The organism is Streptomyces sp. NPDC043680 (genome assembly GCF_056436685.1).
This window is the reverse complement of sequence record NZ_JBWKCE010000002.1, coordinates 1-57,411: the sequence shown is the minus strand read 5'-3', so window position 1 is coordinate 57,411 and position 57,411 is coordinate 1. Positions and strand designations below refer to the sequence as shown.

General features: G+C 72.7%; 46 protein-coding genes, 1 rRNA gene and 1 other RNA gene (1 of these 48 only partly in view). 21 read left to right on the top strand and 27 right to left on the bottom strand.

Translation table 11 applies throughout. The features are described from left to right. The 5 genes from AC0666_RS03640 to AC0666_RS03620 all read right to left on the bottom strand — a co-directional run. Positions 1 to 95 carry the beginning of a CGNR zinc finger domain-containing protein gene (locus AC0666_RS03640; protein WP_468582731.1) on the bottom strand. The gene continues 475 nt to the left of window position 1, outside the view, so only the first 95 of its 570 coding nucleotides appear in the window; it begins with the start codon at positions 93 to 95; its stop codon lies beyond the left edge, outside the window. 100 nt (positions 96 to 195) lie between these two features. After that, positions 196 to 744 (bottom strand): GNAT family N-acetyltransferase, encoded by a 549-nt coding sequence (locus AC0666_RS03635; protein ID WP_478707014.1) that lies wholly within the window; start codon positions 742 to 744, stop codon positions 196 to 198. 256 nt (positions 745 to 1,000) lie between these two features. Beyond that, positions 1,001 to 2,152 carry a uroporphyrinogen-III synthase gene (locus tag AC0666_RS03630; protein WP_478707013.1) on the bottom strand — a complete coding sequence of 384 codons (1,152 nt, stop codon included), beginning with the start codon at positions 2,150 to 2,152 and terminating at the stop codon, positions 1,001 to 1,003. 126 nt (positions 2,153 to 2,278) lie between these two features. Then, on the bottom strand, positions 2,279 to 3,649 hold the full coding sequence (locus AC0666_RS03625) for a nitrate/nitrite transporter (protein WP_468968420.1): 1,371 nt from the start codon (positions 3,647 to 3,649) through the stop codon (positions 2,279 to 2,281). Positions 3,650 to 3,755: 106 nt separating this feature from the next. Then, positions 3,756 to 4,727, bottom strand: coding sequence for a LysR family transcriptional regulator (locus AC0666_RS03620; RefSeq protein WP_468582725.1), 972 nt, complete (start codon positions 4,725 to 4,727; stop codon positions 3,756 to 3,758). Positions 4,728 to 4,811: 84 nt separating this feature from the next. Between AC0666_RS03620 and AC0666_RS03615 the strand changes: the two genes are divergently transcribed. Genes AC0666_RS03615 through AC0666_RS03605 form a run of 3 tightly spaced genes read left to right on the top strand, consistent with a single transcriptional unit; the run spans position 4,812 to position 6,787 of the window. Next, the gene (locus tag AC0666_RS03615) at positions 4,812 to 6,089 is read left to right on the top strand and encodes an MFS transporter (protein WP_468968423.1); all 1,278 of its coding nucleotides are present in this window, start codon (positions 4,812 to 4,814) and stop codon (positions 6,087 to 6,089) included. Between the two features lie 24 nt (positions 6,090 to 6,113). Beyond that, positions 6,114 to 6,395: a hypothetical protein gene (locus AC0666_RS03610; RefSeq protein ID WP_468582722.1), complete on the top strand. Its 282-nt coding sequence runs from the start codon at positions 6,114 to 6,116 to the stop codon at positions 6,393 to 6,395. Then, positions 6,392 to 6,787, top strand: a complete 396-nt coding sequence (locus AC0666_RS03605; protein ID WP_478707012.1) for a type II toxin-antitoxin system VapC family toxin — start codon at positions 6,392 to 6,394, stop codon at positions 6,785 to 6,787. Before AC0666_RS03610 ends, AC0666_RS03605 begins: the two co-directional genes overlap by 4 nt. A 69-nt stretch (positions 6,788 to 6,856) precedes the next feature. Here AC0666_RS03605 and ssrA read toward each other — a convergent pair. From ssrA to ftsE, 5 genes are all read right to left on the bottom strand, one after another. Next, positions 6,857 to 7,245, bottom strand: a transfer-messenger RNA (tmRNA) gene (gene ssrA, locus AC0666_RS03600). Between the two features lie 82 nt (positions 7,246 to 7,327). Continuing rightward, positions 7,328 to 7,813: an SsrA-binding protein SmpB gene (gene smpB, locus AC0666_RS03595; RefSeq protein ID WP_468968429.1), complete on the bottom strand. Its 486-nt coding sequence runs from the start codon at positions 7,811 to 7,813 to the stop codon at positions 7,328 to 7,330. Between the two features lie 18 nt (positions 7,814 to 7,831). Further along, a complete protein-coding gene (locus AC0666_RS03590; protein ID WP_478707011.1) occupies positions 7,832 to 9,034 on the bottom strand; it encodes a S41 family peptidase in 1,203 nt (400 codons plus the stop codon). A 67-nt stretch (positions 9,035 to 9,101) separates the two neighbouring features. Beyond that, positions 9,102 to 10,034 carry a permease-like cell division protein FtsX gene (gene ftsX / locus AC0666_RS03585; RefSeq protein WP_361725676.1) on the bottom strand — a complete coding sequence of 311 codons (933 nt, stop codon included), beginning with the start codon at positions 10,032 to 10,034 and terminating at the stop codon, positions 9,102 to 9,104. Positions 10,035 to 10,051: 17 nt separating this feature from the next. Beyond that, on the bottom strand, positions 10,052 to 10,741 hold the full coding sequence (ftsE, locus tag AC0666_RS03580; protein WP_356846912.1) for a cell division ATP-binding protein FtsE: 690 nt from the start codon (positions 10,739 to 10,741) through the stop codon (positions 10,052 to 10,054). A 225-nt stretch (positions 10,742 to 10,966) separates the two neighbouring features. Between ftsE and AC0666_RS03575 the strand changes: the two genes are divergently transcribed. Next, entirely contained in the window at positions 10,967 to 11,158 is a 192-nt protein-coding gene (locus AC0666_RS03575) for a hypothetical protein (RefSeq protein ID WP_114057747.1), read from the top strand. 98 nt (positions 11,159 to 11,256) lie between these two features. On the opposite strand, the gene prfB is transcribed toward AC0666_RS03575, so the two are convergent. Continuing rightward, on the bottom strand, positions 11,257 to 12,366 hold the full coding sequence (prfB, locus tag AC0666_RS03570; protein ID WP_468582714.1) for a peptide chain release factor 2: 1,110 nt from the start codon (positions 12,364 to 12,366) through the stop codon (positions 11,257 to 11,259). Between the two features lie 314 nt (positions 12,367 to 12,680). Between prfB and AC0666_RS03565 the strand changes: the two genes are divergently transcribed. Next, entirely contained in the window at positions 12,681 to 13,724 is a 1,044-nt protein-coding gene (locus tag AC0666_RS03565; protein ID WP_468968437.1) for an isopenicillin N synthase family dioxygenase, read from the top strand. Positions 13,725 to 13,793: 69 nt separating this feature from the next. On the opposite strand, the gene AC0666_RS03560 is transcribed toward AC0666_RS03565, so the two are convergent. Both AC0666_RS03560 and AC0666_RS03555 read right to left on the bottom strand, forming a co-directional pair. Continuing rightward, positions 13,794 to 15,044, bottom strand: coding sequence for a serine/threonine-protein kinase (locus AC0666_RS03560; RefSeq protein ID WP_468968440.1), 1,251 nt, complete (start codon positions 15,042 to 15,044; stop codon positions 13,794 to 13,796). A gap of 195 nt (positions 15,045 to 15,239) precedes the next feature. After that, a complete protein-coding gene (locus AC0666_RS03555) occupies positions 15,240 to 16,952 on the bottom strand; it encodes a serine/threonine-protein kinase (protein WP_468968443.1) in 1,713 nt (570 codons plus the stop codon). A gap of 418 nt (positions 16,953 to 17,370) precedes the next feature. Here AC0666_RS03555 and AC0666_RS03550 point away from each other — a divergent pair, with 418 nt between their 5' ends. From AC0666_RS03550 to AC0666_RS03530, 5 genes are all read left to right on the top strand, one after another. After that, positions 17,371 to 20,469, top strand: coding sequence for an FHA domain-containing protein (locus tag AC0666_RS03550; protein WP_478707010.1), 3,099 nt, complete (start codon positions 17,371 to 17,373; stop codon positions 20,467 to 20,469). A 132-nt stretch (positions 20,470 to 20,601) separates the two neighbouring features. Then, positions 20,602 to 21,993, top strand: coding sequence for an ABC transporter substrate-binding protein (locus tag AC0666_RS03545; protein WP_478707009.1), 1,392 nt, complete (start codon positions 20,602 to 20,604; stop codon positions 21,991 to 21,993). 4 nt (positions 21,994 to 21,997) lie between these two features. Then, positions 21,998 to 23,359 (top strand): carbohydrate ABC transporter permease, encoded by a 1,362-nt coding sequence (locus tag AC0666_RS03540; RefSeq protein ID WP_468968451.1) that lies wholly within the window; start codon positions 21,998 to 22,000, stop codon positions 23,357 to 23,359. Further along, positions 23,356 to 24,231, top strand: coding sequence for a carbohydrate ABC transporter permease (locus AC0666_RS03535; RefSeq protein WP_468968454.1), 876 nt, complete (start codon positions 23,356 to 23,358; stop codon positions 24,229 to 24,231). The genes AC0666_RS03540 and AC0666_RS03535 overlap by 4 nt, the downstream gene beginning before the upstream one ends. A 492-nt stretch (positions 24,232 to 24,723) precedes the next feature. Next, on the top strand, positions 24,724 to 27,000 hold the full coding sequence (locus tag AC0666_RS03530; protein ID WP_478707008.1) for a bifunctional glycosyltransferase/CDP-glycerol:glycerophosphate glycerophosphotransferase: 2,277 nt from the start codon (positions 24,724 to 24,726) through the stop codon (positions 26,998 to 27,000). A gap of 67 nt (positions 27,001 to 27,067) precedes the next feature. Here the strand turns inward: AC0666_RS03530 and AC0666_RS03525 are convergent, their stop codons facing one another. Next, complete coding sequence (locus tag AC0666_RS03525) at positions 27,068 to 27,715, bottom strand: TetR/AcrR family transcriptional regulator (protein ID WP_478707007.1); 648 nt, start codon at positions 27,713 to 27,715, stop codon at positions 27,068 to 27,070. Positions 27,716 to 27,873: 158 nt separating this feature from the next. Here AC0666_RS03525 and AC0666_RS03520 point away from each other — a divergent pair, with 158 nt between their 5' ends. The 3 genes from AC0666_RS03520 (at position 27,874) to AC0666_RS03510 (ending at position 30,468) form a co-directional block, all read left to right on the top strand. Further along, entirely contained in the window at positions 27,874 to 28,746 is an 873-nt protein-coding gene (locus AC0666_RS03520) for an ABC transporter permease (RefSeq protein WP_468968461.1), read from the top strand. Between the two features lie 88 nt (positions 28,747 to 28,834). After that, entirely contained in the window at positions 28,835 to 29,590 is a 756-nt protein-coding gene (locus AC0666_RS03515; RefSeq protein WP_469156514.1) for an ABC transporter ATP-binding protein, read from the top strand. Between the two features lie 251 nt (positions 29,591 to 29,841). Next, positions 29,842 to 30,468 carry a septum formation family protein gene (locus AC0666_RS03510; protein WP_478707006.1) on the top strand — a complete coding sequence of 209 codons (627 nt, stop codon included), beginning with the start codon at positions 29,842 to 29,844 and terminating at the stop codon, positions 30,466 to 30,468. A 122-nt stretch (positions 30,469 to 30,590) separates the two neighbouring features. Here AC0666_RS03510 and AC0666_RS03505 read toward each other — a convergent pair whose 3' ends face one another. The 3 genes from AC0666_RS03505 to AC0666_RS03495 all read right to left on the bottom strand — a co-directional run bounded on the left by AC0666_RS03505 (position 30,591) and on the right by AC0666_RS03495 (position 37,105). Further along, on the bottom strand, positions 30,591 to 35,552 hold the full coding sequence (locus AC0666_RS03505) for an NAD-glutamate dehydrogenase (RefSeq protein WP_468968466.1): 4,962 nt from the start codon (positions 35,550 to 35,552) through the stop codon (positions 30,591 to 30,593). Positions 35,553 to 35,906: 354 nt separating this feature from the next. Next, positions 35,907 to 36,608, bottom strand: coding sequence for an HAD family hydrolase (locus AC0666_RS03500; RefSeq protein ID WP_468582686.1), 702 nt, complete (start codon positions 36,606 to 36,608; stop codon positions 35,907 to 35,909). Continuing rightward, the gene (locus tag AC0666_RS03495; RefSeq protein WP_361724751.1) at positions 36,605 to 37,105 is read right to left on the bottom strand and encodes a DUF6912 family protein; all 501 of its coding nucleotides are present in this window, start codon (positions 37,103 to 37,105) and stop codon (positions 36,605 to 36,607) included. The genes AC0666_RS03500 and AC0666_RS03495 overlap by 4 nt, the downstream gene beginning before the upstream one ends. 298 nt (positions 37,106 to 37,403) lie before the next feature. On the opposite strand from AC0666_RS03495, the gene AC0666_RS03490 reads away from it, so the two are divergent. Next, entirely contained in the window at positions 37,404 to 37,817 is a 414-nt protein-coding gene (locus AC0666_RS03490; RefSeq protein WP_468968469.1) for an Rv3235 family protein, read from the top strand. Between the two features lie 13 nt (positions 37,818 to 37,830). On the opposite strand, the gene AC0666_RS03485 is transcribed toward AC0666_RS03490, so the two are convergent. After that, positions 37,831 to 37,983 (bottom strand): hypothetical protein, encoded by a 153-nt coding sequence (locus AC0666_RS03485; RefSeq protein ID WP_468968471.1) that lies wholly within the window; start codon positions 37,981 to 37,983, stop codon positions 37,831 to 37,833. Positions 37,984 to 38,149: 166 nt separating this feature from the next. Continuing rightward, positions 38,150 to 40,930 carry a preprotein translocase subunit SecA gene (gene secA / locus AC0666_RS03480; RefSeq protein ID WP_478707005.1) on the bottom strand — a complete coding sequence of 927 codons (2,781 nt, stop codon included), beginning with the start codon at positions 40,928 to 40,930 and terminating at the stop codon, positions 38,150 to 38,152. A 228-nt stretch (positions 40,931 to 41,158) separates the two neighbouring features. On the opposite strand from secA, the gene AC0666_RS03475 reads away from it, so the two are divergent. Both AC0666_RS03475 and AC0666_RS03470 read left to right on the top strand, forming a co-directional pair. Continuing rightward, a complete protein-coding gene (locus AC0666_RS03475) occupies positions 41,159 to 41,740 on the top strand; it encodes a GNAT family N-acetyltransferase (protein WP_468968476.1) in 582 nt (193 codons plus the stop codon). A 9-nt stretch (positions 41,741 to 41,749) separates the two neighbouring features. Beyond that, positions 41,750 to 42,952, top strand: coding sequence for a winged helix-turn-helix domain-containing protein (locus AC0666_RS03470; RefSeq protein WP_478707004.1), 1,203 nt, complete (start codon positions 41,750 to 41,752; stop codon positions 42,950 to 42,952). Positions 42,953 to 43,058: 106 nt separating this feature from the next. Here AC0666_RS03470 and AC0666_RS03465 read toward each other — a convergent pair whose 3' ends face one another. The 6 genes from AC0666_RS03465 to mtrA form a co-directional block, all read right to left on the bottom strand. Continuing rightward, the gene (locus tag AC0666_RS03465; protein WP_030300047.1) at positions 43,059 to 43,760 is read right to left on the bottom strand and encodes a response regulator; all 702 of its coding nucleotides are present in this window, start codon (positions 43,758 to 43,760) and stop codon (positions 43,059 to 43,061) included. Positions 43,761 to 43,970: 210 nt separating this feature from the next. After that, a complete protein-coding gene (gene hpf, locus AC0666_RS03460) occupies positions 43,971 to 44,666 on the bottom strand; it encodes a ribosome hibernation-promoting factor, HPF/YfiA family (RefSeq protein WP_361724769.1) in 696 nt (231 codons plus the stop codon). 350 nt (positions 44,667 to 45,016) lie between these two features. After that, positions 45,017 to 45,763: a ComF family protein gene (locus AC0666_RS03455; RefSeq protein ID WP_478707003.1), complete on the bottom strand. Its 747-nt coding sequence runs from the start codon at positions 45,761 to 45,763 to the stop codon at positions 45,017 to 45,019. Positions 45,764 to 45,839: 76 nt separating this feature from the next. Continuing rightward, positions 45,840 to 47,699: an LpqB family beta-propeller domain-containing protein gene (locus AC0666_RS03450; RefSeq protein ID WP_468968484.1), complete on the bottom strand. Its 1,860-nt coding sequence runs from the start codon at positions 47,697 to 47,699 to the stop codon at positions 45,840 to 45,842. Next, positions 47,680 to 49,815, bottom strand: a complete 2,136-nt coding sequence (gene mtrB / locus AC0666_RS03445; RefSeq protein ID WP_478707002.1) for an MtrAB system histidine kinase MtrB — start codon at positions 49,813 to 49,815, stop codon at positions 47,680 to 47,682. Before mtrB ends, AC0666_RS03450 begins: the two co-directional genes overlap by 20 nt. Before the next feature lies 1 nt (position 49,816). Next, positions 49,817 to 50,506, bottom strand: coding sequence for a two-component system response regulator MtrA (mtrA, locus tag AC0666_RS03440; RefSeq protein WP_189747360.1), 690 nt, complete (start codon positions 50,504 to 50,506; stop codon positions 49,817 to 49,819). 234 nt (positions 50,507 to 50,740) lie between these two features. On the opposite strand from mtrA, the gene AC0666_RS03435 reads away from it, so the two are divergent. From AC0666_RS03435 to AC0666_RS03415, 5 genes are all read left to right on the top strand, one after another. Then, positions 50,741 to 52,006, top strand: a complete 1,266-nt coding sequence (locus AC0666_RS03435) for a DUF7544 domain-containing protein (protein ID WP_468968490.1) — start codon at positions 50,741 to 50,743, stop codon at positions 52,004 to 52,006. Positions 52,007 to 52,013: 7 nt separating this feature from the next. Next, complete coding sequence (locus AC0666_RS03430; protein ID WP_468968491.1) at positions 52,014 to 52,688, top strand: DUF4129 domain-containing protein; 675 nt, start codon at positions 52,014 to 52,016, stop codon at positions 52,686 to 52,688. 446 nt (positions 52,689 to 53,134) lie between these two features. Then, positions 53,135 to 54,316, top strand: coding sequence for a DUF4350 domain-containing protein (locus tag AC0666_RS03425; RefSeq protein ID WP_478707189.1), 1,182 nt, complete (start codon positions 53,135 to 53,137; stop codon positions 54,314 to 54,316). Continuing rightward, positions 54,313 to 55,275, top strand: coding sequence for an AAA family ATPase (locus AC0666_RS03420; RefSeq protein WP_478707001.1), 963 nt, complete (start codon positions 54,313 to 54,315; stop codon positions 55,273 to 55,275). The genes AC0666_RS03425 and AC0666_RS03420 overlap by 4 nt, the downstream gene beginning before the upstream one ends. Then, the gene (locus AC0666_RS03415; RefSeq protein ID WP_468968496.1) at positions 55,275 to 56,585 is read left to right on the top strand and encodes a DUF58 domain-containing protein; all 1,311 of its coding nucleotides are present in this window, start codon (positions 55,275 to 55,277) and stop codon (positions 56,583 to 56,585) included. Before AC0666_RS03420 ends, AC0666_RS03415 begins: the two co-directional genes overlap by 1 nt. 98 nt (positions 56,586 to 56,683) lie before the next feature. Here AC0666_RS03415 and AC0666_RS03410 read toward each other — a convergent pair whose 3' ends face one another. Both AC0666_RS03410 and rrf read right to left on the bottom strand, forming a co-directional pair. Continuing rightward, positions 56,684 to 56,971 (bottom strand): hypothetical protein, encoded by a 288-nt coding sequence (locus AC0666_RS03410; RefSeq protein WP_478707000.1) that lies wholly within the window; start codon positions 56,969 to 56,971, stop codon positions 56,684 to 56,686. Between the two features lie 182 nt (positions 56,972 to 57,153). Continuing rightward, positions 57,154 to 57,270 (bottom strand): 5S ribosomal RNA (gene rrf / locus AC0666_RS03405). Between the last annotated feature and the right edge of the window lie 141 nt (positions 57,271 to 57,411).

Genomic DNA, 57,411 nt, shown 5'->3' with positions numbered 1-57,411 from the left:
CGCAGCTCGTCACCGTCCCGGATCTGCTCGGCGCCCGCGTGGGCGGCGAAGGTGGCCACCAGGTCCAGGCAGACCCGCCCGGAGTCGAACCACATGCCCGTCACCGCCTCTTCGCCGGGGGTGTGGCTCTCAGAGTGCCCCCGGACGACGCGATGCGGAACCCCCCGTACAGGGGCGGGGCGGGGCCCCTTGCGGCTACAGCGGCGCCTCGTCGTGCAGCAGGCGCTGGAAGAGGTGGTGGTCGCGCCAGGCGCCGTTGATGTGGAGGTACTTCGGCGCGAGCCCGATCTGCTCGAAGCCGGCCTTGGCCAGGACCCGCTGGGAGGCCAGGTTGTCCACCAGCGTGCCGGCCTCCACCCGGTGCAGGCCGAGCTCGTCGCGGGCGATCCGGCAGACCTCCTCCAGGGCGGCGGTGGCCAGCCCCTTGCCGGTCCACGCCTGGTCGACCCAGTAGCCGACGCCGCCGCTGCGGAAGGGGCCGAGGGAGATGCTGCCGAGGTTGATCGCCCCGACGGCGGCGCCCGTCTTCGCCTCGACGAGCACGTAGGGCGCCAGCCGCCCGGCGTCCCGCTCGGCGAGGAGCCCCTCGATGCGGGCCCGCTGGCCGACCTCGGTGTAGAACACCTCGGACCGCCAGGGTTCGAAGGGCGCCATGTACGCGCGGTTGCGCGTCAGGGTGTCGGCCAGGGCGGCGGCGTCGCCGATGCCGACACCACGCATCTCGACTCCGTCAACGATGATCATCCGCGTACGCTAGCGGACCCGGCGGGCCCCCACCAGAGCCGTCGGCCCCGGACGGCCGGCGGCGACAGCGGCCGACCCCGGTCGGCGGCCGGCCGTCGGCGGTCGCGGCGGAGGCGGTCGCCGCGGCGGTGACCACGGGGACCGTGCCGCGCGGCCGCGCATGCCCCCGGGCCCCCGGGTCCGGCGCCGCGCCTGCCCCCCTGCCGCGCACGACCGCGTCCGGCGCCGTCCCGGGCGCGTCCCGGCCCGGGCCGGTTCAGCCGGCGGAGTCGGGGGCGCACTCCCCCGCGTCCAGCGCCAGCCGGTACCCCCGCTTCACCACCGTCTGCACCAGGTTCGGCACGCCCAGCGCCCCCCGCAGCCGGGCCATCGCGGTCTCCACGGCGTGCTCGTCCCGCCCCGCCCCCGGCAGGGCCCGGAGCAGTTCGGCCCTGGCCACCACCCAGCCCGGCCGCCGGGCCAGCGCCCGCAGCAGCGCCATCCCCGCGGGCGGTACCGGCCGCAGCTCCTCGTCCACCAGCACCGCCTGCCCGCGGATCTCCAGCCGGCGCCCCGCCACCGGCAACACCTTGGCCCGGCCGGGCAGTTCCCGGCACAGCAGCTGCACCAGCGGCCCCAGCCGGAACCGCTCCGGCTGTACGGTCTCCACCCCCTGGGCCTGCAGCGGCAGCGCGGTCACCGGCCCGACGCAGGCCGAGAGGACCTCGCCCCGCAACCGGGCCAGCACCGCGTCCCCCATCCCGCGCTGCTCCGCGCGGGACAGCAGCGAGGCCGCCGCCGGGGCGGAGGTGAAGCTCACCGCGTCGACCCCGCCGCCGACCACCGCGTCCAGCAGCCGGTCGAGCGGGCCGAGGTCCTGCGGGGGCATCCACCGGTACACCGGGACCACGACCACCTCGGCCCCGCCGGCCCGCAGCGCCTCGACGAACCCGGGCAGCGGCTCCCCGTGCAGCTGGAGGGCGATCCGCCGCCCCGCCACGCCGGCACCCAGCATCCGGTCCAGCACCTCGGCGAGGGATTCCGACTGCGGGGACCAGGTCTCCACCAGCCCGGCGGCCCTGATGGCGCCCTTGACCTTCGGTCCGCGCGCCAGCAGTTCACCGGCTCGCAGCCGCGCCAGCAGCTCCTCGCCGATCCCCCATCCGTCGGCGGCCTCGATCCACCCCCGGAAGCCGATGGCGGTGGTGGCGACCACCGTGTCCGGCGGACAGTCGATGAGCTGCTTCGTGGCGGTCATCAACTCGCTGTCGTCGGCCAGCGGCACGATCCGCAGGGCCGGTGCGTGCAGGACGGTGGCGCCGCGGCGGCGCAGCAGGGCGATCAGCTCGTCCGCCCGCCGGGCCGCGGTGACCCCGACGGTGAACCCCGCCAGCGGAGACGGTGCGGTGGCGGTGTGGGTGTCGTCCATGGTGACCTGCCTTGCCCAGTGGGTCGTTCTCACAACGCGCGATCACGTGTCACGCGACGGGAACCGAGCCTGTCAAGTTGCCGTGTCAGGCTCGGTTCCGCTGTATTTCGTGGCCGTAAACCGCCGTTACACCGACGTGAGCTGCGCGGCGGGCTCGGCCCCGGCCGCCGGAAGGGGCGCGCCGACCGGTCGGCGAAGGTATACCGCCCAGGTCACGGTGCAGCAGGCGGCGTAGAAACCGAGGAAGGTCACGAAGGCGGCCGTTCCGGATCCGGAGCTCAGGAACGCCTCGCGGAAGACCAGGTTGATGCCGAGCCCGCCGAGTGCGCCCACCGCGCCGATCAGCCCCATGGAGGCCCCGGACAGCCGGCGCCCGTACGCCGCCGCGTCCTCCCCGGCCAAGCCCCGGGCGAGCGCCCTGGCGTGGAAGATCCCGGGGATCATCTTGTAGGTGGAGCCGTTCCCGACGCCGCTCAGCGCGAACAGGGCCACGAACCCGACGAGGAAGACGGGCAGCGAGTGCCGCACCGAGGCGAAGACGACCACCCCGGTCGCGGCGGCCATCGCCACGAAGGTCCCGAGCGTGATGCGGGCTCCGCCGAACCGGTCCGCGAGAGCACCGCCCACGGGCCGGATCAGTGATCCGAGCAACGGCCCGATGAAGGTGAGCGAGGCGGCCTGCAGCGGGGTCCGGCCGAACTGCGTCTGCAGGACGAGCCCGAAGGCGAAGCTGTAGCCGATGAAGGACCCGAAGGTGCCGACGTAGAGGAACGCCATGATCCAGGTGTGGCCTTCGCGCACCGCCTCGCGGACGGCGCCCGTGTCGGCCCGTACGGGCGCCAGGTTGTCCATCCGCAGCAGGGCCAGGGCGGCCGCGACCACGATCAGCGGCAGGTAGATCCCCAGCAGCAGCCTCGGCCGGCCCGCCCCGGCGGTGCCGATGACCAGCAGGGCGACCAGCTGCACCACCGGGACCCCGATGTTGCCGCCGCCCGCGTTCAGGCCGAGCGCCCAGCCCTTCTTGCGCAGCGGGAAGAAGGCGTTGATGTTGGTCATGGAGGAGGCGAAGTTCCCGCCGCCCACGCCCGTCAGGGCCGCCACGGCCAGGAAGGTCCCGTACGAGGTTCCCGGCTCCATCACCACGAGCGCGGCCACGGTGGGCGCGAGCAGCAACAGGGCGCTGACGACGGTCCAGTTCCGGCCGCCGAAGCGGGCGACGGCGAAGGTGTACGGCACCCGGACGAGGGCGCCCACGCAGGTCGCCGTCGCGATCAGGAAGAACTTCCCGGCGGGGTCGATGCCGTAGCCGGGCCCCATGAAGAGCACCATCACCGACCACATCGACCAGATCGAGAACCCGATGTGCTCGGAGAGCACCGAATAGAGCAGGTTGCGCCGGGCGATCCGCTCCCCGGTCTGCTGCCAGAACGTCTCGTCCTCCGGGTCCCACCGCTCGATCCAGCGGCCTCCCCTGCGCGGTGCGGTCGTACCGGTCATCTCAGGCCTCCACAGCTGCTGCGCTCGTCGCATCCGTGGTCGCCACCGTAGGAACGGCGCGTTTCGGCCCCGGTCCCCGCCGGATGACCGGCGGGAAACCTTGCACTCACCCGCCGCCGGTGCCGCCTGTGAGCGCGGCCGGGCGCCAGCTCCCCCCGGGCACGGCCAGCCACCCGTGTCGGCCCGAGAGCGCGGCGGCGGCCCGGTGCAGGGCGTCCAGTCCGGGGTGGGCGAGACCCTTGCGCCACACCATCGACAGCGGGGACAGCGGCACCGGGTCGACGAGCGGCCGCTTGACGCACCCCGGCATGTCGAGGAAGTCCACGGTCGCCAGCACCGGATTCCGGGTCTTGGCCATCACCCGGCGGAACTCCTCCTTGCCCACGGCCACCGGGGCGGGCGGCGCCACCGCGATCCCCCGTCCGGCGAACAGCTCGCGTGCCAGCCCGGTCCACTCCAGGGTCCGCGGGTTGCCGGCCCCGGCGTAGACGATCTCCCCGGCCAGGTCGGCCAGCGCCATGGGCTCACCCGGCGCCCCCGCGTGCGGATGCCCGTCGGGCAGCAGCACGGCGAGCGGCTCGTACCGTACGGGACGGTGGTCGAGGCGGGCCCGCAGCGCCGGGTCAAGGCCGTCCGCGTAGCCGAAGGACACGTCGAGGCGGCCGGCGGCGATCTCGGCGGCGGCATGCGTCAGTCCGCTCTCGAAGCGGGCCATCAGCTCGCAGTCAGGCGCCAGCTCGCGGGCGCACTCCAGCACCGTCCGGGCGGTGCTCGGCCCGTCGGTGTTCAGGTCGACGAGCAGCGCCCGCGGGCCGGCGAAGGCGGCGGCCAGTTCCTCCTGCGCGGACAGCGCCCGCCGGGCCAGTGGCAGCAGCCGCTCGCCGTCGGGGCTCAGTTCGACCGCTCGGGTCGTGCGGACGAACAGGGCGGCGCCGAGGGCCTGTTCGAGCCGCCGCACGTCCCGGCTCAGCGCCTGCTGGGCCACGTACAGCCGGGCGGCGGCCCGGGTGAAGTGCAACTCCTCGGCCACGGCGACGAACCCGCGCAGCAGCCGGGGTTCCACATCACGGGGATTCACCCCCGGAGACTAACAACAGAAGCGGGTCAATCGGCGGGCAACAGGTGTTGGACCGCAGCACCGCCGGGACCGGAATCTTGGGCCATGCCGCAGATCGCCCCCACTCGTATGACCGTGACCGGATCCACCCTCGTCATCGCCCCCACCCCCGCCCCCGCTCCCGCCCGCGCCCGCGACCCGCGGCGGCCGGCCCGCACCCGAGGCCCGTACGGCCGCCTCTTCGCGGTCCCCGGCTCCCGCGCCTTCACCGCCGGGAACCTCGTCGCCCGCCTCCCCATGGGCATGTTCGGGATCAGCGCGGTCATGATGATCGCCGGGCAACGCGGCTCGTACGCCCTGGCCGGCGCGGTCACGGCCACCGGCATGGCGGCCACCGCGGTGGTCGCGCCCTGGACCGCCCGCCTGGTCGACCGGTACGGCCAGGCCCGCATCGCGGTCCCGGCCACGCTGATCGCCGTCCTCGGCTCGCTGTCCCTGGTCCTGTGCGTCCGTACGCACGCCCCCGCCTGGACGCTGTTCGCCTCCTACGCGGCCACGGCGACCACCCCCAACATCGGCGGCATGTCCCGCGCCCGCTGGACCCACCTGCTTCGCCACTCCCCCGCGGACCACCACACGGCGATGTCCTTCGAGCAGGCCGCCGACGAGCTCTGCTTCATGCTCGGCCCGGTGGTGGCGGCCTTCCTGTGCACCGCCGCCTTCCCGGAGGCCGGCACCCTGACGGGGGCCTCGCTCCTGCTGCTGGGCATGCTTGCCTTCACGGCCCAACGGGCCACCCAGCCCCCCGTGTCGGCCGCCCGCGGGCGCGCCCCCCGGCTGCGCGCGGTCCGCCCGCTCCTGCTGCTCTTCCTCCCCCTCGGCATGGTGTTCGGCGCGATGGAGGTCACCTCGATCGCGCACCTCGACGCCCACGGGCTCGGCGCCTCCTCCGGCCTGGTCCTGGCCCTCCAGGCGGCGGGCTCCTGCGCGGCCGGCCTGCTCTACGGGGCCCTGCGCCCCCGCAGCCTGCGCACCTGCCTGGTCACCCTGTGCGCGGCGATGGCCCTGCCCTGGGCGGCGGCGGCCACGGGCTCCGTGCTCCTGCTGGCCGCCGCGCTCCTCCTGGCCGGCATGGCCACCGCCCCGACGATGGTGACGGCGATGTCCCGGATCCACCGGGCCACCCCGGAGGGCCGCCTCAACGAGGGCATGACCCTCGCGGTCACCGCCATCCTGGCGGGCATCGCCCTGGGCTCGGCCGCAGCGGGCACCGCCGTCGACCACCTGGGCACCACCGCCGCCTACGCCCTCCCGGCGGCAGCGGCCGTTGCGGCTCTCGCCGTCGGTACTGCCGACGTGCGGGCTCGACCCACTTCGCTCTAGCAAGACTTTTGCTAGAGTTGCGGTATGAGTGAATCCAGCGCCTACACCCCGGGCACCGGACCCATGGCTTCCGTCTCGGTGTCCGTCCATGAGGGCACCATCGCCGCCGTCCGCGCCCGCGTCGGGAAACGCGGTGTCTCCCCCTACGTGGAGGCGGCGATCCAGCGGCAGATCGAGCGCGACCAGCTCGCCGAGCTGGTCAAGGCCAATGAGGAGATCCACGGGGCGCTCACGGCCGAAGAGGTCGAGGCGGCCGACAGGGAGATGTTCGGCGCCGGGCAGCAGCCCTCTCAGGACGCCGCGTGAGCGGAACGTGGGTCCTCGACAGTGAAGCCCTCTCGCAATACCTCCGCGCCGAGCGGACGATGACGGCGAAGCTGGCCGCTGCCCACAAGCGGGACGTACGCGTCGTCACCAGCGCCGTGACGATCGTGGAAGCAGACCCCGAGGGTGCGCACCGAGCACGCGTGGACTGGGTCGTGTCACAGCTCGCCGTCGAGCCGGTGACACGGGAGATCGCCCGCCACGCCGTGCGGCTCATGCAAGACTCAGGTCTCACAGGTGGTCACAAGTACGCGCTCGACGCTGTGGTGGCCGCGACGGCACACGCGGCCGCCGGCCCCGTCACGGTCCTGACCTCCGACCCCGGAGACCTCGAACCGCTCTGCGGCCCTCGCATCCGGGTCGTCAAGGTCTGACCCGTGAGGTCCGGCTCATGACACAGGCCCCGCAGCCTTGAGGCCGCGGGGCCTGTGCCCACATGGGATGAGTGGAGATGGCGGGAATCGAACCCGCGTCCAACGGTGCAGAAGCAGGGCTTCTCCGAGCGCAGTCCGCTGCGCTTTTCTCGGCCCCGGAGATCACACGGACAAGTCTCCGACGGGCTCAGTCACTGTTTGGTTTCCCTCCAACCCCCGTGACCGGGGCTAGAGGTTTAGATCCCTAGTTGACGCCAGGATCCGGACCGGGACCACTTCCGGGCTGACGCTCCTCACAGAGGCTTCAGCTCACTGTTATTAGGCAGCGAGGGTGAAGCGGGAGTTATCGCTCTTGGAGTTGGCGATTATTTTTTGCGACATGTGGTTTACGAGATCATTGCCGCTTCCTCGGCTCGCTTCCCCTGCATCGACATCCGCTGTCGAAACCGATCATCCCCATGTTTTGTTAACAAGCTGCTCCGCCCCGGGGGGCGGTGCTGACGCCATGGTACGCGAAGTGGACCACCGCGTGCCAGGTGATTACAGCGTGCCCCGCTGCTTGCGGCGGATCGCCGAGATCGCCCGGTTCGTCTCGCGGGTGTCCTGCTTCTCGCGCAGCGTCTGCCGCTTGTCGTACTCCTTCTTGCCCTTCGCCAGCGCGATCTCGACCTTCGCCCGGCCGTCCTTGAAGTACAGGGACAGGGGGACGACGGTGTGGCCCGACTCGTCGGCCTTGCGCTCCAGCTTGTCGATCTCCTCCCGGTGCATGAGGAGCTTCCGCTTGCGCCGGGCGCTGTGGTTGGTCCAGGTGCCCTGGCTGTACTCCGGCACGTGCACGTTGTAGAGCCACGCCTCGCCGCCCTCGACCGACACGAAGCCGTCCACCAGCGAGGCCCTGCCCTGACGCAGGGACTTGACCTCGGTGCCGGTGAGCACGAGACCGCACTCGTAGGTGTCGAGGATCGTGTAGTCGTGCCGCGCCTTCTTGTTCTGGGCGATCAGCTTGCGCCCTTTTTCCTTAGCCATAGTGCGGTCATTTTCGCACTACGGACCCACCCCGAGGCCACCCAATACCGTGTGCGCCCGTTCCTCGACGCCTTCCCCGGCCGCCAGGTCCGGTGTGATGCCGCTGCCGTCCAGGCTGCGCCCGGCGGGCGTGCGGTAGGTGCCCACCGTCAGCTCCGCCACCGAGCCGTCCGGGAGCGGCGTGGGCATCTGCACCGAGCCCTTCCCGAAGGTGCGCGTGCCCACCGCGACGGCGCGGCCGCGGTCCTGGAGGGCGCCCGTGACCAGCTCCGCCGCGCTCATCGTGCCCCCGTCGACCAGCGCCACCAGGGGCCTGGCGGTGTCCCCGCCGGGGCTCGCGTAGAGGGCGCGCTCACTGCCCCGTACGTCGTACGTCGCCACGAGCCCGCCGTCCAGGAAGGCGGAGGCGGCCGTCACGGCCTCGGTGACCAGCCCGCCCGGATTGCCGCGCAGGTCGAGCATGACGCCGGCGCCGGGCGGGGCGGCGCGGACGGCGGCCCGGACCCGCTCGCCCGAGCCCCGGGTGAAGGAGACCACCTTGATCACGGTGACCCCGTCGGGCAGCTGCTGCACGGTCACCGGCTCGATGTGCAGCTGCTCGCGGACCAGGGTTTCGGTGCGCTCGGAGCCGTCGCGGCATAGGCGCAGGACGACGGGGGTGCCGGCCTCGCCGCGCAGCAGGGACACGACCTCGGAGGCGGGCAGGCCGGTGACGGTGCGGGCGTCGAGGCCGAGCAGCCGGTCCCCGGGGCGCAGTCCGGCGCGGGCGGCGGGGCCCCCGGGCTGGACCCGGGCGATCTCGATGCGGCCGTCGCCGCGGCGCTCGACCCAGAGGCCGACGCCGGTCCAGCGGCCGTCCAGCTCGTCGGCGAAAGCGGCGTACTCGCCCCGGTCGTAGACCACGGCCCAGCGGTCGCCGCTGCGGCTGACCACCTCCTGGGCGGCCGTCTTGCCGGACTTGCCCTCCGCGGCCGCGTCGGCGGCGGCGCGGGCGACGGCCTCCCGGTCGGCGGTACCGGACGTCCGGGGCGGCGCCCCCGACGGGCCGGTTGCGGGGGGATGCGCACCCGCGGCCGTTAAGCCGGGGGCGGTCAGGGCGTCCGCGCGGTCCCAGCAGCCGGTACTCGCCGCGGTCCCGACGGTCACGAGGAAGACCAACGTCAAAACGGCCCCGCGACGCAGGTCGCGGGGCCGGAGACAGAAGGCGGGCAGACCCGGCATGGCGCCGAGTCTAGGACAAGCCCGGTGCCCACAGGGAAGGTTGAGCCGACCTCACACGGGGCGCTCGTCACACCTTCAGGTACTTGCGCAGGGCGATGAAGGCGGCCAGCGAGGGCATCAGCACCCCGATGACCAGCACCAGCGGCAGCTTCGTCAGCACGGAGTCCCAGCCGATGAAGTTGATCAGCTCCATCTTGGTGCGCAGCGAGGCGCCGTGGTCGATGACGAAGTACTGGCCGGCGCCGAGCATGGCGCAGGCGAACACGGCGCCGATGAGGCCCGCGAAGGCGGCCTCCATGATGAACGGAACCTGGATGTAGAAGCTGGAGGCGCCCACCAGCCGCATGATCCCGGTCTCACGCCGACGGCTGAAGGCGGAAACGCGCACGGTGTTGACGATCAGCAGCAGCGCGACGATCAGCATGATCAGCATGATGCCGAGGGCGGCCCAGTTGAGGTAGCCGAGCATCTGGAAGAGGTTGTCGAGCTCGGTGTGCTGGTCGGCGACGGACTGGACGCCGTCGCGGCCGGCGAAGGCCGTGGTGATGACCTTGTACTTCTCGGGCTGCTTGAGCTTCACCCGGAAGGAGTCGGGCATCTGGTCCGGGGTGATCACCGAGGCGAGCGCGGTGTGGCCGAAGCGCTCCTTGTAGTGCTTGTACGCCTCGTCCGAGGACTCGTAGTGGACCGTCTCGACGAGGTCCATCTTCTTGAGGTCGGTCTCGATCTGCTGCTTCTGCTCGGGGGTGACGGCCCCCTTCTCGCAGGACTTGCTGCCGCTCTCGCTCTTGTCCTCGGCGTCGCTCTTGTTGCAGAGGTAGATCGAGACGTTGACCTTGTCGTACCAGTAGCCCTTCATCTTGCTCACCTGGTCGCGCATGAGCAGGGAGCCGCCGAACAGGGCCAGCGACAGGGCCACGGAGATGATGACCGCGAAGGTCATGGTGAGATTGCGGCGGAGGCCGACGCCGATCTCCGACATGACGAACTGGGCGCGCATTGCGTCTCAAGGGCCTTTCAGTGCTGGTAGCCGTAGACGCCGCGCGACTGGTCGCGTACGAGACGGCCCTGTTCGAGTTCGATGACGCGCTTGCGCATCTGGTCCACGATCTGCTGGTCGTGCGTGGCCATGATCACGGTGGTGCCGGTCCGGTTGATCCGGTCCAGCAGCTTCATGATGCCGACGGAGGTCTGGGGGTCCAGGTTGCCGGTGGGCTCGTCCGCGATCAGCAGCGCGGGGCGGTTGACGAAGGCGCGGGCGATGGCCACGCGCTGCTGCTCACCGCCGGAGAGCTCGCCGGGCATCCGGTCCTCCTTGCCGCCGAGGCCGACCAGTTCGAGGACCTGCGGGACGGCCTTGCGGATCTCGCCGCGCGGCTTGCCGATGACCTCCTGGGCGAAGGCCACGTTCTCGGCCACCGTCTTGTTCGGCAGGAGGCGGAAGTCCTGGAACACGGTCCCCAGCTGGCGCCGCATCTGCGGGACCTTCCAGTTGGAGAGCTTGGCGAGGTCCTTGCCCAGGACGTGGACCTGGCCGTGGCTGGCCCGCTCCTCGCGCAGGACCAGCCGCAGGAAGGTGGACTTGCCGGAGCCGGAGGAGCCGACCAGGAAGACGAACTCGCCCTTGGAGATCTCCAGGGAGACGTCTCTGAGTGCAGGACGGTTCTGCTTCGGGTAGGACTTGGAGACGTTGTCGAATCGGATCACGGGTGCACCACGGTCGCCGGGAGTAGGTGTGCGTGACCATACGCGAACGGGCGCGAGGCCGGGACCCGGCGCCCTGAGTTGCCCGATATATCCCCTGGTCCGGGGTGGGACGGCGGGTGATTGCCCGGACGGGCCGCGCCGAATGTCGCCGAAGCTGGCACAGTGGTAGGGGGAACGGTCTGGTTCCCCCACGCGTTGTTCAAGGGGACGAGAGGAGGAGAGCGCATGACATATGACCGGCTCGTGTGCGCGAACTGCGCGGCGCCCGTCAGTCAGGGCCGCTGCCCGGTGTGCCGGGCAAACCGGGAGCGCCTCCAGCAGGAAGGCCCCTTCGCCGGCCTGAACCCCATGGCGCTCATCGCGCTCCTGGTGGTCCTGGTGGCGGCTCTGGCCCTGGTGGCACAGCACACGGCGTAGCGCTCGCCGCCACGTCCCGATCATGTCTCGTTCATGACGCAGCGAAGGGCCCGGACACCTGAGGTGTCCGGGCCCTTCGCCGACTCTGCTCAAGCGGTTTAAGCGGTCTGCTCCTGCTGCTTGCGCCAGCGGATGCCCGCCTCCAGGAAGCCGTCGATGTCGCCGTCGAGCACGGCCGTCGGGTTGCCGACCTCGAACTCGGTCCGCAGGTCCTTGACCATCTGGTACGGGTGCAGGACGTAGGAGCGCATCTGGTTGCCCCAGGAGCTGCCGCCGTCCTTGAGGGCGTCCATCTTGGCCTGCTCCTCCTGGCGGCGCCGCTCCAGCAGCTTGGCCTGGAGGACGTTCATGGCGCTGGCCTTGTTCTGGATCTGCGAGCGCTCGTTCTGGCAGGAGACGACGATGCCGGTCGGGATGTGCGTGATGCGCACCGCCGAGTCGGTGGTGTTGACGCCCTGGCCGCCGGGGCCGGAGGCGCGGTAGACGTCCACGCGCAGCTCGGACTCGTCGATCTCGACGTGGTCGCTGGTCTCGACGACCGGCAGCACCTCGACGCCCGCGAAGGAGGTCTGGCGCCGGCCCTGGTTGTCGAAGGGCGAGATGCGCACGAGGCGGTGCGTGCCCTGCTCGACGGAGAGGGTGCCGTAGGCGTACGGGGCCTTGACGACGAAGGTGGTCGACTTGATGCCGGCCTCTTCCGCGTACGAGGTCTCGTAGATCTCGGTGGGGTAGCCGTGGCGCTCGGCCCAGCGCAGGTACATGCGCTGGAGGCGCTCGGCGAAGTCGGAGGCGTCGACGCCTCCGGCCTCGGCACGGATGTTGACCAGCGCCTCGCGCTCGGCGTACTCGCCGGAGAGCAGGGTGCGGACCTCCATCTCGTCCAGCGCCTTGCGTACGGATACCAGCTCGGCCTCCGCCTCCGCGAGGGTGTCCGCATCGTCCATCTCCTGGGCGAGCTCGAAGAGCACGGCGAGGTCGTCGATACGGCCGCGCAGGGTCTCGGTCTTGCGGACCTCGGCCTGGAGGTGCGAAAGCTTGCTCGTGATCTTCTGGGCGGCCTCCGGGTCGTCCCACAGGGACGGCGCGGCGGCCTGCTCCTCAAGCACGGCGATTTCTGCCCTCAGCTTGTCGAGGTCCAGGACGGCCTCGATCGACCCCATGGTCGAGGAGAGGGACTTCAGCTCTTCGGAAACATCGACGACTGCCACGGGTCCAGCGTAGCCGGTCCGCGGGCGGCGCCGTCCGGGCAGGCCGGATCACCCGTTCTGGTGAAGGCCGGGACGGGCGTACGCTCACGGTATGACTCTTCTCCTCGTCAAGCGCCGCCATGTGGATCACATGCGTGTCACGACGACGAGCTGTCTGCCGCCGGACCGTTCCCAAGCCTGATCCAACCGATCCGACTTGGTCCTGTACGCGGCCCACGCGGCCCCGGCGCCATCCCTGCCGGCAGGCCCACCCCCACCCGCTGCCCCGCCACCTCTGGGGAACAGGACCCCGTGACATCCGAAACGGAGCCGTCATGCCGTCCGCGCACACCCACACCCACACCCACTCCGACGTCCCCGCACACATCCGGAGCCTGCCGGTCATCGACCTGTCCCAGGCCGATGACCCCGCCTTGCGCCCGGATTTCCTGAAGACGCTGCACGCGGCAGCCCGGGACACCGGTTTCCTGCACCTGACCGGGCATGGCATCACCGAGGCCGAGACGGCCCGCATCCTGGAGCTGACCAGGGCTTTCTTCACCCTCCCGGAGGCCGACCGGCTGGCCGTGAGCAATCTGAACTCGCCGCACTTCCGGGGCTACACCCGGATCGGGCACGAGCTGACCGGCGGGGCCTCGGACTGGCGCGACCAGCTCGACGTCGGCGCGGAGCGGCCGGCGCCGCAGCTGGGGCCGGGTGATCCGGCGTACCTGTGGCTGGAGGGCCCGAACCAGTGGCCGGCGGCCCTGCCCGAGCTGCGGCCGGCCGTCCTGGAGTGGCAGTCCCGGCTGGCCGCGGTGGCCCACCGCCTGCTGCAGGAGCTGCTGACCTCGATCGGCGCGCCGCCGCACTTCTTCGACGCGGCCTTCGCGGACCGGCCCCACCTGCACACGAAGCTGATCCGCTATCCGGGATCGGCGCCGTCGGGCGCCGACCAGGGGGTCGGCGCCCACAAGGACTACGGCTTCCTGACGCTGCTGCTCCAGGACTCCGTGGGCGGGCTCCAGGTCCGCCAGGGGGACGGCTTCCTGGACATACCGCCGATGCCGGGGGCGTTCGTGGTGAACCTGGGCGAGCTGCTGGAGATCGCGACGGACGGGTACCTGCGGGCCACCGACCACCGGGTGGTGAGCCCGCCGGGAGCGGTGGAGCGGTTCTCGGTGCCGTTCTTCTACAACCCGCGGCTGGACGCGGTGATCGACACGGTGCCCGGCGCGTACCTGAAGGCGGCGCCCGGGGTGCTGCACGACGCCTCGAACCCGCTGCACGCCGAGTACGGCCGCAACGAGCTCAAGGGCTGGGTGCGCGCCCACCCGGCCGTGGCCCGCCGCTGGCACCCGGAGCTGGTCGCGGCCTGACCCCGCGGGGCGCTACGGGCCTGCGGATCCGCCCCCGGCGGGGACGTCCCCGCCGGGGGCGGATCCGGGCTACGGCTTCGCCGGGGCGGAGTGCCTGGTGTCCTTGGCCGGCGGCGGGGAGTCGTCCCCGGAGGCGGCGAGCCAGCTGCCGACGCCGACCGCGGCGGCCAGCGCGACGGCGCCGGCGGTCAGGGCCAGACGGCGCTTGCGGGCGGTTTCGGCGCGGTGCCGGGCCGAGCCGGGGCGGTGGCCGCCGGCCGGCCGCGGGACCCGGGCGGTGCCCAGCGCGCCGCCCGCCAGCTCCTCGGGCCCGGGCACCCGCATCGACGTGTGGGTGTCCCGGTTCGAGTCGGTCGACGAGCCGGGCACCAGCGGGACCACGCCCCGCCGCCGGACGGGGTCGGCAGGGGCCTCCGGCGCCTGCGCGGGCTCCGGCTCCGTGTCGTCGGGCTCGTCCACGTCCAGCGGCGGCATCCCGGCCAGCATCGGCAGCAGGTCCCGCAGCCTGGCCGCGAGCTCGGAGGCCCGCAGCCGCGACGCCGGGGCCTTCGCCAGGCACTGCACGATCAGCTGCCACAGCTCGTCGGGGATCCCGGGCAGCGGGACCACCGTCTCCGTCACGTGCCGCCGCAGCACTGCTCCCGGGTGGCCCCCGCCGAAGGGAGTGAAACCGGCCAGCAGCTCGTAGAGCACCGTGGCCAGGGCGTATATGTCCACGGCGGCCCGCGGCGGGAGGCCCTCGACGATCTCCGGGGCGAGGTAGTCCGGGGTGCCGATGATCCGCGTGGCGGGCGCGGTCGTACGGCCCGCCGCCGCCCGCCGCGGGGAGTCGATCAGCTTGGCCACGCCGAAGTCGGTCAGCAGCGCGGGATGCGCCCCACCCGGCCCCAGCGGCCCCTGCATGTCCAGCAGGACGTTCTCGGGCTTGACGTCCCGGTGCACCACCCCCGCCGCATGCGCCGCCGCCAGCGCGTCCGCGACGTCCGCGACGATCGCCACGGCCGCCTCGGGGGCGAGCCTGCGCTCCCGGTCGAGGCGGGTGCGCAGGTCCGTGCCGCGTACGAGGTCCATGACCAGCGCCAGGTCGTTGCCGTCGACGACGAGGTCGCGGACGGAGACGACGTGGGGGTGGTCCAGGCCGAGCAGCGCGCTGCGCTCCTGGACGAAGCGTCCGACCAGCTCCTGGTCGGACGCGAGGTCCTCGCGCAGCAGTTTGACGGCGACGGGCCCGTCCGGCCCCTCGCCCAGCCACACCGTGCCCGCGCTGCCGCGCCCCAGGATCTGGTGCGCGGTGTACCGGCTGCCGATTTTCCGTGCCACGACTGCTCCCTCAGCGGCTGGCGTACGCACCAAAGCTACGCGGCCGGAGGGGGCTTGGTCGCCGCGGATCGCGGCGACCTTCACTTCTGCGCGCGAAATCACGCCCTGGATGTCGACAAATCCACGAAGTCGGCACTCGGGAGGTCCGATTCAGGGCGGCGGGATCCAGGACCGGGTGATTCAGGACCGGGTGATTCAGGACTGCGTGCCACTCGTGGAGTCGCCCAGCTCGGTGACCCAGTCGACGAGGTCGGAGCCCCACGTCCACAGTTGGTTCCACCAGCCCCGGCCGGTGCCGACCCACTCCTGGAGCGGGGTGAGTTCCCAGACCAGCCAGCCCGCCACGAAGAACAGCACGATCAGCACCAGGCAGCCCTTGAGGCAGCCGAGGCCCGGAATCCGCACGGGGTTCGCGCTGCGGCGGCGCGGCTCCCGGGGGGCGCGCTGCTGCGGCGGCGGGCCCTGCGGGGGCTGCTGCTGCGGCGGATGCGGCCGCTGGGGCTGCTGCTGCGGCTGCTGGTACGGGGTGGGCTGCTGGGGCTGCTGGTACTGCGGCGGCTGCTGCGGCGGGTAGTACGGCTGTGGCTGCTGGGGCCGCTGCTGGTATGGGGGTTGCTGCGGCTGCTGCTGGTACGGGCGCTGCTGCGGCCGCTGCGGCGGCGGGGGCGGCGGGGCCTGGCGCTGCGGACGGCGGCGCAGAGGGTCCTCGCTCGGGTCGAGGTAGTGCATCTGCGTCTGCTCGTTGCGGTCGCGCGCGGCCCGCATCTGCGACTGCCAGGGGTGCGGCTGGTCCGGCTGCTGCACGGGCGGCATGACGGACGTCGGGTCGGCCCCCGGGCCGCCCGTGCTCGGCAGCACCGACGTGGCGTCGGCGGCGCCGACCGGCGGCAGGACGCTGGTCATGGCATTCGGGTCGTACGCGCCGGGCGCGCCGGCCCGGCCGGGCAGCACCTGCGTGGCGTCCGCGGCACCCGGGGTCTCGGGGACCGGCGCGGGCGAGGGGTCGGGCGCGAGCAGAGCACCGACGCCGAGCGCGGCCTCCACCTCGGAGGGGGCGCTGTGCACTCCGATGCCGGAGGCGACCACGCGCAGGCCGCGGGCCAGGTTCTCGGCGCTGGGGCGCTCGTTCGGCTCCTTGCGCAGGCAGCGCTCGATGACGATCCAGAGCGGCTCCGGCACGTGCGCGGGGCGCTGCGGCTCCTCGCTGAGGTGGCGGTGGAGCACTTCGAGCGCGGTGCCGCCGGCGAACGGCGGGCGGCCGGTGACCAGCTCGTACAGCAGGATGCCGGCGCCGTAGACGTCGACGGCGGAGGTCTGCGGGCGGCCCTCGGCGGACTCGGGGGCGACGTAGGCGGGGGTGCCGACGAACTCGTGGGTGCGGGTCAGCCCCGGGGAGTCGGCGAGGCGCGCGATGCCGAAGTCGGTGAGCATCGGCTTCATCTGGCCGCCGCGCTCGTCGAGCAGCACGTTGGCCGGCTTCAGGTCGCGGTGGACGACCCCGTCCGCGTGGCTGGCGGCGAGCGCGTCCGCGATCTGGGCGGTCAGCAGGCTCGCGGCGACCGGGGTGAAGGGGCCGTTCTGCCGGATGTACTTGTGCAGGTCCGGGCCGTCGATCAGGTCCATGACGAGGGCGAGGAGATCGCCCTCGACGACGAGGTCCCGGGTGCGCACGATGTTGGGGTGGGTCAGGCGCAGCAGGACCGAGCGCTCGCGCAAGAAGCGCATGACGATGTCCGCGTCCTGGGCCAGCTCCTCCTTGAGGACCTTGATGGCCACGGTTTCGCCGGGCTGCCCGGCGACGGCCGCCTCCGCGCCGGCGGTCTCCCTCTGGCGCGCACGCCAGACAGTGCCCGTGGCGCCGCGCCCGAGCGGCTCCTCGAGCAGGTACTTGCTGCCGACTGGCCGCACGTCTCGCGCTCCCTGCTGTCGTTCTGGTGGGCCCCACTCTAGGGGGTGGCCCCGGGGAAGACGCGGGGCATCGGAGGTTGGTTGCCGCACATATGTGCGAAGTGTGACGTTCGTGGGGTATGCCGGGGGCTGTTTCCCCGGCTTTCCTCGGCTTTCCTCGACTTTCCCCGGCCCTTCCCCCTCTTTACGTCCGGCCCGGCGATCATTCAAGATCATTTATTGGCGGGTGCCGGGCGTGTTGTCCGTGACAGGTGCGAGGATGCACCCGTACGGAACGGCCGGGCCGGGAGCCCGCCTTCCGCGTAGACCTGACCGGACGACGCGCCGTGCCGGGTGGGGGGTTGTCGGGCCGTCGCGCCCTGCCGTACCCCGCCGGGCGCACGCACCGCGCACCGCGCAGAAGGGACCGCCGACGGCGATGCAGATCCGGCTGACCGTCCTTGGGCTTGGGTCGCGCAGCGGCCACCAGACCGCGCCCGCCGGCTGTGACGTGCTCGTCACCGCGCCCGCGGGCACCCCCCTGGCCGCGGTGGCCTCGGGCCTGGCCGCGACCGTCGGCGGCCCCGACACCGGCGGCACCGTCATCCTGTACGCCGGCGCCGAGCGCCTCGACCTCCAGCGGCGGATCCTGGGCGAGCCGCCGCTCGTGGACGGGGCGGTGCTGGGGCTGCACGCGCCCGTTCCCGACGTCGTACCGGACGGGACGCGCGGGGCGATCGGCGCCGACGGCGTCCAGCTGCACGTGGTGGCCGGCCCGGACGCTGGCGGGGTGCACCTGCTGCACCCCGGGTCGATCCGCATCGGGCGCTCGGCCGACGCCGACGTGCCGCTGGACGATCCGGACGTGTCGCGGCTGCACTGCGCGGTGACGGTGCCGGCGGACGGGCGGGTGGCGGTGGCCGACCTGGACTCGACGAACGGCACGACGGTGGACGGTACGCCCGTGGGGGCGCGGCCGGTGCCCCTGGCGCCGGGTTCGCTGCTGCGGGTCGGGGAGTCCACGCTCCGGCTGGCCGAGGGGCCCGCGCAGCCGCTCCCGCTGATCCCGGACCTGGAGGGCCACCTCTCGCTGCCGGTGCCCGACCCGGCGGCCCCCGGCGCCGGCGGCCGCCCCGAAGGGGGCGCCGACCCCGCCGAGGGTCCCTCCGGCGACACCGGCCCCGGCACCGCACCCGCCGGATCCGCCCCGCGGAGCGGCCCGGTCGGCCCGGTCGGGGCCGCGGGCAGCGCCCGGCCGGGCCCGGCCGCCGCCGGAGCCCCCGGTACCGCGAGGCCCGGCGTCCCCGGCGAACCGCCCGCCGGGCCGTACGGGGACGTGCGCCCCGCCGGCCCCCGCGCAGGCGCCCAAGGGGCCGTCGGCCCCGGGCACGGCTCCGGTGCGGCCGCCGAAACCGGCGGGGCCGGCGCCCCCGGGCGGCGGCGCGGCCTCGGGGCCTGGGCCCGCAAATGGGTGCGGGGCGAGGCGGAGCCGGAGGTGCAGGCGGTGGCCGGGGCGGCCGCCACCGCAGCCCCCCACCCCGACGATCCCGCCGCGCTGCTGCTGGCCGCGCTCGGGCCGACCCGGCGGCTGTGGTCCCGTCCCCCCGGGCAGCTCGACGTCGGACTCGGCGCCGGAAGCCGGGTCCAGCTGCGCGAGGCCGGCGCGCTCGGCATCGCCGGGCCTCGCGGCCGGCTCACCGGCGTGGCCCGCTCCGTCATCGCCCAGCTCGCCGCGCTGCTCGCACCGGGCGAGCTGGAGATCGTGCTGCTCAGCGCCGACCGCGCCCGGCCCGTCGCCGAGCGCGTCCAGGACTGGGGGTGGCTCGGCTGGCTTCCGCACGTGCGGCCCGCGCACGGCCAGAACTGCCGCCTGCTCCTCGCGTACGACCGTGACCAGGCCACCGCCCGCACGGCCGAGCTCACCCGCCGGCTCGACGACGGCCCGCTCGGCGCCAACTGGGCCGCGGCCGACCGCCACCAGGTCCGCGAGGCCGCCGACACCCACCAGGGCCCGTACACCCTCCTCGTCGTCGACGGGGATCCCGGCTCCGGGGCCCTGCGCGATCTCACCGGCAGGCTCGCCTCGCACGGGCCGGCAGCGGGGATCCACGTCCTCGTCCTCGCGGAGACCCCGGCCGCCACCGCGGCCTCCCCGCTGACCGAGACGTACGAGAGCGCCTGCGCGGCCGTCCCCGCCTTCCGGGACTGCGGCAGCGTCGCCCTGCTCAGCGGTGATGTGGCCACGACGGTACGGACCTTCGCCGTCACCGGCGGCAGGCCGGTACCGCCCGGCCGCACCGCCACCGCCGACGCCGTGTCCGCGGCCTGGGCCGAGCGGTTCGCCCGGGCGCTGGCCCCGCTGCGCGCCGAGCCCGCCGCCACCGGGTCCCACCGCGCGGTGGCCGCAGCCCTGCCGCAAACGGCCCGGCTGCTGGACGAGTTGGGCCTGGCGCGAGCCACCCCCGCCTCCCTGATGGCCCGTTGGGCCGCGGCCACCGAGCAGGGGCAGGGCGTCGGCGGCCACGCCGAACTCGTGCTCGGCAGCGGCCGGGGCGGGCCGGTCGGGGCCGACCTGGTCCAGGACGGACCGCACCTGCTGATCGAGGGACCCGCCGGCAGCGGCCGTACGGAGCTGCTGCGCTCGGTCGCCGCCTCGCTGGCCGCGGCCGCCCGGCCCGACCGGCTGGGGCTCGTCCTGCTCGACGGGTCGGGGGGCGAGCGCGGCGACGGGCTGCTGCCCTGCACCGAGCTCCCGCACGTCTGCGCCCACCTCGTCGCCTCCGACCCCGTCCGGATGCGGGAGTTCGCGCAGGCGCTCGGCACCGAGCTCAAGCGGCGCAGTGAGCTCCTGGACGGCGTCCCGTTCGCCGAATGGCACGCCCGGCGTGAGGTCTCCGAGCGGATGGTCTCGCCCCGCCGGCCCTCCCCCGGGGAGCTGCTCGGCGACCTCGACTCCGCCCGCTCGGGCACGCTCCGGCTGCGCGCCTCCGCGGTCCGCAGCGAGGCGGCCGGTCCGAGCCCACTGCCCCGCCTGGTGGTGCTGGTGGACGACTTCGACGCGCTGGTGGCGCCCGGGCTCGGCAGTACGGGCCGGCCCGCCGCCGGCTCGGTGGTGCGCGCGCTGGAGGCGGTGGCCCGCGACGGGGCCCGGCTCGGCGTGCACCTGGTGGCCACCAGCGCCCGTCCCGACCGCACGGCCGACACGGAGCTGGCCCGGCTGACCCCGCTGCGGGTCGGCCTGGACGCCCCCGACCAGCCGGGCCCGGGCCGCGGCCTGCTCCGCTACGCCGACGGGCGGACGGTCCCCTTCCAGGGCGGGCGGGTGACCGGCCGGATCCCGCGGACTGCGACGCTGCGTCCGACCGTGGTGCCGGTGGAGTGGGAGCGGATGGGTGATCCGCCGGCCCGGCGCCCGGTGCGCGAGCTGGGCAACGGCCCGACCGACCTGGCCCTGCTGGCCAGCGCCCTGGACCGGGCCTCGCACCTGGTCTCGGCGATACCGGTCCTGTTCCCGCCCGCACCGAGCGCCACCCCGTAGGGGCGCCCGACTCGATTCCGGCTCGGGCATCACCCGTACAGCCCGTATATGCCCGAGGCGGTATTGCGTGGGGCGCGCGGATCAGCGTAGACCTGTGGCACCAGTCACACCACGGGCATCGGGGGCAGAACCATGCGCAGGCACGGAACGAGCCGTACGAAGAACCGGAGGAGCAGCCGCCGGGCGTACATCCTGGCGGCCCTCGCCGCCGCGGGCGCGCTCACGCTGAGCGCCTGCGGGGACGGCGACGGCAAGAAGGAGGCCACGTCCCCCGGCGGCGAGGCCGCACCGACGGGGCAGCGGGTGCAGTTACCGCAGCTGAACGGCGAGAAGCTGGAGGTCGCGGCCGTCTGGACGGGACCGGAGCAGGCCAACTTCACCAAGGTCCTCAAGGAGTTCGAGAAGCGGACGGGCGCCACGGTCACCTTCGTCCCGGCCCAGGACCCCATCGTCACCTTCCTCGGTACGAAGATCGCGGGCGGGCAGCCGCCGGACGTGGCGCTCCTCCCGCAGGTCGGCGCGCTGGTCTCAGCGGTGCAGAACAAGTGGGTGCAGCCGGTCGGCCCGGAGGCCCAGGCCCAGCTCGACCAGAACTACTCGGGCGGCTGGAAGACGCTGGGTGCGGTCGGCGGCACCCAGTACGGCGTGTACTACAAGGCCGCCAACAAGTCGCTGATCTGGTACAACGCCAAGGCCTTCGAGGCGGCGGGCGTGCAGCCCCCGAAGACGTGGAAGGACCTGCTGACGGCCGCCGACACCCTCTCCGCGTCGGGCACCCCGGCGGTGTCGGTGGCGGGTGCGGACGGCTGGACGCTGACCGACTGGTTCGAGAACGTCTACCTCTCCCAGGCGGGCCCGCAGAAGTACGACCAGCTCTCCAAGCACCAGATCAAGTGGACGGACGACAGCGTCAAGCAGGCGCTGACGACCCTCGGTGAGCTGTTCGGCCGCAAGGACTTCCTGGCGGGCGGTCCCAGCGGGGCGCTGGCCACCGAGTTCCCGAAGTCGGTGACCCAGACGTTCACCGGCGGTGACCGGCCGGCGGCGGCGATGGTCTTCGAGGGCGACTTCGTGGCGGTGAACATCGCGCAGACGGAGGCGAAGGTGGGCAAGGACGCCCTCGTCTTCCCGTTCCCGGCGGTCGGCGACAAGGCGCCGGTGGTCTCGGGCGGGGACGTGGCCGTCGCCCTCAAGGCGTCGAAGGGCGCGCAGGCGCTGCTGACCTTCCTGGCGTCGGCGGACGCGGCGGAGATCCAGGCCCGCGAGGGCGGTTTCATCTCCCCGAACAAGGCGGTCGACCCGAAGGCCTATCCGAACGACATCCAGCGCAACATCGCCAAGGCGCTGATCGCGGCGGGCGACGACTTCCGCTTCGACATGTCGGACCAGGCCCCGGCGGCCTTCGGCGGGACCCCGGGCGCGGGCGAGTGGAAGGCGCTCCAGGACTTCCTGGCGAACCCGTCGGACGTGGCGGGCACGCAGGCCATACTGGAGGCGGACGCGGCCAAGGCGTTCGGGAACTGACCCGGTGACGGCCATCCCCACGGTCCCGGCCGCCCCGCCGGCCGGGACCGCTCCCGGATCGGGCCGGTCCGCGGAGGCCAGGCGCCGCCGCCTGATCGCGGCGGCGTTCCTCCTGCCGGCCCTGGTACTGCTCGGCGCGCTCGTCGTGCACCCCATCGGCTACTCGGTCTACCGCAGCTTCTTCGACCGCTCCGGCGACGGCTTCGTCGGCGGGGACAACTACCTGGAGATCCTGCACGACGACACGATCCGCACCGCCCTGAAGAACACGGCGGTGTGGGTGGTGCTGGCGCCGACCACGGCCACCGCCCTCGGCCTGATCTTCGCGGTGCTCACCGAACGGGTGCGCTGGGGCACGGCGTTCAAGCTGCTCGTCTTCATGCCGATGGCGATCTCGATGCTGGCGGCGGGCATCATCTTCCGGCTCGTCTACGACCAGGACCCCGATCGTGGGGTGGCCAACGCGGTGTGGGTCGGGGTGCACGACACGTTCGCCCCGTCCTCGGCCTTCCCCAAGGCCCGCCCCGGCCGGGACTCCCCCCTGGTCCCGGCCCAGGGCGCCGCCGCGGGTGGCTTCGTGACCCGGGATCCGGTACGGGCCGGGGTGCCGGTGCTGCTGCCGCTCGTCGGGGTCGCGCCCGAGGCGCTGCCCGAGGGGACCCGTACGGCCGCTGCCGCCGGGGCCGAGCCCGGCAAGGTCACCGGGACGGCCTGGCAGGACTTCACCCGGGGCGGCGGCGGCCGGGCCAACGCGGTCGACCCCGCAGAGTCCGGCTTCTCCGGGATGCGGATCGAGGCGGTCAAGGACGGCCGGGTCGTGGACACGGCGACGACCCGCGCCGACGGCACCTTCTCCCTGTCCGAGAAGGCCGACGGGGCGCTGCTGCGGCTGCCCGCGTCGAACTTCAAGGAGGCGTACGCGGGGGTGGAGTGGCTCGGCCCGACGCTGGTCACCCCGGCGGTCATCGGGGCGTACGTGTGGATGTGGGCCGGCTTCGCGATGGTGCTGATCGGGGCCGGGCTGGCGGCCGTACCCCGGGAGCTGCTGGAGGCGGCGCGGGTGGACGGGGCGAACGAGTGGCAGGTGTTCCGCCGGGTCACCGTCCCGCTGCTGGCGCCCGTGCTGGCGGTGGTGCTCGTCACCCTCGTCATCAACGTGATGAAGATCTTCGACCTGGTCTTCGTGATCGCGCCGGGCTCGGTCCAGGACGACGCGAACGTGCTCGCGCTCCAGCTCTACCGCACGTCCTTCGGCACGGACGCCGATCCGGGGCTGGGCAGCGCCATCGCGGTGCTGCTGCTGGTGCTGGTGGTCCCGGTGATGCTCTACAACATACGCAGGCTGCGTAAGGAGGGAGCCCGATGAGCTCCTCTGCCCAGGCCCGTCCGGCTGCCCGAGCCGGCCGCCTCGCGGCCGCCGCGACGGCCGGGGCCGTGCGTGTGTTCCTGGTCCTGGCCGCGCTCTTCTGGCTGGTGCCGACGCTCGGGCTGCTGCTGTCGTCCCTGGTGTCGTCCAAGGACCTGAACGCGGGCGGCTGGTGGCAGGTGCTGACCGCCCCCTCCCGGCTCACCACCGAGAACTACTCGGCCCTCCTCGCCAACGACACGATCACCAGGTCGCTGCTGAGCACGGTGTTGATCACCGTCCCGGCCACCGCGCTCGTCCTCGTCCTGGGCGCGTTCGCCGGATACGCCTTCGCCTGGCTGGATTTCCCGGGCCGGGACTGGCTGTTCCTGGTGGTGGTCGGGCTGCTGGTGGTGCCGGTGCAGGTGGCCCTGATCCCGGTGTCCGAACTCTTCGGCTCCATCGGCCTGTTCGAGACGACGGCCGGGGTGGTCCTCTTCCACACCGCGTTCGGTCTGCCGTTCGCCGTGTTCCTGCTGCGCAACTTCTTCGCGGAGATCCCGCGGGAGCTGCTGGAGGCGGCGCGCCTCGACGGGGCGGGTGAACTGCGGCTGTTCACACGGGTGGTGCTGCCGCTGGGCGGTCCGGCGATCGCCTCCCTCGGCATCTTCCAGTTCCTGTGGGTGTGGAACGACATGCTGGTCGCCCTGGTCTTCGCGGACTCGACGCACCCACCGGTCACGGTCGCCCTCCAGCAGCAGGTACGGCAGTTCGGCAACAACATCGACGTGCTGGCGCCCGGCGCGTTCCTGTCGATGGTGGTGCCGCTCGTGGTGTTCTTCGCCTTCCAGCGGCAGTTCGTCTCGGGGGTGATGGCGGGAGCCGTCAAGTGACCGCCACCAAGTGACCGCCACGGTCGAGGGCACCGACCGCCTGCCCGGACCGGCCCGGAAAGCGGGGGCGGGGAGGCGAGCAGACAGGGCACCATCCGGCCGCCCGGACCGGCCCCGATAGCGGGGGCGGGGTCGGCCGGGGGCAGGGACCCGCGAGGAGAGGGGGCCCGTGCGCAGGTGCGGGACCGTGGATGGCCCCTGGCTGTCAACGCCCCCCTCGGGTGCCCCCTCTTCCCGCAGGTCCCACCACCGACCAGCCTGCTCCCGCAAGCGGGGCCGGTCCGGCCCGGGCGGCCCCCTACCCGCCGCTCCACCTCCCCCACCGCCGAGGACAGTGGCGTGCCCCCGGGGCTCCGGCCCGGCCCTGTTGACACTCCGTGACCCGAATGCCACACCTCGCGTAACCCCGTCCAAGGGGTGGGGGTTCCCCGGGGGCACCCCGCCAGCGGTGGCCGGGGGAGCACCATGCCCGCGCCGACCCCTGGATGTGCCGTGCCCCGGTTCAGCGTCATCGTGCCCGCGTACAAGGTGCAGGCGTACCTGCAGGAGAGTCTGGACTCGGTCCTTTCCCAGTCGTACGCGGACCTGGAACTGATCGCGGTGGACGACGCCTCACCCGACGCCTGCGGTTCGATCATCGACGAGTACGCGGCCCGGGACCCCCGCGTGACCGCCGTCCACCTGGCGCACAACCTGGGCCTGGGCCCGGCCCGCAACGTGGGTCTGGCCCGGGCCACCGGCGACTACCTGGTCTTCCTCGACGGGGACGACACCCTCGCGCCGGGCGCCCTGCAGGCCATCACGGACCGGCTGAAGGACACGGGCTCCCCGGACGTCCTGGTCTACGACTACGCGCGCATCTTCTGGACCGGCGAACTGGTGCGCAACCGCCTCTCCCACCGGCTCTCCGAACAGGGCCCGGCCAGCTTCCGGCTGGCGGACCGCCCCGCGCTGCTCGGCATGCTGATGGTGGTGTGGAACAAGGCGTACCGCCGGGAGTACGTCGAGCGCGAGGGCCTGAGCTTCCCGCCCGGCCTCTACGAGGACACCCCCTGGACCTATCCGGCGCTGCTCGCCGCCGAGTCGGTGGCCGTCCTGGACCGGGTGTGCGTGCACTACCGCCAGCGGCGCACCGGCTCGATCCTGACCACCACCAGCCGCCGCCACCTCGACATCTTCGACCAGTACGACCGGGTCTTCGGCTACCTCGGCAGCCGCCCGGAGCTGGAGCGCTGGCGGCCGACCGTCCACCGGCGCATGGCCGAGCACTTCTGCGCCCTGTACGCCGACCCGCGCCGCCTCCCCCGGGCGAGCCGGGCCGAGTTCTTCGCGCGGGCTTCGGCGCTGCTGCGCCGCTACCGCGCCCCGGGCCCGCCGCCGCTGTCACCGTCCCGGACGGACCGGATCCGCCACACCCTGATGCGGGCGGGCCTGCGCCGGACGTACCGCACCCTGTCGGTGCTGCGCTCGGCAGCGCTGGCGGCGGGCCGTGCGGCCGTGCTCCTGGGGCGGGGCCTGTGCGAGACGGGGCTGCGCCTGCACTACCGGGTCCAGCGGCTGCTGCCGCTGCGGTCGGAGCTGGCGGTCTTCTCCGCGTACTGGCACGGCGGCTACGCCTGCAATCCGGCGGCGATCGAGGCCAAGCTGCGCGAGCTCGCGCCCCGGATGCGGACGGCGTGGATCTGCGACTCGGAGCACGCGGGCACGCTTCCGCCGGAGACGGCCATGCTCCGGCCGGGCTCGGCCGCGTACTGGACGGCCCTGGCCCGCGCCACGTACCTCACCACGAACGTCAACTTCGACCGCGCCCTGGTCAAGCGGCCCGGCCAGATCCTGCTCCAGACGCAGCACGGCACCCCGCTCAAGCGGGTCGGGCTGGACCTCCAGGACCGCCCGGCGGCCACCCCGACGACGGACTTCGCCGGTCTGCTGCGCGGCGCCGACCAGTGGGACTTCCTGCTCTCCTCGAACCGCCACTCCACCCTGGTGTGGGAGAAGGCCGTCCCCGCCGCGTACACCACGCTGGAGTACGGCTACCCGCGCAACGACGTCTTCCACCGGGCCACCGCGCAGGACGTCCTGCGGCTGCGCGAGAAGCTCGGCATCCCGGAGGGCTCCACGGCGATCCTGTACGCGCCGACGCACCGGGACTACCGGCGCAGCCGGCCGGAGCACCTGGACTTCGAGCGGGTGCTGCGGGACCTGGGGCCGCGTTTCGTGCTGCTGCGGCGGACGCACCTGACGTACGCGGATGCGGCGGGGACCCCTCCGGTGCGCCATCCCCGGCTGATCGAGGTGTCCTCGTACCCCTCGGTGGAGGAACTGTGCCTGGCGTCGGACGCGTTGGTGACGGACTACTCGTCCCTGATGTTCGACTACGCGGCGCTGGACCGGCCGATGGTGATCCACGCGGACGACTGGGAGGCGTACGAGGCCGCCCGCGGCACCTACTTCGACCTGCGGTCGTGTCCGCCGGGTGCGATCGCCCGGACCGCGGACGAGCTGGTGGACATCTTCGCCACGGGCCGCTGGCAGGGGTCGCGCTCGGCGCAGCTGCGGGCCGCGTTCCGGGCCCGGTTCTGCGCCTTCGACGACGGGCATGCCGCCGAGCGGGTCGTGCGCCGGGTCTTCCTGGGCCAGCCGGTGCCGGTCCCGGCGGTGATCCCGCCGGCCGACCGCCGGCCCGCTCCCGCGGCCCCGTCCTGCGCCCCTGCTCCGGCTTCCGCGCCCACTCCGGCCCCGCTGACCACTCCGGGACTCCGGCCGTAGGCGCGGTCCCCGACAGCTTCCGGATATTCGCCAGCGCTGTTCCGGGTCGCGTTCTACACGCGGTAGCTCAGGCCCGTTCCGGGCAATCGCGTTCCGGGCCGGCCGCGAGGCCGGCCGCCACGGAGCGGGCCAGGTCGTCCAGGTAGGCCGCCGGGACCTCGTCGCGGACCACGACCTGGCGCCAGTACAGCGGGCCGATCGCCAGGTCGAGCGCCCGCCCCGCGTCCACGCCGGGCGGCAGCTCGCCCCGGGCGACCGCCTCGGACACGATGCCCTCGGCCATCCTGCGCTCCCCGTCCAGCAGGGCTCCGCGCACCGCGTCCGCGATCTCGGGGTTGCGCGCCGCCTCCACCAGCAGGTCGGGGATCACCGCCGAGGCCACCGGGTGCCGCAGCACGTGCGACATCACCTCCAGCAGGGCCCGTACGTCCCCGTACAGGGAGCCCGTCGCCGGCACCGGCAGGCCGTCCACCGCGAAGGCGCCCACCAGGTCGAGGACCAGGTGGAGCTTCGACTTCCACCGCCGGTAGACGGCCGTCTTCCCGACGCCCGCCCGCCGGGCGATCCCCTCGATCGACATCCGGGCGAAGCCGACCGCGGCCAGCTCATCCACGACCGCCGCCCGGATGGCCTCGGTGACGTCCTCGCGCAGGACGGCGGCGCCGGCCGGGGCCCGGCGGGTGGGGGCGGGAGTGGGGGTGGGATCCGTGGTCATGCACAGAGCATAGCCGCGGCGCGTCACGACGATACGGTTGCGTTCCGACGTGCTGCACCCTAACCTCGCCGTAGCGACGATACGGACCCGTTCCGTCGCTCTCCCGGCCTGCGGCCGGGACCTGCCCCAGCCGGTGCCCCCAGTCGAAAGCGACGACCGTGACCACCACCCCCGCAGAACTGGCGGCAGCCCACGGGCTGACCCTCAGCGGCGCCCGCCCCTCGCTCCCCGCTTACGTGCGCCAACTCTGGGGACGCCGCCACTTCGTGACCGCGTACGCCACCGCCCGGATGCACGCCACGTACAGCACGGCCAAACTCGGCCAGGTCTGGCACCTGGTGACGCCGCTGCTCAACGCGGCCGTCTACTACTTCGTCTTCGGCGTCGCCATGCGCGCCAGCCACGGCGTGCCCGACTACCTGCCGTTCCTGATCACCGGCGTCTTCGTCTGGGACTTCATCGGCAGCTCCGTCAACGCGGGCACCCGGGCCGTCCACGGCAATCTCGGCCTGGTCCGCGCCCTGCACTTCCCGCGCGCCAGCCTGCCCATCTCCACGGTCGTGCAGCTCTTCCAGCAGCTGCTCGTCACCATGGGCGCGCTCGTCATCCTGCTGCTGGCCTTCGGTCAGACCCCGGGCCCGCGCTGGCTGCTGGCCGCTCCGACCCTCCTGCTGATGGCCGTCTTCTGCGCCGGCTGCGCCATGGTCATGGCCCGTATCGGCAGCAAGAGCCCAGACGTCAGCCAGCTGATGCCGTTCGTCCTGCGGACCTGGATGTACTCCTCCGGCGTCATGTGGTCCATCGACCAGATGCTCACCAAGGACGACCTGCCGCACTGGGTGATGACCGCGCTCAAGCTCAACCCCGCGGCCGTCTACATCGACCTGATGCGGTACGCGCTGATCGACAGCTTCACCCCGCACGCCCTGCCCCACCACGTGTGGGCCGTCGCCATCGGCTGGGCGCTGCTCGCCGGAGTCGGCGGATTCATCTACTTCTGGAAGGCTGAGGAGGAGTACGGCCGTGGCTGACACCGCGACGTCCAGCGCGACGTCCACCGCGACGTCCACCGCGACGGCGACCCGCACGCCGGCCGCGGCGGTCGTCCCCGACACCCGCATGCCCACCGTCATCGCCGACGAGGTCCACGTCGTCTACACGGTGCACGGCGCCGGCTCCCGCAAGGGCACCGCGACCGCCGCCCTCAGCCGGATCTTCTCCGGCAGGCCCGCCCCGGGCGTCCGCGAGGTGCATGCCGTCAAGGGCGTCAGCTTCACCGCGTACAAGGGCGAGGCCATCGGCCTCATCGGCACCAACGGCTCGGGCAAGTCCACCCTGCTCAAGGCCATCGCCGGCCTCCAGCCCGTGGCCCGCGGCAGGATCTACTCCCACGGCCAGCCCTCCCTGCTGGGCGTGAACGCCGCCCTGATGAACGACCTGACCGGCGAGCGCAACGTCGTCCTCGGCGGCCTCGCGATGGGCATGTCCAAACAGCAGGTCCGCGAGCGCTACCAGGACATCGTCGACTTCTCCGGCATCAACGAGAAGGGCGACTTCATCTCCCTGCCGATGCGGACGTACTCCTCCGGCATGGGCGCCCGGCTGCGCTTCTCCATCGCCGCCGCCAAGGACCACGACGTCCTGATGATCGACGAGGCCCTGGCCACCGGTGACGCCGCCTTCCAGCGCCGCAGCCAGGCCCGCATCGAGGAGCTCCGCGAGCGGGCCGGCACCGTGTTCCTCGTCAGCCACGGCATCCACACGGTCCGTGAGACCTGCGACCGGGCGATCTGGCTGGAGGCCGGCGTCCTGCGCATGGACGGCCCCTCCGCCGAGGTCTGCGACGCGTACGAGAGGTTCACGGCGGGCCGCTGAGCCCGGGGTCCACGACGACGGGCGTGGCCGCGCCACCCTGGGTAGCGTAGGTAGTGCACCACGCCGGACGGGAAGTGGCACCGCTGGCGCCCGTCGCCGTCGGCCGTGCCGGGATCGGGCCGCCCGACAGCTCACCGAGCATGCCGGAGCCGGCCGTCTCCGGGCGCCGTGCGCCCCGGCAGGCCCGGCGGCCGCGGTGTCACCGCCCGGCTGTGGGCTGCGGCTCCCCCATACAAGGAGGCCGGTGCACCATGTCCAGACCGCCACCGCCACCACCGCCGCCACCGTCGCCGCCCGATCCCCATCCGCGGTGGGGGCAACCCGGGCAGCCCGGACCGCCCGGGCCGCAGACGCCGCGCAAGACCAAGCCGCGGACCGTCCTGGCGCTCCTCGTGCTCGGCGTGGCCACCGTGCTCGCGCTGGTCTACTTCGGAGTGCTGGACGACGGTCCCCCTCCGAAGCGCGACGCCGGCGGTCAGGTCACCGAGGAGGGCTCCAGCGATACGGAAGACGTCCGCAAGGGGGACTGCTTCACCACGGACGACGATCTGACCAAGAAGAAGGATGCAGACGCCGGCGTGTCGGTGCGCGTGGTCCCCTGCGACCAGCCCCACGAGGGGGAGGCGTACGCCGTCTTCACGCTGGAGGACGGTCCGTACCCCGGCAAGGAGCAGATCGTCCGGATCGCCGACGAGAAGTGCGGCAGCGCAGCGCTCACCGCCTACACGGGCGATGCCGCCAAGCTCCCCCAGAAGATGGAGCCGATCTACAACTATCCGCAGTCCTCCACCTGGGACCTCGGCGAGCGCAACGTCATCTGCTTCCTGGGCGACCCCACCGGTAAGAGCACCGGCTCGGTCCGCGCTCCCGGTTCCTGAGCCCGGCTCCCCGCATCCCCACCGGCGGCGGAACGCGGAAGCCCACCGCCGGCGCCATGCCGAAGGGCGGCCCGGGATCCGAGATCCCGGGCCGCCCTTCAGCCGTCAACGCCCCGCAGCGGTCAGCTGTGCGCGCGCAGCAGGGAACGCATCGTCCGCATCGCCACCGACAGGTTCGCCAGGTCGAAGTCGTCCGAGCCCCGGATCTCGTCCAGGGTCGTCCGGGCCCGGCTGATGATCGCCGCGTTCTTCTCCTCCCACGCCTTGAAGCGCTGCTCGGGAGTGGAGTCGCCGTTGCCCACCGCCAGTACGTCGGCGGTCAGCGCGGCGTGCGCCGCGAACAGGTCCTCGCGGATGGAGGCGCGGGCCATGGACTGCCAGCGGTCGGCCCGCGGCAGCTCGATGATCCGGTCCATCAGCTGGGTGATGTCCAGGCGGTCGGCGAGGTCGTAGTACACCTCGGCGACGTCCAGCGGGTCCACGCCGGTGCGGTCCGCGATCGCGACGATGTCGAGCGTCGGGAAGGCCGAGGAGAATCCGGCGACCTTGGCCGCCAGCTCGTCCGGCACGCCCTCGTCGGTCAGCTCGTCCACGATCGACTGGTACCACTCCAGGTCCGCGCCGCGCACCAGCTTGGGCAGCTCGTCCCAGACCTGGCGCACCCGCTCACCGAAGAGCTCGATCGTCTCGGTGATCTGGAGCGGCTGCGGCCGGTTGTTCAGCAGCCAGCGGGTGCCGCGCTCGACCAGGCGCCGCGAGTGCAGCCGCACCCGGGTCTGGACGTCGGCCGCGACGCGGTTGTCCAGGGCCTCGACCGCGTCCCACACCTCGGCCAGGCCGAAGATCTCGCGGGCCGCGAGCTGTGCCCGGACGATCTCCTCCACCGAGGCTCCGGTCTCCTCCCGCAGGCGGTGCAGGAAGGTCGAACCACCGGTGTTGACGGTGTCGTTGACCAGGACGGTGGTGATGATCTCGCGGCGCAGCGCGTGCCCGTCGATCTGGTCCGCGAACTTCGCGCCCAGCGCGGCCGGGAAGTACGCGTGCAGCAGGCGGCGCAGGTACGGGTCGTCGGGGAGCCCGGTGGCGATGAGGTCGTCCGCCACCGTGATCTTGGTGTAGGCCAGCAGGACGGCGAGCTCCGGCTGGGTCAGGCCCTTGCCGTTGTTCAGCAGCTCGCGGATCTGCCGGTCGGTGGGCAGGAACTCCAGGCTCCGGTTCAGCAGGCCGTCGCCCTCCAGGCGGCGCATGAAGCGCTGCTGGGCGTGCAGCAGGCTGGGGGCCTGGGCCGCACCGTTGGCGAGGGCCACGTTCTGCGCGTAGTTGTTGCGCAGCACGAGCCTGCCGACCTCGTCGGTCATTTCCGCCAGCAGCTTGTTGCGCTGCTTGACGGTCATGTCGCCGTCGGCGACGACCGCGTTGAGCAGGATCTTGATGTTCACCTCGTGGTCGGAGGTGTCCACGCCGGCGCTGTTGTCGATGGCGTCGGTGTTGACCTTGCCGCCCTCGCCGCCGGCGCCGATCCGGGCGAACTCGATACGGCCGAGCTGGGTCAGGCCCAGGTTGCCGCCCTCGCCGATCACCTTGGCGCGGACGTCGCCGCCGTTGACGCGGATCGCGTCGTTGGCCTTGTCGCCGACGTCCCCGTGCGTCTCGGTCGCCGCCTTGACGTACGTACCGATGCCGCCGTTCCACAGCAGGTCCACGGGGGCCTGGAGGATCGCCTGCATCAGCTCGGCCGGGGTCATCTTGGTGACGCCCGCCTCGATGCCGAGGGCGGCGCGCACCTGCGCGTTGACCGGGATCGCCTTCGCGCTGCGCGGGTGGATCCCGCCGCCCGCGGAGAGCAGTTCGGTGTTGTAGTCGGCCCACGAGGAGCGCGGCAGGTCGAACAGGCGCCGGCGCTCGGCGTACGAGGTCGCCGCGTCCGGGGTCGGGTCGATGAAGATGTGCCGGTGGTCGAAGGCCGCCACCAGGCGGATGTGCTCGGAGAGCAGCATGCCGTTGCCGAAGACGTCACCGGACATGTCGCCGACGCCGACGACGGTGAAGTCCTCGGACTGGGTGTCGTGGCCGAGCTCGCGGAAGTGCCGCTTGACCGACTCCCAGGCGCCGCGGGCGGTGATGCCCATGCCCTTGTGGTCGTAACCGGCCGAGCCGCCCGAGGCGAACGCGTCGCCCAGCCAGAAGCCGTACGCCTCCGCGACGCCGTTGGCGATGTCGGAGAAGGTCGCGGTGCCCTTGTCGGCGGCGACGACGAGGTAGGTGTCGTCCTCGTCGTGGCGGACCACGTCCTTGGGGTGCACGACCTCGCCCCCGACCATGTTGTCGGTGATGTCGAGCAGCGCGGAGATGAAGATCTTGTACGAGGCGATGCCCTCGGCGAGCCACGCGTCGCGGTCCACCGACGGGTCCGGCAGGTTCTTGGCGACGAAGCCGCCCTTGGCGCCGACGGGCACGATGACGGTGTTCTTGACCATCTGCGCCTTGACCAGGCCGAGGATCTCCGTACGGAAGTCCTCGCGGCGGTCGGACCAGCGCAGGCCGCCTCGGGCGACCTTGCCGAAGCGCAGGTGGACGCCCTCGACGCGCGGGGAGTACACCCAGATCTCGAAGGCCGGGCGCGGCGCCGGGAGTTCCGGGATCGCCTGCGGGTCGAACTTCATCGACACGTAGGCGTGCTGCTCGCCATCGGCGTTGAGCTGGAAGAAGTTGGTGCGCAGCGTCGCCTTGATGAGGGTGAGGAAGGACCGCAGGATCCGGTCCTCGTCGAGCGAGGCGACCTGGTCGAGCGCGCCGTCCAGCTCCTCCAGCATGGCGTCGATCAGCTCGGTGCCGGCGGCCTGGCGGTGGGGCGACAGGCGGGCCTCGAACAGCGAGATCAGCAGCCGGGTGGTGTGGACGTTGTTGCGGAGGGTGTCCTCCATGTAGTCCTGGCTGAAGTTCACGCCGGCCTGGCGCAGGTACTTGGCGTACGCGCGCAGCACCACGGCCTGGCGCCAGGTGAGCCCGGCGCTCAGGACCAGGGTGTTGAAGTTGTCGTTCTCGGCGTCGCCCCGCCAGACCGCGGCGAAGGCGTCCTGGAAGCGCTCGCGGGCGTCGTCGCCGAGGTAGTGGTCGCCGGCGCCGGCCAGCGGCATCCGCAGGCCGAAGTCGTAGATCCAGGCGTTGCTGCGGTCGCTGCGGCGCAGCTCGTACGGGCGCTCGTCGGTGACTTCGACGCCCAGGCGCTGGAGCACCGGCAGGACCGCGGACAGCGAGACCTGCTCACCGGTGCGGTAGATCTTGAACCGGCGCTCGCCGGGGCCCGCGCCGACCGGCTCGTACAGGGAGAGCGCGAACTCGCCCTCGCCGGCGGAGAGCCGCTCCAGGTGGCACAGGTCGGCCACGGCCGCGCGCGGCGAGTGGTCGGCCTTGTAGCCCTCGGCGAAGGCGGTGCCGTACTTGCGCAGCAGTTCGGCGGCGCGCTCCTCGCCCAGCTCTGCGACCAGGGCCTCGCCGAAGCCGTCGGCCCAGGAGCGGGCGGCCTCGACCAGGCGGGTCTCGACGCGCTCGACGTCGGCGTCGGTCAGCGCGGGCAGCTCGGTGCCCTGCGGGACGCGGACGACGAAGTGGATGCGGGAGAGGATCGACTCGGTGTTCCAGGCGGTGAAGTCGACGCTGATGCCGCCGAGCTCCTCCTTCAGGATGTCCATCAGCCGCAGCCGGACACCGGTGGTGAAGCGGTCGCGCGGAAGGTAGACGAGGGCCGAGTAGTAGCGGCCGTACTCGTCCTGGCGCAGGTACAGCCGCAGCTTGCGGCGTTCCTGGAGGTACAGGACGGAGGTGGCGATCTCGCGGAGCTTGTCGACCGGGGTCTGGAACAGCTCGTCGCGCGGGTAGGTCTCCAGGATCTGCAGCAGGTCGCGGCCGTCGTGGCTGCTCGGGGCGAACCCGGCGCCTTCGAGGACCTCGGCGACCTTGCGGCGGATGACCGGGACGCGGCGCACGGACTCGGTGTACGCGGCGGAGGAGAACAGGCCGAGGAAGCGGCGCTCGCCCACGACGTTGCCGTCCGCGTCGAACTTCTTCACGCCGACGTAGTCGAGGTACGAGGGGCGGTGCACGGTGGAGCGGCTGTTGGCCTTGGTCAGCACCAGCAGGCGGTGCTCGCGGGCCTTGGCGCGCGCGTCGGCCGGCAGCCGGTTGAAGGACGGCGAGACCGGGTGGCCGTCGTCCTTGCCGCTGTGGTGCGGGTCGGAGCGCAGGATGCCGAGGCCGGTGCCGGGGACGGCGGCCAGCGAGTCGTCGACGAGGTTGTACTCGCGGTAGCCGAGGAAGGTGAAGTGGTCGTCGGAGAGCCAGCGCAGCAGCTCCCGGGCCTCTTCGAGCTCGTACTCGCGCAGGTCCGGGGCGACCGGCTCGTCGGGCAGGCCGTCGGCGATGCGCAGCGCGGCGTCGCGCATCTTCTCCCAGTCCTCGACGGCCTCGCGCACGTCGGACAGGACGCGCTGGAGGTCGGCGGTGATCTGCTTGAGGTCGGCGCGGTCGGTCTCGCGGTCGATCTCGACGTGGATCCAGGACTCGACGAGGGAGTCGTGGGGGCGCGCGGTGCGGGGGCCGTGGGCGTCGCAGTCGGGGCCGAGGATCTCGATCAGCTTGCCGGTGATGTCCCGGCGGACGACGACCTGGGGGTGGATCACGACGTGGATGCCGCGGCCCTGGCGCGAGAGCTCGTTGGTGACGGAGTCGACGAGGAAGGGCATGTCGTCGGTGACGACCTCGACGACCGAGTGGCTGGAGGTCCAGCCGTTCTCCTCGACCGTGGGGGTGTGCACGCGGACGCTCGCGGTGCCCTGCGGGCGCTTCTCGGCCAGCCGGTAGTGGGAGAGCGCGGCCCCGAACACGTCGACCGGGTCCCGGTCCAAGAGGTCCTCGGGGGCGGTGTGCAGGTAGTAGCGCTGGAGGTAGGCGAGAGTCGTGTCCGGGTCGGGACGCTCCCCCTGCTCGGACCCAGTCGGAAGTAGCCCCCCGGCCGGGCTGTGCTCAGCTACCCGGGCCGCCCTCGTGAGCAGCTCGGCCTTTGCTTCGTCCAGCTTGGTCTGCATGTCCTCTGGCTCCTGTCGCGCGCCATTGCGTGACGTAGGTGAAGGAAGGAATGACGTAGCGCCGCGAGGCGGGGTGTCCGTCCGGAATCGGCGCCATGCCGTGGTGAGAGCCGGCCGGGAGGGAACAGGCCATGATCGGCTGGGGCTCCCGGCGGCAGGGATCAGCGAAGGCCCGGGCACGGTCGTGCGCCGGGCGCTGGCCGGAGGCTGCGGTGCCTCCGATGACTATCGCGCTGATCACGGGTACCAGGCTATCTCGCCGCACCCCCTGTCCGTCACGCACCAGATCTGTACAAAAGCAGGTCCGGAACTTTGACGTAGTGCGCAGTGACGCGGGCGGGTTCGTGCAAGTACTTATTCGGCCAGGCGGCGAGCAGCGCGTACGGCTTCTGCCAGGGTGTCGACGACTTCCACGCCCGCCGATTCCAGACTGCGGCGGCTGTGCGAACCACCCGTGTAGAGGACGGCTCTCGCACCTACGTGCGCAGCGGCCAGCGCGTCGTCGACGGCGTCGCCGATCAGGATCGTATGACCGGCCGACACCCCGCTGTCCGCCAATGCGGCCATATGGCGGACGAGGTGGCCGGCCTTCGAGGTGTGCGAAGGGCCGACCCGCCCGTCGACGCGCAGGAAATGCCGGTCGATGCCGTGGGCCTGGACCAGCGGCAGAAGTTTCTCGTGGGGTGCGAGGGAGAGCAGGGACTGGGTGAGTCCCTCCGCCTGCCAGTCGTGCAGCAGCTCCCGGGCCCCTTCGGTGAGCCCGGCGGCATCGGCGGCGGCCCAGTAGTACCGGTGGAAGGTGTCGTCCATGACGGCCCATTCCGCCTCGGTGGGCAGCCGACCCATCAGCCGTTCGTAGAACTTCGGTACCGGGACGACGTACAGCTCGCGGTACTGCTCCAGCGTGACCGGCGCGAAGCCGAACTCGGCGAAGGAGGCGTTCGTCGCGGCGAGGACCGCGTCGATGTCGTGCAGCAGGGTGCCGTTCCAGTCCCAGACTATGTGGACGGGCGCGGAGGGGTTGCCGGGGCGGGTGGCGGTGGCCGGAATGCTCACTTCAGCAGCCCCGGGATCTCCTGGACGCCGAACCAGAGCAGCTCGTGGTCCTCGGCACCGTCCACCGTGAACCGGGCGTCGTCGTCGCCGCGGTCGGCGGCGGGGACGGCGGCAGCGGCGGCGCTGACATCGGCCTCGGCGTCCTCGGCGTCGACGTGGACGGCCGCGGCCACGGCGAGCCGGACGGCGCCGGCGAGGGTCACCTGGCCGAGGGTGGCCTCGTCGAGCCCGGGGGTGGCGGTGGCGGCCTTGTCGTCGACGTCGAGTGCGACCACGACCCGCTTGCGGGGGGCGGCCGGGTCCTCGGCCAGCATCCGCAGGGAGGCGGCCGCGGCCCGGCTCAGGGCGGCGTACTCCAGCTCCTCGATGTCGTCCGACACGTACCACTCGCGCAGCCCGGGCGTGACCGCGTACGCGCGCAGCGGGGCGGGGCCCAGCTCACCCGCCTTGTGCGCCTCGGCGAGCCCGGGGAGGGTCAGGGGGACGTACACGCGCATGGCCGGCTGCTTTCGGTAGTCGTCAAACCCCCTCAGGATACGGCCGTACGGCCTTTTCCGGCGGCGGCCGTCCCCTTTCGGGCTGTTGCCCCGCGGCCGGATCACGTCCACCAGGGACTCCGCTGCCCGCGCCCGGCGCCGCGGGCGGGCCCGGCCGGGCACTCGGATAGGTGAACGCGGAGCCGCTCTTCCGTGCACCTCCGGGGCCGTTGCGGAGGGTGGGCAGGGCCCGTAGAAGATCCCCTATCAAGTTACCGCCCGGTACCACTTCGGGCCCGGACTTCTCGGGGACCACGCCATGACCAGGAACACCACCCGGCCCCCCGGCCGCCACGACCAGCGCCGCCCGTGCGGCCCCCGCCGCCCGCGCGGCCCGCACGACTGGTTCGCGGAACGGCTGCTCGCGGTGGTCAGCGGCCAGCGGCCGGTGCACTCCCTGCTCGGCCTCACCGTCGGTCCGGCCTACGACCAGCTCGTCACCCTGGCCACCGCAGGCCCCGCCCATGACCCCGGCGGCCGGGCAGAACCGAGGCGCGAGCGGCTGCGCCCGGTCCTGCGGCACTGCGGGCGCTTCCACCCCGGCCCGGGCGTCATCGAGGCCTTCGCCCGCATCGCCACGGGCGACCGCGTCTCGGCGATGGCCTTCCGCCTCGAACAGGGCCCGGACCTCCGCTGGCGCTGTGCGGCCGTCGAAATGGCCCCCCTCCCGTGAGGACCCCGCCCGCCTACCGGCTGGTCCACCAGGCGGCCCCGGTGCCGGTGGCCGTGGTCACGAGCGTGATGAGCCAGACGGGAACGCGGTGAATGATCACGTGGAGCCCGCCGCAACGGAGTTCGAACTGCGGCTGTGTGCGGCTGGGCTCAACTCGCTTGTCCATGGCCCCAGTCAAGCACCGCCCGTACTCCCCTTGTCACGGGCGGAAGCTGTACAAGAGCGGGGGCGGAACTTTGACGATGTGGACAGCTACGCGCCGTACGACGCCGCCGGGGCCGGACACCGTTCCTGGTGTCCGGCCCCGGCAGGGGTGCCCGTGCGGGCAGCGGTTACTTCTTGCGGCGGCGGCCGCCGGCGGCCTTCTGGGCCTTGCGGCGCTCGGCCCGCGTCATCCCCGCCTCGGCCTCGTCGGCCTCGAAGTCGCCCTCGACCACGCCGCCCTCGCCGTCCACCGACGGGGCGGAGAAGTGCAGGCGGTCCGGACGCTGCGGGGTGTCCAGGCCCTTGGCCCGGATCTCCGGCCGCGCGGCCGCGGCCACCGCGGGCTCGATGTCCTGCACCGGGACCTCCTCGACCTGCTGTTCGACCTGGACCTCCAGGTTGAACAGGTAGCCGACGGACTCCTCCTTGATGCCCTCCATCATGGCGTTGAACATGTCGAAGCCCTCACGCTGGTACTCGACCAGCGGGTCCTTCTGGGCCATCGCCCGCAGGCCGATGCCCTCCTGGAGGTAGTCCATCTCGTACAGGTGCTCGCGCCACTTGCGGTCCAGGACCGACAGCACCACGCGCCGCTCCAGCTCACGCATGATGTCGGAGCCGAGCGCCTTCTCGCGAGCCTCGTACTGCTCGTGGATGTCGTCCTTGACGGACTCCGCGATGAAGTCGGCGGTGATCCCCGCACGGTCCCCCGCGGCCTCCTCCAGCTCCTCAACCGTCACCTTGATCGGGTAGAGCTGCTTGAAGGCGCCCCACAGCCGGTCCAGGTCCCACTCCTCGGCGAAGCCCTCGACCGTCTCGGCCGCGATGTACGCGTCGATCGTGTCGTCCATGAAGAAGCGCACCTGCTCGTGCAGGTCCTCGCCCTCCAGGACGCGGCGGCGCTCGCCGTAGATGACCTCGCGCTGGCTGTTGAGGACCTCGTCGTACTTCAGGACGTTCTTGCGGGTCTCGAAGTTCTGGGTCTCGACCTGCGACTGGGCCGACGCGATCGCGCGCGTCACCATCTTGTTCTCGATCGGCACGTCATCCGGCACGTTCGCCATCGACATGACGCGCTCGACCATCTGCGCCTTGAACAGCCGCATCAGGTCGTCGCCGAGCGACAGGTAGAAGCGGGACTCGCCCGGGTCGCCCTGACGGCCGGAGCGGCCGCGCAGCTGGTTGTCGATACGGCGTGACTCGTGCCGCTCGGTGCCCAGCACGTACAGCCCGCCGAGCGCCTTGACCTCCTCGAACTCGGCCTTCACGGCCGCCTCGGCGCGCTGGAGCGCGGCGGGCAGCGCGTGCGCCCACTCCTCGATGTGCTCCTCCGGGTCGAGGCCCTGCTGGCGCAGCTCGGCCTCGGCGAGGTCGTCCGGGTTGCCGCCGAGCTTGATGTCGGTACCGCGGCCGGCCATGTTGGTGGCGACGGTGACGGCGCCGCGGCGGCCGGCCTGGGCGACGATCGAGGCCTCGCGCTCGTGGTGCTTCGCGTTCAGCACCTCGTGCGGGATGCCCCGCTTGGAGAGCTGCTGGGAGAGGTACTCGGACTTCTCGACCGACGTCGTACCGACGAGGATCGGCTGGCCCTTCTCGTGCTTCTCCGCGATGTCGTCGACGACGGCGGCGAACTTCGCGACCTCGGTCCGGTAGATCAGGTCCGGCTGGTCCTTGCGGACCATGTCCCGGTTGGTCGGGATCGGGACGACACCGAGCTTGTAGATCTGGTGGAACTCGGCGGCCTCGGTCATGGCCGTACCGGTCATGCCGGACAGCTTGGTGTAGAGGCGGAAGAAGTTCTGGAGGGTGATCGTGGCGAGGGTCTGGTTCTCGTCCTTGATCTCCACCCCTTCCTTCGCCTCGATCGCCTGGTGCATGCCCTCGTTGTAGCGGCGGCCGGCGAGGATACGGCCGGTGTGCTCGTCGACGATCATGACCTCGCCGTCGATGACGACGTAGTCCTTGTCGCGCTTGAACAGCTCCTTGGCCTTGATGGCGTTGTTCAGGTAGCCGACGAGCGGGGTGTTCACCGACTCGTAGAGGTTCTCGATGCCGAGCCAGTCCTCGACCTTGGCGACACCGGCCTCGTGGATGGCGACGGTGCGCTTCTTCTCGTCGACCTCGTAGTCGCCGGTCTCCTCGATGCCCTTCAGCGGCTGGCCGGCCTCGCCCTTGGTGAGGCGGGTGACCAGCTTGGCGAAGTCGGCGTACCACTTGGTCGCCTGGTCGGCCGGACCGGAGATGATCAGCGGCGTACGGGCCTCGTCGACGAGGATGGAGTCGACCTCGTCGACCACGGCGAAGTTGTGGCCGCGCTGCACCAGCTCGTCCTTCGACCACGCCATGTTGTCGCGCAGGTAGTCGAAGCCGAACTCGTTGTTCGTGCCGTACGTGATGTCGCAGTTGTACTGCTCGCGGCGCTGCGCCGGCGACATGTTCGCCAGGATGCAGCCGACCTCCAGGCCGAGGAACTTGTGCACCCGGCCCATCAGCTCTGAGTCGCGCTCGGCGAGGTAGTCGTTCACCGTGATCAGGTGGACGCCCTTGCCGGACAGGGCGTTCAGGTACGCGGGAAGCGTGCCGACGAGGGTCTTGCCCTCACCGGTCTTCATCTCGGCGACGTAGCCGAGGTGCAGCGCCGCGCCGCCCATGATCTGGACGTCGTAGTGCCGCTGGCCGAGGACGCGCTTGGCGGCCTCGCGGACGGTCGCAAAGGCCTCCGGCAGCAGGTCGTCCAGGCTCTCGCCGTCCTGGTAGCGCTGCTTGTACTCGTCCGTGAGCGCCCGCAACTCGGCGTCGGAGAGGTTGACGAAGTCCTCTTCGATGGAGTTGACCTGGTCCGCGATGCGGTGCAGTTTGCGCAGGATCTTGCCTTCGCCTGCACGCATGAGCTTGTTGAAGACGGACACCGAGGTTTGTCTCCTTGCCGGTCGGGCCTGGGCACTGGTTCGTACGCGGGCACGGAGGGTGGGCCCCACCGCAACGGCCATCGTAAGCGAGGACGCGGTCGCGTCGGGAGGTCCGCCGCATCCGCAGGGCGCGGGCACCCGGAATGAGAACGTGCGCGACGCCCGGAAGGTGCCGGTGTAACCGAAAACTGTTCGCGGTGTCCCCCGGACGGCGACCACAATCCGTGCATGGAACCCCTCACCCTGAGCACCGAGCGACTGAGCCTGCGGCCGTTCACCCCCGCGGACGAGGACGAGGTGTACGCCGCCGCGCAGGACCCGGACGTCCAGCGCTGGACGATGGTCCCCTCCCCCTACACCCGCGAGGACGCCCGCGGCTTCGTCGGCGAGATCGTCCCGAACGGCTGGCGCGAGGACACCGGCTACGCCTTCGCGGTCCGGCTGGGCGGGGACGGACCGCTGGTCGCGGCCGTCGGCGTGCACGTCCGCGGACCCGGCGCGTACGAGATCGGCTACTGGGCGGTCAAGGAGCACCGGGGTCGCGGCTACATGACCGAGGCCGTGCTGGCCGTGGCCCGCTGGGCCTTCACCGAGGTGGGCGCCGCCCGGCTGGAATGGCGTGCCGAGGTCGGCAACGCCGGGTCCCGCGCCGTCGCCGAGAAGGCCGGCTTCCGCATGGAGGGCGCACTGCGCGCCGCCCTGGAGAAGAACGGCACGGTGCGGGACTGCTGGATAGGCGCCCTGCTCCCCTCGGACCTCGGCCTGCCCTCCGCGCTCCCGTACCTCCCCGCTGTCAGTGGGGGGATCTAGGGTGCGGTCATGACGACCGCACCGCCGCCGACCCTGTCCCTGTCCGCCGACGAGGCCCGCCGCATCGCCCTGCGCGCCCAGGGCTTCCTGGGGGCGCCCGACCGGCGCGGCGGGGTCCGGGGCGTACTGCGCCACCTGGGCGCGGTGCAGCTCGACACGATCTCCGTACTGGCCCGCTCGCACGAGCTGGTCCCGTACGCGCGGCTCGGCGCGGTGGGCCGGGCGGCGGTCGAGTCGGCGTACTGGTCGACCGGAGCCGAGGGCACGCCTTCGGCAGGCCCCCACGCCTTCGAGTACTGGTCGCACGCGGCCTGCATCCTGCCCATCGAGGAGTGGCCGCACTTCGCCTTCCGGCGCCGGGAGCGCCGGGCCCGTGGGCACCGCTGGCACGTCCTCCAGGACAAGGAGCGCTCGACGAAGGCGGTGCTGGACCGGCTCCGGTCCGACGGGCCGCTCACCTCGACCGAGCTGGGCGGCGCCAAGAACGGCGGCGAGTGGTTCGAATGGTCCGAGACCAAGATCGCCGTGGAGTGGCTGCTGGACACCGGTGAGGTGGTCTGCACGGAGCGGCGCGGCTGGAAGCGGGTCTACGACCTGCCGGAGCGGGCGGTTCCGGACGCCCTGCTCCATGACGACATGGACGACCGCGAGTGCCTGCGCCGCCTGGTGGCGCTGGCCGGCCAGTCCCTGGGCGTCGGCACCCGGGCCGACCTCGCGGACTACCACCGCCTCAAGGGCGAGCAGGTCGACGCGGTGATCGCCGACTCGGGGCTGGTGCCGGTGGAGGTCGAAGGCTGGGGCAGGCCCGCCTGGGCGGACCCGGCCGCGCTGGCCACCGTCCCGCGGGGCCGCCACCGCACGACCCTGCTCTCCCCGTTCGACTCCCTGGTGTGGGACCGCCCCCGCACGGAGCGCATCTTCGACTTCACCCACCGCCTGGAGGCGTACGTGCCCAAGCCCCGGCGGATACACGGCTACTTCGCGATGCCGCTGCTCGCGGGCGGCCGGCTCCAGGGCCGCGTCGACCCGGCCCGGGAAGGCCGCACCCTGGTGGCCCGCCAGCTCTCCCTGACCGGGCTGAAGGCCGCCCGCCCGATGGCGGAGGCCCTGCGCGAGGCGGCGGACTGGGTCGGCTGCGACGCCGTCCGCATCGACCGCACCGCCACCCCCGCCGAGGCCGAGGCCGTCACGGCGGAACTGGCCGCGCTCTAGGCGCGGCGGGGCCCGCAGTTGAGCCCCCGGGGGCGGGAGCCCGCCGGGGCGGGAGCCCGCGGGGGCGGGAGCCCGCGGGGCCGGCGGGGCCTGCGGACGGAGCCGGTCAGCGGATTTCGAGGATCTTCTCCCGCATCGCGTACACCACGGCCTCCATCCGGGAATGCAGCTGCAGTTTCTCCAGGATGTTGCGGACGTGGTTCTTCACGGTGTTCTCCGAGATGAACAACTCCTTGGCGATGTCCCGGTTGTTCATCCCGGTGGCCACCAGCTTGAGGACTTCCAGTTCCCGGTCCGTGAGCCGGGGCGCCGGCACGAGCCGCCGCTCGTCCGTCCGCTGGATCATCGACTTGAACTCCGTCAGGAGTTTCGACGCCATCGACGGGCTGATCTGCGACTGGCCGTCCGCCACCGCGCGGATCGCCGTCGCGACCTCGTCGGTGGAGATTTCCTTCAGGAGGTATCCCGTGGCGCCCGCCTTGATCGCGTCGTAGAGGTCCGCCTCCTCGTCGCTGATCGTCAGCATGATGATCTTCGCGGAGGGGGCGACCTCCTTGATCGAGGTGCACGCCTCGATCCCGCCGCGCCGCGGCATCCGCACGTCCATCAGCACGATGTCCGGCAGCAGGTCCGCCGCCTTGTCCACCGCCTCCGCGCCGTCACCCGCCTCACCGACGACCTGGATGTCCTCCTCCTGCGCGAGGACGATCTCCAGCCCGCGCCGGAACAGGGCGTGGTCGTCGACGACGAGCACCCGGATCGGCTCGCCGCCCTCATCACCGCGCACCGGCCCGAAGCTGTCCGCCATCGTTCCTCCCCCTGCATGTGCCGAGCTCCAAGCCAACCGGACGAGGTCGTACGCCGGTTGACTGCCCGCCATGATTCCATGCCTGCGCCACCGCGCGCGGGGTCGTTGGCGACCACCTGGCGTATACACGTCGTACGGGTGCCCCCGGGACGACCGAACATCCCGGGGGCACCACACCCTCGCACCGCCCGGCCAGCGCCAGGCGCGGCGTCAGCCGCCGAGCGCGCCGCCCGCGCCCGCACCGGGCTCAGCGGAGCTGGAGGCCTGGTCGGCGTTGAGGTGGATCACGCCGTAGTCGTAGCCGTGGCGCCGGTAGACGACGCTCGGCATCTTGGTGTCGGAGTCGACGAACAGATAGAAGTCGTGGCCGACCAGTTCCATTTCATAGAGGGCCTGGTCGAGCGACATGGGGGCGGCCGAGTGGGTTTTCTCGCGGACGATGAGCGGGCCTTCGCCCTGCACTTCCAGCGATCCGATCCGCGTGGTCGGGATCGCTTCCTCCTTGTCCGCCGGGACCAGCTCGCCGTTGCCGTTGAGCGACGCGGCGTCCGGCACGGCGTCGGCGACCTCGGCCGCCGAGAGGCGTCCGTTGCCGCGACGGCTGTGGCGCTTGTCGTGCTGCCTGCGCAGCCGGGCCTCAAGCTTCTCGTGTGCGAGGTCCAGAGCTGCGTACGGGTCTGCGGCGGCGGCCTCGGCACGGATCACCGGGCCCCGCGAGCGCAGGGTGATCTCCACACGGTCGGAACGGTCGGCCTGCCGCGGGTTGAGCTCCTTGGACACCTCGACGTCCATGCTGATGACTTTGCCGTCATACTTCTGGATCTTGTCCACGTTGAGCTTTTCGGCCACGTGCTTGCGGAACCGCTCGGGCACCTCGGTCTTGCGGCCCTTGACGACGATGTCCACGCAGAACTCCGTTCCCGGATAGCTCCGCCTCGTGGGGCGAAGCGTCTCCCTTTCGCACCAGGCTCCGGTGAACACCGGAGCCTCGGACTTGGCGACTTTCACCTCCTCCTCCCCCATCGGCAAGATCTCACCCCACCGACTTCGGAGTCGAGAGACAGCCTCTGACACGAAGTTTCGGAAACGCCGAAACGCACGGTCCGATGCATGGCGCCCAAGGCTCGCCGTTTCCTTACAACCGAACATATCTCTCGATGGCGGTTGTCGGCACCCGCTACCGGCCCGTACCTCCGTTCAGGTGGCCATTCCCTCTTACCTGCTGTAACGATGCAGCTTCCCCACCAGTTCCAAAACTATTCACCTGATCGCTGCTCTGGACGGGTCTTCGACCGGATCCGTACGAAGGACCCGGCCGGCGCCGCCACCACGGCCGCCCCCGCCACCGGTCCGAGCCCGGCGGCGCGCACCGCCCGGGCCGCCTCCGCCAGTGTGGCTCCGGTGGTGATCAGGTCGTCCACCAGGACGATCCCCGCCCCCGCCGGCCGGGCCCCTCCCGCAGCCACCGCCGACGCCGCTCCCGGCACCACCGCCAACGCCCCCGCCAGGTTCTCCCGCCGCTCCCGCGCGCCCAGACCCGCCTGGTCCGCCACCGGCCGCCGCTGGCGCAGTACGGGCGCCACGCGCGCCGCGCAACCGGCCCGCCGCAGCCGCCCCGCGGCCGCCAGGGCGATCCGGCGCGCGGGATCGTGCCCGCGCGCGCGGACCTGCGCCCGCGCCGAGGGCACCGGGACGAGCACCAGCTCCCGGCCGGCCCCGCCCGAGCGGACTGCCGCCGCCAGGGCAGCGCCCAGCGGCCCGGCCAGCGGCAGCGCCCCGCGCTCCTTGTGCGCCAGGACGACCGCCCGTACGGCGCCCTCGTACGCGGCGGCGGCATGCACCGCCGGCAGCCCGCGCGGCGGCGGCGAAGGCCGTACGGGTCCGGCCGCCGCGCCGCTCAGAGCCTCATCGCAGCGCGGGCACAGCAGTGCCCGGGCGGCCCCGCACCCCGCGCAGTCCATCGGCAGCACCAGCCCGGCCAGCTCCTGCCACCACCCCCGCATGCGGCCACTGTGCCGGGGGCCGGCCGCCGCCCGCCACCCCTGTGGACAACGGTGCAGGGGCGGCGGACCGGAGCCGTCAGCCCGGGTAGACCGGCGCCCGGCCGCCCGCCGCCACCGTGCGCCACTGCGCCCCCGGCGGCAGCCATACGATCCCGTCCTCGTCCGAGCACGCGACCACGGGCTTCTTCTCGTCCTCGGTCGCCGTGACCGCCACCAGTCCGGTCGCCCCGGGCAGGCCCGCCGCGACCATCGACCCGTCCGCCAGCATGTACCGGGCCTGCACGACCCCGCCGCTCTCCCGGCCCACCACCAGCAGTCGGCCCCGCGGCGCCCAGCTCAGCGCCGTCACGCTCGCCATCTGCGGAGCCGCCGGGCGCAGCTCGCGCACGGCCACCGGCGCCGCCGGGTCCGTCTTGCCCTCGGGCCGTTCGATCCGCCCGATGAAGAGCTGGTTGCGGTTCTGGTTCTGCACGAGCAGCGCGATCCGCACCCCGTCGGGCGCCGCCTTCAGCGCGGTGATCCGCCCGCCGTCGAGCCCCGGGACCTCGACCTTCTGCGGGGTCCCGGTGCCGCCCGGCACCCGGTACAGCGCCGGGTTCTGCGGGTCCTGGTCGGCGACCCACAGATCGCCCGCCGCGTCCCAGCTCGGCGCCCCGAGGCCGTTCGGCTTGGCGCCCTTGCCGGTCAGCAGCGGCTGCGGCATCGTTCCGGCGGTGGTCGTGTTGACCAGGTAGAGCCCGTGCCCGTCCTCGGAAACCACCGCCGCGCGCTTCTCGTCGTAGGAGACGGCCGCCGAGCCGATCTTGAAGGCAGGGGTGGCGGCCAGCGGGCCGGGCACCGGTTCGGGCTTGTACTGCTGGTCCTCACTGCTCACGTCGAGCTTCATCCGCACGAGCCGGCTGTCGCTGTCGACGTAGTACTGGAAGCCGGGGCTCGGGATCCGGTGGGCGAGCGCCGACGCCGCCGCGTTCGTCACCGAGCACAGCGAGGACCGGTCCGAGCGCAGCAGCTCGACCCGCGACAGCTGGGAGGCCGTCAGGTCCTGCACGGTGAAGAGCAGTTGGGTGGCCATCTTCTGGCACTGCGGCTGCGCGACGTTGTCGGCCTTGTCGTTCAGCGGCACCCGCAGCGTGTTCTGCCCGTCGTACGAGAGGGTCTTCGTGCCCTCGCGCAGTTCCGTACCGGTGGGGAAGCTCGAAGTGACCACCGGGGCCAGCCACTTGGACGGTCCCGCGAACAGCGACTGGACGGTCTGCGTGGTCGGGTCCATCCGCGAGTCGGGGTCGCTGCGCTGGCGTACGTACACGGGGTCGGCGACGAGCGTGCCGCCCGCGAAGTAGTACTTGTTGACCGGCATGTAGATGCGCTGGAAGTCGGACTCGCTGAGCACGAGGCTGCTGGGCGGGGTGGCGATCCGCCACTCCTTGTTCTCCTTGACCAGCGTGAGGAACTCCTCGTACCGCCCTCCCGAGGTCTCCGGCTGGTACGCGCTGCGCTCGTCGACCGTCGCGAGCTTCTTGCCGCTGACCTTGAAGCGGGGGTCGGCGGAGTCCTTCTCGCCCTGGACGGATATCCGGTCGAGGCCGGCCGAGAGCACGGTGACGGCCGAGCCGGGCTTCCAGTTCTTCGCCGCCTCCTGCGTGAGGTACTTGCGGGCGGTCTGCAGCTGCGGGTCGTCGCTGGTCATGGCCTCCAGGAAGCCGTCGACGATGTCCTGGGCGCCGGCCTTCTCGGCCGGTGGCACGCCGAAGACCCGGACCTGCGAGTCGACCCCCTGCGAGGCCCGTACCTCGCGGATCTCCCCGTGGTCGGGCATGGAGGCGCAGCCGGCGAGGACCAGTGCGGCCGCTGCGAGGGCGGTGGCGCGGACCGTCCGCCGGCGGCGGACACCGCCGTCCCTGGAAACCCGTGCGGGCTCAGCGTCCACCTGCGCCATCCTCCTGTGCTGCCGGCCGGCCGGCGGCGGCCCGGGCCTCCGGCGTGCGGCCGGTCCCCTCCTGCGCGCCGGGCGTGTCGTCCTTCGTGTGCGGCGCCGGGTCCTGTGCCGGAGCCGCCGCGTCACGCGGGGTCCCGGCCGCCCGGTCCGCCGCCCTGTCCGCCGCCGTGTCGGCTGCCCTGTCGGCCGGGCGGGCCACCACCCGGGCCCCGTTGCCCGGCAGCGCCGTCGGGTCCGACGGCACCGGCAGGGCCCCGGCGACCGCCGAGCGCGGCGGTATCGGCGAGCGGTCGCGCCGGCCCGCATCCCGCGAGGGCGCCTGCGGGGCCGCCCCCGCACCGGCCGCTTCGGCCGCCGCCCTGGCCCGGTTGGCCCGCGAGTCCTCCGGCTCCAGCGGGATCGGGGAGCCCCGCAGCGGCTCGTCGGCGGTCCGCGGCAGGGTCAGCCGGAACTGCGAGCCCCCGCCCGGTTCCCCCCAGGCCTGCAGCCAGCCGCCGTGCAGCCGGGCGTCCTCGACGGCGATGGACAGGCCGAGGCCCGTACCGCCGGTCGTGCGCGCCCGCGCCGGATCGGCCCGCCAGAAGCGGTTGAAGACGCGGGTGGCCTCGCCCGGCTTGAGCCCGACGCCGTAGTCCCGTACGGCGACCGCGACGGCCCCGCCCGCAGAGGCGAGCCGGACCACCACGTCGCGTCCCTCGCCGTGCTCCACGGCGTTGACGACGAGGTTGCGCAGGACCCGCTCCACGCGCCGGGCGTCGGCCTCGGCTATGACGGGCTGGGTGTCGCCGAGGACCCGGATCCGGGTGCCCTTGTGCTCCGCGAGCGGCTCGGCACCGTCGATGACCCGGCGTACGACGTCCCGCAGGTCGATCGGCTCCGCCTCCAGGGCCGCGGCCCCCGCATCGAACCGGCTGATCTCCAGCAGGTCCGCGAGCAGCGACTCGAAGCGGTCGAGCTGCCCGGCGAGCAGCTCCGCGGACCGCGCCGTGACCGGGTCGAAGTCCACCCGGGCGTCGTGGATGACATCGGCGGCCATCCGGACCGTGGTCAGCGGCGTCCGCAGCTCGTGCGAGACGTCGGAGACGAACCGGCGCTGCATCCGGGACAGGTCCTCCAGCTGCTGGATCTTGTTCTGGAGGTTCTGCGCCATCTTGTTGAAGGCCTCGCCGAGCCGCGCGATGTCGTCCTCGCCGGTGACCTTCATCCGCTCCTGCAGCCGCCCCGCCGAAAGCCGCTCGGCGATGCCGGCGGCCATCCGCACGGGGGTGACGATCTGGCGCACGACCAGCCACGCGATGGCGCTGAGCAGCACCACGACGAACAGGCCCGCGGTCGCGATGGTGCTCTTGACCAGGTTGAGGGACTCCTCCTCCTGCGTCAGCGGGAAGAGGTAGTACAGGTCGTACGGGTCGCCGTTGATGTCGGTGAGCCGCTTGCCCACGACCAGCGCGGGCTCGGGCGCCTTGGCCCCCGGCCCGGCGGTGTAGCGGATCTGGGAAAAGGTCTTGAAGGTGCCGGTGGCGTGGTTGACGGACCGCCGCAGGGCGGGCGGGACGCTCGCGGTCGGGTCGACGTTGCCGGAGGCGCGGGCGCCCTTGACGCCCGAGACGGCGGGCCCGCCCGGCGGCTGCGCGCCGCTCCCCGTCGTGCCGGTGCCGGCACCGAGCGCGACCACCTCGAAGGCGGTCTGGCCGCCACTGGCGAGCTGTTTGACCAGCGAGTTCATCCAGGTGCTGGCGTCCCGCCCCACCTTGTTGTCGGTGGCGTCGGGCCCGTCGACGGTGGACGGCGTGTTGGCCTTCTCCTGCGCGACGGCGAAACCGCCCGCGGCCTGGCTCTGCGCGGCCTCCTCCTTGGCGTCCAGCAGCCCCTTGCTGACCTGCGCGATCACCACGAAACCGAGGGCGAGGACCACCGCCAGCGACATCAGCAGCGTCGCGGCGACCACCCGGAGCTGGATGTTGCGCCGCCACAGCCGGACAGCCGGAAGCAGCGGCCGCTGTACGAGGCGTACGAACAGCCGCAGCACGGGGCCGCCGGGCGCTCCGTCCTGGAGCAGCCGGCCGCCCCGCAGGGGCCCCCGGCGGGAGCCGCTCCGGGGCTTGCCGGGCTGCACGTCAGCTGGGTCCGGCCTTGTAGCCGACACCGCGCACCGTCACCACGATCTCGGGGCGCTCCGGGTCCTTCTCGACCTTGGAGCGGAGCCGCTGCACGTGCACGTTGACCAGGCGGGTGTCCGCCGCGTGCCGGTAGCCCCACACCTGCTCCAGCAGCACCTCGCGGGTGAACACCTGCCAGGGCTTGCGCGCGAGGGCGACCAGGAGGTCGAACTCCAGCGGGGTCAGTGCGATGGAGGCGCCGTCCCGCTTGACCGAGTGCCCGGCCACGTCGATGACCAGGTCACCGATGGCCAGCTGCTCGGGCGCGGGCTCCTCCGACCTGCGCAGGCGGGCTCTGATCCGGGCCACCAGCTCCTTCGGCTTGAACGGCTTGACGATGTAGTCGTCGGCACCGGACTCCAGACCCACCACGACGTCGACCGTGTCGCTCTTGGCGGTGAGCATCACGATCGGTACACCGGATTCGGCGCGGATCAGCCTGCACACCTCTATGCCGTCCCGTCCGGGCAGCATGAGGTCGAGCAGCACCAGGTCCGGCTTCGCCTCCCGGAAGGCAGCCAGTGCCTTGTCGCCGTCCGCTACGAACGACGGCTCAAAACCTTCTCCACGCAGCACAATGCCGAGCATCTCGGCCAGCGCGGTGTCGTCGTCGACGACAAGGACGCGTCCCTTCATGGTTGACATCATCCCATTAGCCAATCGTTACCTGGCGGTGAGCTGTCCCACAGCCAAAAGGGCTGGAAATCGACCCTCGGACCTGGGTGGGGACCAGACCGACCAGTGTGCCCCGGATCCCGGCGACAATTGAAGGCAGGGACGGCCGGGGATCCGGGGGGACGGCCCGTCCGTTCAACGTTCCCACGTGGCACGATGGCAGCCGACCAGCGCCCCCGCCCCACAGGTGCACGCGAAGGAGCGACGATGAACGACTCTCCGGGCTGGGCTACGCCCGGATCACCCGCCTCCCCGTCCGACGGCGAGCGGCCGGGCGCGCCCGACGGTCACAGCGGCGACGGCACCGCGCCACCGGCAGCGGGCGGGCAGAAGTGGTCCGCGGAGCAGCCGCCGCCCGGCGACTGGTCGAGCCCCGGCCTGCCCCCGACCCCGCCGCAGCAGCAGCCCCTGCCGCCGCAGCCCGGCGCAGGCCAGTACGGCCACGGTTACGCCCGCTCCGGCGGTCCCGGCCAGTGGGGCGGCCAGTGGGGCAAGCCCCCGGCGGCCAAGCCGGGCGTGATCCCGCTGCGCCCGCTGGGCGTGGGCGAGATCCTCGACGGAGCGGTCGCCGCCATCCGCACCCACTGGCGCTCGGTCCTCTCGCTCACCGGCGTCGTGGCCGTGTGCGTGCAGGTGGGCAACGTCCTCCTGCAGAAGAACCTGCTGTCCCGCGTCAACCTGGAGTCCTTCGAGCCGGGCGCCCAGCCCAGCATGGACGAGATCAACGACCTCCTGGCCGGGACACTGCTGCTCGGCGGCGGCGCCCTCTTCCTCCAGCTGCTCGGAGGACTCCTGGTCACCTCGATGCTGACGATGATCTTCAGCCGGGCGGTACTGGGCCGGCCCTCGACCGTCTCCGCCGCCTGGCGCGAGGCGCGACCCCAGCTGCTGAAGCTGTTCGGCCTCACCGTGCTGACCGGGCTCGGGGCGGTCCTCATCGGCGTGGTGTTCGTCCTTCCCGGCGTCCTGATGCGGAGCGCCGGTCTGATCCTCCTCGGCGTCCCCGCCGCGCTCGTGCTGATCACCTGGCTGTGGATCAGGTTCAGCCTGGCCTCGCCCGCACTGATGCTGGAGCGGGCCCGGATCCTCACCGCCTTCACGCGCTCCGCCCGGCTGGTCAAGGGCTCGTGGTGGCGGATCTTCGGCATCACCCTCCTGACGGGCCTGATCACCTCCTTCCTCGCGGGCATGATCGGCGGCGTCTTCAACGCCATCGCCTTCGCCCTCTTCGGCGGCGGCGTCGGCGGCATGCTCGGCACCACCGCCCCGCCCGACAGCTGGGGCTACCTGATCACCGCCGCGATCGGCGGGATCATCGGCCTGGTGATCACCATGCCGATGCAGTCGGGTGTCACCGTCCTGCTCTACGTCGACCAGCGCATCCGCCGCGAGGCCCTCGACCTGGAGCTCGCCCGGGCGGCGGGCCTGGAGGACTACGGCACGGAAGCGGCCGCGCCGCCGACCGGGAGCTGATGCGCAGGTGACGGGTTGGGGGGGCCTCATCAGTCAGGCGATCACACCGGCGGCGGTGGAGCCGCCGGTCACGACACCGCGGGACGCCGCCCGTGAGGCGGCCGAACGCGAACTGTCGAAGCCGATGTACCACGAGCACGATCCGGGCCTGCTCCAGCGCGCCCTGAACCGGTTCTGGGACTGGGTCGGCGACCTCTTCGACCACGCCTCGGCCGCCACCCCGGGCGGCGCCCTCGGCCTCGCCGCCGTCGCCGCCCTGGTCGTCCTGGCACTGGCCGCCCTGTGGTGGCGGCTCGGCACCCCCCGCCGGGCCGTCACGACCGCGGCCACGCTGTTCGACGACGCCCCGCGCAGCGCCGCGGACCACCGCACCGCCGCCGAGGCCCACGCCGCGGCCGGCCGCTGGAGCGAAGCCGTCCGGGAACGCATGCGGGCCATCGTGCGCTCCCTGGAGGAGCGCGCCCTCCTCGACCCCCGCCCCGGCCGCACCGCCGACGAGGCCGCCGCCGAGGCCGCGCGCTCCCTCCCCGCCCACACCGCAGAGCTGCGCGCCGCGGCCCGCGCCTTCGACGACGTCACCTACGGCGGCCGCACCGCCGACTCCGACACCTACGCCCGCCTGCGCACCCTGGACCTCGCCCTCCCGCACACGAAGCCCCTCCTGACGGGACCCCCGGCATGACCCCCACCCCGTCCCCACCGCCCGAGCCCACCCCGGCCACCCCGGCAGCCGGCCCCCCGCCCACGCAGCCCGCCGCCCCCGCCCGGGCCACCGGAGCCCGGACGGCAGACACCGGCACGGACACTCCGCCGGCCAAGGCCCCGAGCCCGGCCCCGGACGCCCCTCCCGCGCCCCCCGGCACCACCCCCGGTGCAGTTACCCCGGTGCCGGCCGAAGCGGGCACTGAGGGCGGTAGGGGCGCCCCCTCGGGGGAAACCGGAACCCGGCCCGCCACCCGTACACGCCCCGCCGCGCCCGGCGCCGCCGCAGGCGGAACCCGCTCCGGCTCACCCGAACCCGCGGGCAGCGGTTCCACCCGGCCGCTCCCAGACCCCCGTACGGCCCCGGCCCCCGCCGCCGCAGGCAGCGGGGCCGGCACCGCACCCCCCGCCCCCACCCCGGCAGCACTGTGGCGGCGGGCCCGCGGCGCGCTCGTCGGACTCGGGATCCTGCTCGTCGGCGCCGTCACCCTGGCCGCCCTCGGCTCCGACAGCCGGCACGGCCACCTCGACCCCCGCTCCGCCGACCCCGCCGGCAGCCGGGCCGTCGCCGAGCTGCTCAAGGCCCGCGGGGTCACCACCCGCGTCGTCACCACCGCCGACGAGGCCGCCGAGGCCGCCGGCCCCCACACGACCCTGCTCGTCACCGGCCCCGACCGGCTCGGCGAGGACCAGCGGCGCGCCATCCGCTCCGCCATCGACCTCTCCGGCGGCCGTACCGTCCTCCTCGCCCCCGGCCCCCGCAGTCTCCGCGACCTGGCCCCCGCCACCCGGAGCAGGGGCTACGCCGACCAGGACGTCCTCGACCCCGCCTGCGCCCTGCCCGCCGCCACCTCCGCCGGCCGCGCCGCCACCGGCGGAAACCTCCGCTACGCCCCCGCGGGCGCCGGCACCGCCTGCTATCCCAGCGGCGGCAGCCCCACCCTGCTCGTCCTCCCCTCCACCACCACCGGCGGCGACACCGTCCTCCTCGGCTCCGAGCAGATCCTGCTCAACCGGAGCCTCGCCGACGAGGGCAACGCCTCCCTCGCCCTCCAGCTCCTCGGCTCCCGCCCCGAGCTCGTCTGGTACCTGCCCTCCCTCGCGGACACCGCCGACCCCGGGGCCGAGGAGCAGAAGGGCTTCCTGGAGCTGATCCCCGCCGGCTGGAGCTGGGCCCTGCTCCAGCTGTTCGTGGCCGCCGCCCTCGCCGCGCTCTGGCGCGCCCGTCGCCTCGGCCCCCTCGTCACCGAGCAGCTGCCCGTCGTCATCCGGGCCTCCGAGGCCACCGAGGGCCGTGCCCGCCTCTACCGCAAGGCCGCGGCCCGCGACCGCGCGGCCACCGTCCTGCGGGCAGCCGCCCGTGAACGCCTCGCCGCCCTGGTCGGCGTACCGCCCACCCGCGCCCACGACCCGGCCACCCTGGTCCCCGCCGTATCCGCCCGCCTGACCGGCGCAGCCGCCCACGCGGCGGCACCGTACGGAGCCCCGCACGCCGGCGCACCCGACCCGGCCACCCTCCTCTTCGGCCCCATCCCCGCCGACGACGCGGCACTCGTCGCGCTCGCCGACCACCTCGACGCCCTCGAAAGAGAGGTCCGCACCTCATGACGGCCACCACGGACAGCGCCCGCTCCTCCCTGGAAGCGATCCGCACCGAGATCGGGAAGGCCGTCGTCGGCCAGGACTCGGCCGTCACCGGTCTCGTCGTCGCCCTGCTGTGCCGAGGCCACGTCCTCCTCGAAGGCGTGCCCGGTGTCGCCAAGACCCTCCTCGTACGGGCCCTCGCCGCCTCCCTCGACCTCGACACCAAGCGCGTCCAGTTCACCCCGGACCTGATGCCCAGCGATGTCACCGGCTCGCTCGTCTACGACGCCCGCACCGCCGAGTTCTCCTTCCAGAACGGCCCGGTCTTCACGAACCTCCTCCTCGCGGACGAGATCAACCGGACTCCGCCCAAGACCCAGTCCTCCCTCCTGGAGGCGATGGAGGAACGCCAGGTCACCGTCGACGGCACCCCGCGCCGCCTGCCGGAGCCCTTCCTCGTCGCCGCCACCATGAACCCCGTGGAGTACGAGGGCACCTACCCCCTCCCCGAAGCCCAACTGGACCGCTTCCTCCTCAAACTGACGGTCCCCCTGCCCTCCCGCGCCGACGAGATCGGCGTCCTCACCCGGCACGCCGCCGGCTTCGACCCGCGCGACCTCCGCGCCGCCGGCGTCCGCCCGGTCGCCGGCGCAGCCGAACTGGAAGCCGCCCGCGAGGCCGTCGCGAAGGTGTCCGTCTCCCCCGAGATCGCCGGGTACGTCGTCGACATCTGCCGGGCCGCCCGCGAATCGCCGTCCCTCACGCTCGGCGTCTCCCCGCGCGGGGCGACCGCCCTGCTGGCCACCTCCCGCGCCTGGGCCTGGCTCACCGGCCGCGACTACGTCACCCCCGACGACGTCAAGGCCCTCGCCCTGCCCACCCTGCGCCACCGCGTCCAACTGCGCCCCGAGGCCGAGATGGAGGGCGTCACGGCCGACGCCGTCATCACCGCCATCCTGTCCCACGTCCCCGTCCCCCGCTGATGGCCCTCACCGGACGCGCCGCCCTGCTGGCGGCCCTCGGCAGCATCCCCGTCGGCATCCTCGAACCGAGCTGGACGGGGCTGCTCGCGGTCAACGGCCCGCTGGCCCTGGCCTGCGCCGTCGACTACGCCCTGGCCGCGCCGGTACGGCGGCTCGCCCTGGCCCGCTCCGGCGACACCTCCATCCGCCTCGGGGAACCGGCGGAGGTCCACCTCACCGTCACCAACCCGGGCAAGCGCCCGCTCCGAGCCGACCTCCGCGACGCCTGGCCCCCGAGCAGCTGGCTCCCCGGCACGGAGCCCGGGGCGTCCCGCCACCGGCTGGCGGTCCCGCCGGGCGAACGCCGCCGGGTCACCACCCGCCTGCGGCCCACCCGCCGCGGGGACCGCCGGGCGGACCGGGTGACGATCCGCTCGTACGGGCCGCTCGGCCTGCTGGCCCGCCAGGGCACCCACACCGTCCCCTGGACCGTCCGGGTCCTGCCCCCGTTCGCCAGCCGCAAGCACCTGCCCTCGCGGCTGGCGCGGCTGCGCGAACTGGACGGCCGCACGAGCCTCCTGACGCGCGGTGAGGGCACCGAGTTCGACAGCCTGCGCGACTACGTCCCCGGCGACGACACCCGCTCCATCGACTGGCGGGCCACCGCCCGCCAGGACAAGGTGGCCGTCCGCACCTGGCGCCCGGAACGCGACCGGCACATCCTGATCTGCCTGGACACCGGCCGCACCGCGGCGGGCCGCGTCGGAGACGCCCCCCGCCTGGACTCCGCCATGGACGCCGCCCTGCTGCTGGCGGCGCTGGCCTCGCGCGCCGGCGACCGCGTGGACCTGCTGGCCCACGACCGCCATGCCCGCGCCCTGGTCCAGGGCCGCTCGGCCGGGGAGATCCTGCCGGCCTTCGTGAACGCGATGGCCACGCTGGAACCGGAGCTCGTCGAAACCGACGCCCGCACCCTGGTCTCCACCGTCCTGCGCAGCGCCCCGCGCCGATCCCTGGTGGTCCTGCTGACGAGCCTGGACGCGGCCGTCCTGGAAGAGGGCCTCCTGCCGCTCCTCCCCCGCCTCACTCAGCGCCACACGGTCCTGCTGGCCTCGGTCGCGGACCCGCACGTCGAGCAGATGACGAAGGCCCGCGGCACGCCGGAGGCGATCTACGAGGCCACCGCAGGCACCCAGTCCCAGGCCGCCCGCCGCCGCACCGCAGAACAACTCACCCGCCACGGCGTCCACGTCGTCGACGCCACCCCGGACACCCTCGCCCCGGCCCTGTCAGACGCTTACCTGGCTTTGAAGTCCACCGGCCGCCTCTGAAACTCCCCGGGTTGCGGCCCGTCAGAGGTTGACGCGCTTGAGGTACACGCGGCAGCGGTGGCTGAGGGGGCTGATACCAGGCCATCAGCCGCTCGTCCTCATAGGTGCGCGGCCTCATCCTCCTGCTGGGCTTCCGCGAGAATGCGACTGCTCGTCTCCATGGAAGCCTTGAAGGCCTTCTCATCCGCCGTCGGGTCCCCGGCAACCCGTTCCGCCTCGGCCAGGGCAGTCACTCGTGCTGGCCACCGCTGAATGGCGACATAGGTGGCCCACTTGATCAGGAAGAACCTCAGCGGGTTGATGGCTCCGGTCTCGGCTGCACGGTCGAACGCCTCGTGACACCCTGCGTCGAACGCTGCAAGACTGCGCATATCCAGTCGCCGCACGGCGTCACCAAGGCCTCACGTGTCATGGCCGGCCGCGGGATGAGGGGGCCGTCAGCTTCCGTGTGCTGTGCGGTCATCGTGCCCTCCACAGGAAACCCAGAGGATGCACGGCTCTGGCCGTGAACGCAGAAAAGCCCCGCACCGAGCCCGGAAGGGCTGGTGCGGGGCTTCCCGCAATGATTGTTCGGCGGCGTCCTACTCTCCCACAGGGTCCCCCCTGCAGTACCATCGGCGCTGAAAGGCTTAGCTTCCGGGTTCGGAATGTAACCGGGCGTTTCCCTAACGCTATGACCACCGAAACACTATGAAATTCGAACGCTGGCCGACATCACAGCTGTTCGTTATTTCAGAACTAACACAGTGGACGCGAGCAACTGAGGACAAGCCCTCGGCCTATTAGTACCAGTCAGCTCCACCCGTTACCGGGCTTCCACATCTGG

What these genes read in the sequence shown, in the direction of transcription:
- AC0666_RS03635 (WP_478707014.1), bottom strand. Translation starts at nt 744, where the DNA reads ATGATCATCGTTGACGGAGTCGAGATGCGTGGTGTCGGCATCGGCGAC.
- AC0666_RS03630 (WP_478707013.1), bottom strand. Translation starts at nt 2,152, where the DNA reads ATGGACGACACCCACACCGCCACCGCACCGTCTCCGCTGGCGGGGTTC.
- AC0666_RS03625 (WP_468968420.1), bottom strand. Translation starts at nt 3,649, where the DNA reads ATGACCGGTACGACCGCACCGCGCAGGGGAGGCCGCTGGATCGAGCGG.
- AC0666_RS03615 (WP_468968423.1), top strand. Translation starts at nt 4,812, where the DNA reads ATGCCGCAGATCGCCCCCACTCGTATGACCGTGACCGGATCCACCCTC.
- AC0666_RS03610 (WP_468582722.1), top strand. Translation starts at nt 6,114, where the DNA reads ATGAGTGAATCCAGCGCCTACACCCCGGGCACCGGACCCATGGCTTCC.
- smpB (WP_468968429.1), bottom strand. Translation starts at nt 7,813, where the DNA reads ATGGCTAAGGAAAAAGGGCGCAAGCTGATCGCCCAGAACAAGAAGGCG.
- AC0666_RS03590 (WP_478707011.1), bottom strand. Translation starts at nt 9,034, where the DNA reads ATGCCGGGTCTGCCCGCCTTCTGTCTCCGGCCCCGCGACCTGCGTCGC.
- ftsX (WP_361725676.1), bottom strand. Translation starts at nt 10,034, where the DNA reads ATGCGCGCCCAGTTCGTCATGTCGGAGATCGGCGTCGGCCTCCGCCGC.
- AC0666_RS03575 (WP_114057747.1), top strand. Translation starts at nt 10,967, where the DNA reads ATGACATATGACCGGCTCGTGTGCGCGAACTGCGCGGCGCCCGTCAGT.
- AC0666_RS03565 (WP_468968437.1), top strand. Translation starts at nt 12,681, where the DNA reads ATGCCGTCCGCGCACACCCACACCCACACCCACTCCGACGTCCCCGCA.
- AC0666_RS03550 (WP_478707010.1), top strand. Translation starts at nt 17,371, where the DNA reads ATGCAGATCCGGCTGACCGTCCTTGGGCTTGGGTCGCGCAGCGGCCAC.
- AC0666_RS03545 (WP_478707009.1), top strand. Translation starts at nt 20,602, where the DNA reads ATGCGCAGGCACGGAACGAGCCGTACGAAGAACCGGAGGAGCAGCCGC.
- AC0666_RS03535 (WP_468968454.1), top strand. Translation starts at nt 23,356, where the DNA reads ATGAGCTCCTCTGCCCAGGCCCGTCCGGCTGCCCGAGCCGGCCGCCTC.
- AC0666_RS03525 (WP_478707007.1), bottom strand. Translation starts at nt 27,715, where the DNA reads ATGACCACGGATCCCACCCCCACTCCCGCCCCCACCCGCCGGGCCCCG.
- AC0666_RS03515 (WP_469156514.1), top strand. Translation starts at nt 28,835, where the DNA reads ATGCCCACCGTCATCGCCGACGAGGTCCACGTCGTCTACACGGTGCAC.
- AC0666_RS03510 (WP_478707006.1), top strand. Translation starts at nt 29,842, where the DNA reads ATGTCCAGACCGCCACCGCCACCACCGCCGCCACCGTCGCCGCCCGAT.
- AC0666_RS03505 (WP_468968466.1), bottom strand. Translation starts at nt 35,552, where the DNA reads ATGCAGACCAAGCTGGACGAAGCAAAGGCCGAGCTGCTCACGAGGGCG.
- AC0666_RS03495 (WP_361724751.1), bottom strand. Translation starts at nt 37,105, where the DNA reads ATGCGCGTGTACGTCCCCCTGACCCTCCCCGGGCTCGCCGAGGCGCAC.
- AC0666_RS03490 (WP_468968469.1), top strand. Translation starts at nt 37,404, where the DNA reads ATGACCAGGAACACCACCCGGCCCCCCGGCCGCCACGACCAGCGCCGC.
- AC0666_RS03485 (WP_468968471.1), bottom strand. Translation starts at nt 37,983, where the DNA reads ATGGACAAGCGAGTTGAGCCCAGCCGCACACAGCCGCAGTTCGAACTC.
- AC0666_RS03475 (WP_468968476.1), top strand. Translation starts at nt 41,159, where the DNA reads ATGGAACCCCTCACCCTGAGCACCGAGCGACTGAGCCTGCGGCCGTTC.
- AC0666_RS03470 (WP_478707004.1), top strand. Translation starts at nt 41,750, where the DNA reads ATGACGACCGCACCGCCGCCGACCCTGTCCCTGTCCGCCGACGAGGCC.
- AC0666_RS03465 (WP_030300047.1), bottom strand. Translation starts at nt 43,760, where the DNA reads ATGGCGGACAGCTTCGGGCCGGTGCGCGGTGATGAGGGCGGCGAGCCG.
- AC0666_RS03455 (WP_478707003.1), bottom strand. Translation starts at nt 45,763, where the DNA reads ATGCGGGGGTGGTGGCAGGAGCTGGCCGGGCTGGTGCTGCCGATGGAC.
- AC0666_RS03450 (WP_468968484.1), bottom strand. Translation starts at nt 47,699, where the DNA reads ATGGCGCAGGTGGACGCTGAGCCCGCACGGGTTTCCAGGGACGGCGGT.
- mtrA (WP_189747360.1), bottom strand. Translation starts at nt 50,506, where the DNA reads ATGATGTCAACCATGAAGGGACGCGTCCTTGTCGTCGACGACGACACC.
- AC0666_RS03435 (WP_468968490.1), top strand. Translation starts at nt 50,741, where the DNA reads ATGAACGACTCTCCGGGCTGGGCTACGCCCGGATCACCCGCCTCCCCG.
- AC0666_RS03420 (WP_478707001.1), top strand. Translation starts at nt 54,313, where the DNA reads ATGACGGCCACCACGGACAGCGCCCGCTCCTCCCTGGAAGCGATCCGC.
- AC0666_RS03415 (WP_468968496.1), top strand. Translation starts at nt 55,275, where the DNA reads ATGGCCCTCACCGGACGCGCCGCCCTGCTGGCGGCCCTCGGCAGCATC.